The organism is Mesorhizobium sp. RCC_202, assembly GCF_041355295.1.
Taxonomy (GTDB): domain Bacteria; phylum Pseudomonadota; class Alphaproteobacteria; order Rhizobiales; family Rhizobiaceae; genus Mesorhizobium.
Genome location: NZ_JBFUPO010000008.1, coordinates 225764 through 283434 on the forward strand (window position 1 = coordinate 225764; position 57671 = coordinate 283434).

The 57671-nt window shown below is 63.6% G+C and carries 49 protein-coding genes and 1 riboswitch (2 of these 50 running past the window's edge); of the genes, 31 read left to right on the forward strand and 18 right to left on the reverse strand.

The genetic code is table 11. The features are described from left to right. Together AB6802_RS19885 and AB6802_RS19890 are read left to right on the forward strand one after the other, a co-directional pair. On the forward strand, window positions 1-681 hold the end of the coding sequence (locus tag AB6802_RS19885) for a dipeptide ABC transporter ATP-binding protein (RefSeq protein ID WP_371011873.1). It extends 1368 nt beyond the left edge of the window; only the last 681 of its 2049 coding nucleotides appear in the window; its start codon lies off the left edge, out of view; it ends in the stop codon at window positions 679-681. Between the two features lie 87 nt (window positions 682-768). Beyond that, window positions 769-1077, forward strand: a complete 309-nt coding sequence (locus tag AB6802_RS19890; RefSeq protein WP_371011874.1) for a hypothetical protein — start codon at window positions 769-771, stop codon at window positions 1075-1077. Between the two features lie 33 nt (window positions 1078-1110). Here AB6802_RS19890 and AB6802_RS19895 read toward each other — a convergent pair whose 3' ends face one another. Both AB6802_RS19895 and AB6802_RS19900 read right to left on the reverse strand, forming a co-directional pair. Then, window positions 1111-1836 carry a neutral zinc metallopeptidase gene (locus tag AB6802_RS19895; protein ID WP_371011875.1) on the reverse strand — a complete coding sequence of 242 codons (726 nt, stop codon included), beginning with the start codon at window positions 1834-1836 and terminating at the stop codon, window positions 1111-1113. A gap of 95 nt (window positions 1837-1931) precedes the next feature. Further along, window positions 1932-2831, reverse strand: coding sequence for a LysR family transcriptional regulator (locus AB6802_RS19900; RefSeq protein WP_371011876.1), 900 nt, complete (start codon window positions 2829-2831; stop codon window positions 1932-1934). Between the two features lie 126 nt (window positions 2832-2957). Here AB6802_RS19900 and AB6802_RS19905 point away from each other — a divergent pair, with 126 nt between their 5' ends. The 4 genes from AB6802_RS19905 (at window position 2958) to AB6802_RS19920 (ending at window position 6983) form a co-directional block, all read left to right on the forward strand. Beyond that, on the forward strand, window positions 2958-4616 hold the full coding sequence (locus tag AB6802_RS19905; protein WP_371011877.1) for an ABC transporter substrate-binding protein: 1659 nt from the start codon (window positions 2958-2960) through the stop codon (window positions 4614-4616). After that, window positions 4613-5509, forward strand: coding sequence for a DUF427 domain-containing protein (locus AB6802_RS19910; RefSeq protein WP_371011878.1), 897 nt, complete (start codon window positions 4613-4615; stop codon window positions 5507-5509). The genes AB6802_RS19905 and AB6802_RS19910 overlap by 4 nt, the downstream gene beginning before the upstream one ends. 72 nt (window positions 5510-5581) lie before the next feature. Continuing rightward, on the forward strand, window positions 5582-6163 hold the full coding sequence (locus tag AB6802_RS19915) for a hypothetical protein (protein ID WP_371011879.1): 582 nt from the start codon (window positions 5582-5584) through the stop codon (window positions 6161-6163). 55 nt (window positions 6164-6218) lie between these two features. Further along, the gene (locus AB6802_RS19920; protein ID WP_371011880.1) at window positions 6219-6983 is read left to right on the forward strand and encodes an SDR family oxidoreductase; all 765 of its coding nucleotides are present in this window, start codon (window positions 6219-6221) and stop codon (window positions 6981-6983) included. A 65-nt stretch (window positions 6984-7048) separates the two neighbouring features. Here the strand turns inward: AB6802_RS19920 and AB6802_RS19925 are convergent, their stop codons facing one another. Next, complete coding sequence (locus AB6802_RS19925; protein ID WP_371011881.1) at window positions 7049-8407, reverse strand: NAD(P)-binding domain-containing protein; 1359 nt, start codon at window positions 8405-8407, stop codon at window positions 7049-7051. Window positions 8408-8721: 314 nt separating this feature from the next. On the opposite strand from AB6802_RS19925, the gene AB6802_RS19930 reads away from it, so the two are divergent. Further along, the gene (locus tag AB6802_RS19930; RefSeq protein ID WP_371011882.1) at window positions 8722-9438 is read left to right on the forward strand and encodes a helix-turn-helix domain-containing protein; all 717 of its coding nucleotides are present in this window, start codon (window positions 8722-8724) and stop codon (window positions 9436-9438) included. Window positions 9439-9578: 140 nt separating this feature from the next. On the opposite strand, the gene AB6802_RS19935 is transcribed toward AB6802_RS19930, so the two are convergent. From AB6802_RS19935 to AB6802_RS19950, 4 genes are read right to left on the reverse strand one after another with little or no spacing between them, the layout of a single operon-like run. Further along, window positions 9579-10619 carry a DUF3445 domain-containing protein gene (locus AB6802_RS19935; protein ID WP_371011883.1) on the reverse strand — a complete coding sequence of 347 codons (1041 nt, stop codon included), beginning with the start codon at window positions 10617-10619 and terminating at the stop codon, window positions 9579-9581. Between the two features lie 9 nt (window positions 10620-10628). Beyond that, complete coding sequence (locus AB6802_RS19940; protein ID WP_371011884.1) at window positions 10629-11594, reverse strand: 2Fe-2S iron-sulfur cluster-binding protein; 966 nt, start codon at window positions 11592-11594, stop codon at window positions 10629-10631. Beyond that, a complete protein-coding gene (locus AB6802_RS19945) occupies window positions 11591-12187 on the reverse strand; it encodes a dimethylamine monooxygenase subunit DmmA family protein (RefSeq protein WP_371011885.1) in 597 nt (198 codons plus the stop codon). The genes AB6802_RS19940 and AB6802_RS19945 overlap by 4 nt, the downstream gene beginning before the upstream one ends. A gap of 39 nt (window positions 12188-12226) precedes the next feature. Beyond that, window positions 12227-13360: an aminomethyltransferase family protein gene (locus tag AB6802_RS19950; RefSeq protein ID WP_371011886.1), complete on the reverse strand. Its 1134-nt coding sequence runs from the start codon at window positions 13358-13360 to the stop codon at window positions 12227-12229. Between the two features lie 298 nt (window positions 13361-13658). On the opposite strand from AB6802_RS19950, the gene AB6802_RS19955 reads away from it, so the two are divergent. The 16 genes from AB6802_RS19955 (at window position 13659) to AB6802_RS20030 (ending at window position 31408) form a co-directional block, all read left to right on the forward strand. Continuing rightward, window positions 13659-13946, forward strand: coding sequence for a hypothetical protein (locus AB6802_RS19955; RefSeq protein ID WP_371011887.1), 288 nt, complete (start codon window positions 13659-13661; stop codon window positions 13944-13946). A gap of 11 nt (window positions 13947-13957) precedes the next feature. Beyond that, window positions 13958-14335: a hypothetical protein gene (locus AB6802_RS19960; protein ID WP_371011888.1), complete on the forward strand. Its 378-nt coding sequence runs from the start codon at window positions 13958-13960 to the stop codon at window positions 14333-14335. Window positions 14336-14350: 15 nt separating this feature from the next. Further along, a complete protein-coding gene (locus AB6802_RS19965) occupies window positions 14351-14512 on the forward strand; it encodes a hypothetical protein (RefSeq protein WP_371011889.1) in 162 nt (53 codons plus the stop codon). A gap of 14 nt (window positions 14513-14526) precedes the next feature. Next, complete coding sequence (locus tag AB6802_RS19970) at window positions 14527-15933, forward strand: APC family permease (RefSeq protein ID WP_371011890.1); 1407 nt, start codon at window positions 14527-14529, stop codon at window positions 15931-15933. 48 nt (window positions 15934-15981) lie between these two features. After that, on the forward strand, window positions 15982-16671 hold the full coding sequence (locus AB6802_RS19975) for a hypothetical protein (RefSeq protein ID WP_371011891.1): 690 nt from the start codon (window positions 15982-15984) through the stop codon (window positions 16669-16671). Next, window positions 16668-17000 (forward strand): hypothetical protein, encoded by a 333-nt coding sequence (locus tag AB6802_RS19980; RefSeq protein WP_371011892.1) that lies wholly within the window; start codon window positions 16668-16670, stop codon window positions 16998-17000. Before AB6802_RS19975 ends, AB6802_RS19980 begins: the two co-directional genes overlap by 4 nt. 94 nt (window positions 17001-17094) lie before the next feature. Beyond that, entirely contained in the window at window positions 17095-17991 is an 897-nt protein-coding gene (locus AB6802_RS19985) for a glutamine amidotransferase family protein (RefSeq protein ID WP_371011893.1), read from the forward strand. A 4-nt stretch (window positions 17992-17995) separates the two neighbouring features. Next, window positions 17996-18727 carry a protein GlxC gene (locus tag AB6802_RS19990; RefSeq protein WP_371011894.1) on the forward strand — a complete coding sequence of 244 codons (732 nt, stop codon included), beginning with the start codon at window positions 17996-17998 and terminating at the stop codon, window positions 18725-18727. Between the two features lie 6 nt (window positions 18728-18733). Beyond that, window positions 18734-20062, forward strand: a complete 1329-nt coding sequence (locus AB6802_RS19995; RefSeq protein WP_371011895.1) for an FMN-binding glutamate synthase family protein — start codon at window positions 18734-18736, stop codon at window positions 20060-20062. 35 nt (window positions 20063-20097) lie between these two features. Continuing rightward, complete coding sequence (gene glnT, locus AB6802_RS20000; protein WP_371011896.1) at window positions 20098-21405, forward strand: type III glutamate--ammonia ligase; 1308 nt, start codon at window positions 20098-20100, stop codon at window positions 21403-21405. Window positions 21406-21497: 92 nt separating this feature from the next. Beyond that, window positions 21498-22751 (forward strand): sarcosine oxidase subunit beta family protein, encoded by a 1254-nt coding sequence (locus AB6802_RS20005; protein WP_371011897.1) that lies wholly within the window; start codon window positions 21498-21500, stop codon window positions 22749-22751. Window positions 22752-22767: 16 nt separating this feature from the next. Then, window positions 22768-23043, forward strand: coding sequence for a sarcosine oxidase subunit delta (locus tag AB6802_RS20010; RefSeq protein WP_371011898.1), 276 nt, complete (start codon window positions 22768-22770; stop codon window positions 23041-23043). Beyond that, window positions 23043-26024: a sarcosine oxidase subunit alpha gene (locus tag AB6802_RS20015; RefSeq protein WP_371011973.1), complete on the forward strand. Its 2982-nt coding sequence runs from the start codon at window positions 23043-23045 to the stop codon at window positions 26022-26024. Before AB6802_RS20010 ends, AB6802_RS20015 begins: the two co-directional genes overlap by 1 nt. Next, complete coding sequence (locus AB6802_RS20020) at window positions 26017-26640, forward strand: sarcosine oxidase subunit gamma (RefSeq protein WP_371011899.1); 624 nt, start codon at window positions 26017-26019, stop codon at window positions 26638-26640. The genes AB6802_RS20015 and AB6802_RS20020 overlap by 8 nt, the downstream gene beginning before the upstream one ends. Before the next feature lie 350 nt (window positions 26641-26990). Then, the gene (locus tag AB6802_RS20025; protein ID WP_371011900.1) at window positions 26991-29360 is read left to right on the forward strand and encodes a DUF1989 domain-containing protein; all 2370 of its coding nucleotides are present in this window, start codon (window positions 26991-26993) and stop codon (window positions 29358-29360) included. A gap of 338 nt (window positions 29361-29698) precedes the next feature. Continuing rightward, complete coding sequence (locus AB6802_RS20030; RefSeq protein ID WP_371011901.1) at window positions 29699-31408, forward strand: APC family permease; 1710 nt, start codon at window positions 29699-29701, stop codon at window positions 31406-31408. A 71-nt stretch (window positions 31409-31479) separates the two neighbouring features. Here AB6802_RS20030 and AB6802_RS20035 read toward each other — a convergent pair whose 3' ends face one another. From AB6802_RS20035 to AB6802_RS20055, 5 genes are all read right to left on the reverse strand, one after another. Then, window positions 31480-32835, reverse strand: coding sequence for an LLM class flavin-dependent oxidoreductase (locus AB6802_RS20035; protein ID WP_371011902.1), 1356 nt, complete (start codon window positions 32833-32835; stop codon window positions 31480-31482). Between the two features lie 200 nt (window positions 32836-33035). Next, on the reverse strand, window positions 33036-36191 hold the full coding sequence (locus AB6802_RS20040; protein WP_371011903.1) for an efflux RND transporter permease subunit: 3156 nt from the start codon (window positions 36189-36191) through the stop codon (window positions 33036-33038). 248 nt (window positions 36192-36439) lie between these two features. After that, window positions 36440-37627, reverse strand: a complete 1188-nt coding sequence (locus AB6802_RS20045; protein WP_371011904.1) for an efflux RND transporter periplasmic adaptor subunit — start codon at window positions 37625-37627, stop codon at window positions 36440-36442. Window positions 37628-37641: 14 nt separating this feature from the next. Next, entirely contained in the window at window positions 37642-38247 is a 606-nt protein-coding gene (locus AB6802_RS20050; protein ID WP_371011905.1) for a TetR family transcriptional regulator, read from the reverse strand. Window positions 38248-38696: 449 nt separating this feature from the next. Next, window positions 38697-40337: an acyl-CoA synthetase gene (locus tag AB6802_RS20055; RefSeq protein WP_371011906.1), complete on the reverse strand. Its 1641-nt coding sequence runs from the start codon at window positions 40335-40337 to the stop codon at window positions 38697-38699. A gap of 203 nt (window positions 40338-40540) precedes the next feature. Between AB6802_RS20055 and AB6802_RS20060 the strand changes: the two genes are divergently transcribed. The 3 genes from AB6802_RS20060 (at window position 40541) to AB6802_RS20070 (ending at window position 44928) form a co-directional block, all read left to right on the forward strand. Then, the gene (locus tag AB6802_RS20060) at window positions 40541-41506 is read left to right on the forward strand and encodes a sugar-binding transcriptional regulator (RefSeq protein ID WP_371011907.1); all 966 of its coding nucleotides are present in this window, start codon (window positions 40541-40543) and stop codon (window positions 41504-41506) included. A gap of 79 nt (window positions 41507-41585) precedes the next feature. Further along, the gene (locus AB6802_RS20065) at window positions 41586-43640 is read left to right on the forward strand and encodes a bifunctional aldolase/short-chain dehydrogenase (protein ID WP_371011908.1); all 2055 of its coding nucleotides are present in this window, start codon (window positions 41586-41588) and stop codon (window positions 43638-43640) included. A gap of 223 nt (window positions 43641-43863) precedes the next feature. Continuing rightward, window positions 43864-44928 carry a D-alanine--D-alanine ligase family protein gene (locus tag AB6802_RS20070; RefSeq protein ID WP_371011909.1) on the forward strand — a complete coding sequence of 355 codons (1065 nt, stop codon included), beginning with the start codon at window positions 43864-43866 and terminating at the stop codon, window positions 44926-44928. On the opposite strand, the gene AB6802_RS20075 is transcribed toward AB6802_RS20070, so the two are convergent. After that, window positions 44929-46434, reverse strand: coding sequence for a winged helix-turn-helix domain-containing tetratricopeptide repeat protein (locus AB6802_RS20075; protein ID WP_371011910.1), 1506 nt, complete (start codon window positions 46432-46434; stop codon window positions 44929-44931). 133 nt (window positions 46435-46567) lie between these two features. On the opposite strand from AB6802_RS20075, the gene AB6802_RS20080 reads away from it, so the two are divergent. After that, window positions 46568-46807 (forward strand): DUF1127 domain-containing protein, encoded by a 240-nt coding sequence (locus AB6802_RS20080; protein ID WP_371011911.1) that lies wholly within the window; start codon window positions 46568-46570, stop codon window positions 46805-46807. A gap of 75 nt (window positions 46808-46882) precedes the next feature. On the opposite strand, the gene AB6802_RS20085 is transcribed toward AB6802_RS20080, so the two are convergent. The 3 genes from AB6802_RS20085 to AB6802_RS20095 all read right to left on the reverse strand — a co-directional run bounded on the left by AB6802_RS20085 (window position 46883) and on the right by AB6802_RS20095 (window position 50724). After that, the gene (locus tag AB6802_RS20085; protein ID WP_371011912.1) at window positions 46883-47935 is read right to left on the reverse strand and encodes a substrate-binding domain-containing protein; all 1053 of its coding nucleotides are present in this window, start codon (window positions 47933-47935) and stop codon (window positions 46883-46885) included. Between the two features lie 38 nt (window positions 47936-47973). Continuing rightward, window positions 47974-48969, reverse strand: coding sequence for an ABC transporter permease (locus tag AB6802_RS20090; protein ID WP_371011913.1), 996 nt, complete (start codon window positions 48967-48969; stop codon window positions 47974-47976). A 243-nt stretch (window positions 48970-49212) separates the two neighbouring features. Beyond that, the gene (locus AB6802_RS20095) at window positions 49213-50724 is read right to left on the reverse strand and encodes a sugar ABC transporter ATP-binding protein (RefSeq protein WP_371011914.1); all 1512 of its coding nucleotides are present in this window, start codon (window positions 50722-50724) and stop codon (window positions 49213-49215) included. Between the two features lie 137 nt (window positions 50725-50861). Here AB6802_RS20095 and mtnK point away from each other — a divergent pair, with 137 nt between their 5' ends. The 4 genes from mtnK to fba all read left to right on the forward strand — a co-directional run bounded on the left by mtnK (window position 50862) and on the right by fba (window position 55367). Then, the gene (gene mtnK, locus AB6802_RS20100; RefSeq protein WP_371011915.1) at window positions 50862-52130 is read left to right on the forward strand and encodes an S-methyl-5-thioribose kinase; all 1269 of its coding nucleotides are present in this window, start codon (window positions 50862-50864) and stop codon (window positions 52128-52130) included. Beyond that, window positions 52127-53221 (forward strand): S-methyl-5-thioribose-1-phosphate isomerase, encoded by a 1095-nt coding sequence (gene mtnA / locus AB6802_RS20105; RefSeq protein ID WP_371011916.1) that lies wholly within the window; start codon window positions 52127-52129, stop codon window positions 53219-53221. Before mtnK ends, mtnA begins: the two co-directional genes overlap by 4 nt. Before the next feature lie 234 nt (window positions 53222-53455). Beyond that, window positions 53456-53600, forward strand: a riboswitch (FMN riboswitch). 76 nt (window positions 53601-53676) lie between these two features. Further along, complete coding sequence (locus tag AB6802_RS20110) at window positions 53677-54141, forward strand: 6,7-dimethyl-8-ribityllumazine synthase (protein WP_371011917.1); 465 nt, start codon at window positions 53677-53679, stop codon at window positions 54139-54141. 161 nt (window positions 54142-54302) lie between these two features. Next, window positions 54303-55367 carry a class II fructose-bisphosphate aldolase gene (fba, locus tag AB6802_RS20115; RefSeq protein ID WP_371011918.1) on the forward strand — a complete coding sequence of 355 codons (1065 nt, stop codon included), beginning with the start codon at window positions 54303-54305 and terminating at the stop codon, window positions 55365-55367. 47 nt (window positions 55368-55414) lie between these two features. Here fba and AB6802_RS20120 read toward each other — a convergent pair whose 3' ends face one another. Both AB6802_RS20120 and AB6802_RS20125 read right to left on the reverse strand, forming a co-directional pair. Then, window positions 55415-56647: a VWA domain-containing protein gene (locus tag AB6802_RS20120; RefSeq protein WP_371011919.1), complete on the reverse strand. Its 1233-nt coding sequence runs from the start codon at window positions 56645-56647 to the stop codon at window positions 55415-55417. Further along, a protein-coding gene (locus tag AB6802_RS20125) for a DUF5682 family protein (protein WP_371011920.1) crosses the window boundary here: on the reverse strand, window positions 56637-57671 show its 3' end. 1227 nt of this gene lie beyond the right edge of the window; the window shows 1035 of its 2262 coding nt (coding positions 1228-2262); its start codon lies off the right edge, out of view; its stop codon occupies window positions 56637-56639. The genes AB6802_RS20120 and AB6802_RS20125 overlap by 11 nt, the downstream gene beginning before the upstream one ends.

The window sequence follows — 57671 nt, forward strand, 5'->3', positions numbered from 1 at the left end:
AAGCGGCTGGGCGGGCTCAGCGGCAAGACGCTGGACACGCGGCTGGAAGAGCTCGTCCGCTCGGTGCGGCTCACCGACCGGCATCTGGCAGTCAAGCCGCGCCAGCTGTCGGGCGGCCTGAAGCAGCGCGTGGCGATCGCACGCGCCTTCGCCGGCGACCCACGCATCGTGGTGTGCGACGAGCCGACCTCGGCGCTCGATGTCTCAGTGCAAGCAGCGATCCTCAACCTTCTCGCCGACCTGCAGACGAAGCAGGATGTCAGCTACATCTTCATCTCGCACGACCTTGGCGTGGTGCGCTATCTCTCCGACAAGATCGCCGTGCTCTATCTCGGCCGCATCATGGAGTTCGGCCCGTCGGAAGCGGTCTTCTCGGGCCCGCACCACCCCTATACCGAAGCGCTGCTGTCGGCCGTGCCCAAGCTCGACCGTACCGAGAGTTCGCGCATCCGCCTCGACGGCGAGATCCCGAGTGCGGCCAACCCGCCGAAAGGCTGCGTCTTCCACACGCGCTGCCCGCGCAAGATCGGCGCCATCTGCGAGACGCAGGAACCGGAGCTGACGGAGGCCGAGGCCGGCCACACGATCCGCTGCCACATTCCTTATGCGGAGCTGGCCAGGCTGCAAGCATCAAACCTGGGGCAACAACCTTCCGCTCGACTTGCGGACGGGGTTTCATAGCAACCATCCGACGCCGAGAGGGCCTGCGACTCCCGGGGCGGATTACGATAGGCCGTTTCTGTCTGTTTCCACGCGCCGGTGACCACAATGACCTCGATGGCAGCCGAACAATTTCGAGACAGGGTTGCCGCGATCATCGCTGATTGCCGGACCGCGGCGGCAGCCAGCCCTTACGACTGGAAAGTATGCGTCGGCGCGGTCGGCGCGGCGCAAGCCGAATTTGAAAAGGTCAGCATTACCGGCACGGCGCAGGATTACGGCGCCGCCTTGATTTCCCGTTTGGAGCGGCTCCGCGACGGATATTTTGATCCGGATGGAGAATACACGTCCGGGCGATCGGACATCGGCACCGTCGTTGAAAAGATCAGGAAAGCATTGAGGCTTATCGGCCAGTAATGTCGCCGCTCGCGCGAGCGGACGACGGATCGGTTAGAGCGGATTGTTGGAGATGTTGCAGTCCGCGATCGCCTTTCCGGCGAGGCCCCGGTCATACCAGCGGACCCTCTGTTCGGATGTGCCGTAGCTTTTTGCCTTCGGATCTTTGGAGGCGTTTGCGGCCTGATCGTCTCCGAGAGACCGCAGCAGGTCCCTGGCCTCCGTCAGATCGGCGTCGTCAAGCAAATGCTGTTCCTGGACATACCGGGTCCATAGCCCGGCAAAACAATCGGCCTGAAGTTCGACCCGTTGCGATCGAAGGGTAGCGGTATCCTTGCTGTCGGCCGTCGCCAGCGGACGCGGAGCTTCAGAGATGTTCTGCACATGGTGTCCAACTTCTCGGGCGAGAATGAGCGCCTTGCCGAAATCGCCGATCAAACCGATCTTGCGAAGCTCGGGGAACGCCGGATCGAGATAAATCCTGTGGTCGCGCTCGCAATATGAGGTTCCTGAGGCAGGACCGCACGCGGTAGCGATGACGCCCGTAAACAACACCAGTTTGGGCTCCTCATACTTCAATCCATCGGCCTTGAAGACGGCACCCCAGAAATCCTCCGTCTCCGCCAACACAACGGAGAGAAGTTGCTTGACGTCGTCGCTTTGAGTGATTTGTCCGGACACGACTGCGTTCGAAGCCACCTTCCCTTCAGAGAGCGTTGTCGCGCATAACGACGTCGCTATGACAACCAGGCACGCGGTGGCGAAGGACAGCCGGACCAAATCGCAACTCCTTGAGGCGGGAGGCTGATCTCTCTACACAGGTGAACTTGGCGTTATTGAGATGGACGAAATTATCGCCCTGGAACAGTTTTGATTTATCCGTCCGCCATGCTGAAGCCGCGGTCGCCCTCGGCGAAGCCCTGGACGTCGGACCAGTCCCTGGCCAAGGCGCGCAGCCCGGCGAGCGCGACCTCCAGAACATCGGACGATGCCGGGTTGCTGGGATAGGCAAGATAGAGCGGCCGCTGGAACACCGGAGCGCCCTCGACGCGCCGCAGTTCGCCACGCTCGATATGCGTGCTCACCGCACTCAGTGGCAGATAGGCCGCCGCCTTCTGCGACAGGACATGCTGCAGGCCGATGAAGACCAGACCGGCGGAGATGGCGGGCTTGACGGTTCCGGCAAAGGCACGGTCATGCTCGACCCTGAACTCCAGACCCCAATCCATCAGGATGTAGTTTTCGGTCCACGGTTGTTCCTGCTGCGTGTGCTGGACGAGCACCACCTGATCGACGGCCAAAGTCTCATAGACGATGCCGGGATGCGGTTTCGGCAGATAGAGGATGCAGATGTCGAGCAGGCCTTCGGCCATCTGGTCGATGGCGAGATCCGGGAAACTGCCTTCCAGCCGCAGCGCCACATTGGGCCGCCGCTGCCGCATCCAGCCAATCCAGGGCGAGGTGATACTGTCCCACAGATAGGCAGGAGCGGTCAGCCTGAGCAGCGCCTCGTAGCCATCGGGAACAGCGATGTCCTGTCGCGATTGTTCCCAGGTGCGCGTGATCGTCGAGGCATGCGGCAGGAATTGCCGGCCGGCCGGCGTCAACGACACGCCGTCGCTGTCGCGCACGAACAGCTTGCGGCCCAGTTGCTCTTCTAGGCCGCGGATTCGCGCGCTGACCGTCGACTGCGCGAGGTTCAGCCGACTGGCCGCGACCGTGAAGCTGCCTTGTGTCGCGACCTCCAGGAAACTGCGCAGATTCTCGGTGTCCATGGTTTCTGCCCTCAAGCGCATCGCCATCGAAAATTTCGATGGCCTCGATCAAAAAATATCGCTTTCCGGTCGCGGTCAACAGTGACCTAAATGCCCAATACCCACGACAGCCAAGGAATGCCGCCCATGCCGAAGCATTTCACGACGATCGACGCTGCCCGCAAGACCCTCACCGCAATCGAAAATTCCGCTATCGATGAGCTGCTCGCCGGCAGGATCGGCCGGCGCGAATTCCTGCGCCATGGCAGCGTGCTTGGCCTGTCGCTGCCGTTCCTCGGCGGCATCGCATCCGCGGTCGGCCTCGGCGCGCCGCAAGCCCGCGCCGAAGGCAAGCCCGGCGGCACGGTGCGAGCCGGTGTGGCGGTGCCCGGCGGGGCCATCGATCCTGTCACCTTCTATGACAGCGGCAGCTATCAGCTGGTCTTCCAGGTCGCCGAATTCCTGTGCATCACGCAGCCCGATCTGACGCTGAAGCCGGTGCTGGCCGAAAGCTGGTCGCCAAATGCGGATGGCAGCGTGTGGACCTTCAAATTGCGCAAGGGCGTGAAATTCCACAATGGCGAGGACTTCAAGGCCGACGACGTGGTGGCGACCTTCGATCGTCTCGCCGATCCGAACGGCGCGTCCAACGCGCTGTCGGTGTTCAAGGGGTTGTTATCGAAGGGCGGCACGCGCAAGGTCGACGACCATACCGTCGAATTCCATCTCGACGCGCCGAATGGCAGCTTCCCCTATTCGGTGTCGATCGACAATTACAACGCCGTCATCCTGCCGGCGAGCTACAAGGGTGACTACGAAAAGACTTTCGAGGGCACCGGCCCGTTTCGCCTCGAAAGCTATACGCCGAAGGTCGGCGCAAGCTTCGTCCGCAATCCCGACTATTGGGGCGAGAAGGCCCTGCCCGACCGGATCGAGTTCAAGTTCTACGGCGACGTGCAGCCGCGCATCCTGGCGCTGCAGGCCGGCGAAGTGGACCTGCTCGACGCGGTGCCGCTCGACGTCAGCCAGGTGGTTCTGAACAGCCCCGATGTCACAGTGTTGCGCGTGGCTTCGACCGCGCATCGCCAGCTCCATATGCGATGCGATATCGGCCCCTTCACCGACAAGCGCGTGCGCCAGGCGCTGGCATTGTGCATCGATCGCTCCAAACTGGTTGACGGGCTCTGCCGCGGCATGGCGGCGACCGGCAATGACAGCCCGTTCGCGCCGGCCTTCCCGGTCACCGACAAGTCGGTGGCGCAGCGCACGCAAGACATCGCCAAAGCCAAGCAGTTGATGGAAGCGGCGGGACTTGCCAGCGGCTTCGACATCACGCTGACGACGCTGCGCTATTCCGACATTCCAGGCTATGCGCAGCTGTTCCAGAACTTCGCCAAGGAGATCGGCGCGCGCATTGCGCTCAACATCGAGGACCAGGACAAATACTACGGCAAGGCGGTTTTCGGCCAGTCCGACTGGCTGGACAGCCCGCTCGGCATCACCGACTACGCGCATCGCAGCGTGCCGAACGTGTTCCTGAAAAGCCCGCTGGTCAGCGACGGTCCATGGAACGCGGCGCATTTCAAGAACACGGCCTATGACGGAATGGTCGCCTCCTATCTCAAGGCGCTCGACCTCGACGCGCAGCGCAAGGCGGCGTCCGACATCCAGAAACTGCTGCTCGACGAGACGCCGATCATCTTCAGCTATTTCCCCGACCTTCTGGTGCCGGTGCGCAAGAATGTCAGCGGCCTGGCGCCGATCGCCGCCGGCCTGCTTCTCGATCGCGTATCGGTGGCGTCATGACCACGGTTGCGCGAAAGAGCCCGGCCGCAAACGACGAGAAAAGGACGACGACCATTCGCAAGCCACATCTGCGCGGCCGCGGGCCGCATTTCCCGCTGCTCGACAGCATCGTTCAGTATGAGTCCGAGCCGGGCTACATCGCCTTCACCATGCCGATGCTGAAGCGCATCAGGGTGCAGGTCGGGTCGATGATCGTTGCCGATACCACCAAGGCCCTGGTGTTCTACGAGAGCGACCATCTGCCGGTCTACTACTTCCCGATGAGCGACGTGCGCGAGGAATTCCTGCTGCCAAGCCGGACGACGACGCAAGACCCGTTCAAGGGTGTCGCCACGCATTATTCGCTCAACACCGGCATCACGCTGGTCGAGGACGGCGCCTGGCGCTACCTCGATCCGGTCAAGGGTTGCCCACCGATCGGCGACTACATATCGTTTTACTGGCCGAAGATGACGCATTGGTACGAAGAGGACGAGGAGATTTTCGTGCATGCCCGCGATCCGTTCCGCCGCGTCGACTGCCTGCCCTCCTCGCGCCGGGTCCAGGTGATCCTCGACGGCGAGCAGGTCGCCGATTCACGGCGCGGCGTCTTCCTGTTCGAGACCGGACATCCGGTGCGCCACTATCTGCCGATCTCCGACACCCGGCTCGATATGTTTGCGCCTAGCCGCTACATCTCGCGCTGCCCCTACAAGGGCATCTCCAACTACTACCACGTCACGACGCCCAAGAAGCGGCACGAGAACATGGTCTGGTACTATCCCGAGCCGGTGCACGAAGCCGAGCGCATCAAGGGGCTGGTGTGCTTCCACCACGAACTGGTCGACAAGATCCTGGTCGACGACGTCGAGATCCCGAAGGAAGCGACCGCCGCATCGGACGGCTATTTCTGAGCTGCCCGAGTTTCGCGTTTTGCGTCCGCCGGCGCAGGTGCTATTTTCGCACGGCGCGGCGGACGACTGGCGATGAAGAAAGCATTCCATCACCTGGCCTGCACCTGGCTTGTCGTCCTGGCGGCGACGCCGATGCCGGTGCTTGCCGAAAATGCTCCCGGTCTCGAACTGAAGCTCGACATCGACCAGGACGGCAAAACCGACAGGGCTGTCGTGATACAGGAAGCCGGCGGCCCCGCCGATCTCTACATCTATCTGAACGAGGAGAAGCCCGATCCCGCGCGCCGGCCGGATTTCATCAGGAAAGGGCTGACAGAAGACCAGATCATCGGCCTCGAAAGCAAGGGCAAGGGATCGCTGGCGGTCACGTCATGCTTCGGCTGCGGCGCCAGCAAATCGACGGAAGAGACGCTGACGATCGTCTATCGCCGGGGAAAATTCCTGGTCGGCGGCTATAGCCGCAACTGGGACTGGAACCAGCAGACCTCAGGCGGCGTCGAGACGACGCTCGGCGATTGCGACATCAACTATCTCACCGGCAAGGGCACCGCCTCCAAGGACCTGGAGGATGGCAAGCCCGTCAAGGGCAAGTTCAAGCCGGTGCCCCTGAAGGACTGGTCCTCGGATATGCGCCCCAAGGCCTGTGATTTCTGAAGAGGTTGATCGAAAGACGTGATAGCGAATACCCTCGCTGCATAGGGAAGGCGTCATGGATCTTTTCAAGTTGGACGGCGATGTCGCGCTGGTCACCGGCGCCGGCAGCGGCATCGGTCAGGCGATCGCGATCGGGCTGGCGGAAGCAGGCGCCGACGTCGCCTGTTTCGGCCATGGCTCCAGGGGCGGGCTTGAGGAGACCGCTCACAGGATCACGGCGCTTGGCCGCAAAGCGCTGGCGCTAGCCGGCACGGTGACCTCCGAGAGCGACCTCGCGACCGCGATCGAGCACATCGAAGCCCAACTCGGGGCGCTGACGGTCGCCGTCAACAATGCCGGCATCGCAGGCTCGGAAGCGGCTGAGACCATGTCGGCGGACAAATGGCGCAAAGTGCACGAGGTCAACGTCACCGGCGTATTTCTGTCCTGTCAGGCCGAAGCGCGCGTCATGCTGCCTCGCCGCGCGGGCTCGATCATCAACATTGCTTCCATGTCAGGCACCATCGTCAATCGGGGGCTGACGCAAGCGCATTACAACTCATCCAAAGCCGCGGTCATCCACATGTCCAAAAGTCTCGCCATGGAGTGGGCGGACCGCGGATTGCGCGTCAATGTCGTCAGCCCGGGCTATACATTGACGCCGATGAACAAGCGCCCCGAGGTGGCCGAGGAGATAAAAATCTTCAAGCGCGACACGCCGATGGGGCGCATGGCGGCACCGGAGGAGATGGTCGGACCGACCGTGTTCCTGGCCAGCCGCGCATCGAGCTTCGTCACCGGCCTCGACCTGATCGTCGACGGCGGCTACGTCTGCTGGTAGGGCCCACTGGGTGTCCCGCGAGACACCCCACAATTTGCTCATTTCATCCGGGAACGTTGACCGGCCTACTCGGCCGCCACGCCCTTCACCTCGAGATAGCTTTCCATGGAATCGTCCAGCGCCTGCAGCCACGGCGTATGGTGCAGCGGCGCCATGGTGCCGGTCATCAGCGAGCGATAGGCGTGGTCGCGGAAGCTCATGATGTCTTCCGCCTTGTGGTGCTCCCACTCCATGAAAGTCTGGTTGACCGCCTCGACATCGAAACCAGGGTAATCGGTCTGGTCCATCAGTTCCTTGGTGTAGTCGCCCTGGAACCAGATCATCTGCTCGGCATCCTCCAGCGTCTCCTCGCGCGCCCGCCACTTGGCGCCGTGCTCGGCCATCGCCTCGGCCGACGGCAGCTTGATGCGGCCAAGGATGACGTCGCGGGCAAACCAGGCCTGCGCGTCGAACATGTTGAACGTGTAGAACTGGTCCTGCATGCCGATGTAGAAAAGCTTCGGGTTCTTCTCCCAGACGACGCCCTCGTAGAGGTCGAGCGGCCACATGCGGTTGGCGGTCTTGAGCTTCAGATCGTCGGTCAGGAAGGGGAACGAATGCAGATAGCCGGTGCACAGGATGATGGCGTCGACATCCTTGGTGGTGCCGTCCTTGAAATGCGCCGTCTTGCCGACGACCTTCTGCAGCAGCGGCACCTCCTTCCAGTTCTCCGGCCATTTGAAGCCCATCGGCTTGGAGCGGTAGCTGGAGGTGATCGATTTGGCGCCATATTTGTAGCATTGCGAACCGATGTCCTCGGCCGAATAGGAGCGGCCGATGATCAATATGTCCTTGCCCTTGAACTCCATCGCGTCGCGGAAATCATGGCTGTGCAGGATGCGGCCATTGAAGGTCGAGAAGCCCTCGAAATACGGAACGTTGGGCACCGAGAAATGGCCGGACGCGACGACGACATTGTCGAACTCTTCCGAATAGGTGACGTCGTTGGTGCGGTCATGCGCGGTGACGGTGAATTTCTTGCTCTCGTCGGAATAGGTCACCATGCGCACGGGGCTGTTGAAGCGCACCCATTTGCGCAGGCCGGATTTCTCGACGCGGCCCTTGATGTAGTCCCACAGCACGGCGCGCGGCGGATAAGACGCGATCGGCCTGCCGAAATGCTCCTCGAATGTATAGTCGGCGAATTCGAGGCACTCCTTGGGGCCGTTCGACCACAGATAGCGGTACATCGAGCCGTGCACCGGATCGCCATGCTCGTCGAGGCCGGTGCGCCAGGTGTAGTTCCACAGGCCGCCCCAGTCGGACTGTTTTTCGAAGCAGACGATTTCGGGAATCTCGGCGCCCTTGTCGGCGGCCGACTTGAAGGCCCTGAGCTGCGCCAGACCGGACGGTCCGGCACCGATGACGGCAACACGGGTTTTCATGATGGGCCTCCTCTTTCGATTTCGACTTTTTCTTGACGCAATTCCCGGCGGAAAACCGTTCGACACTTTTCCTGGAATTGCTCTTACGAAACAAATTTCACTGTCAGTGACACTAATTGGGTCTTCGGTGCTGTCAACAAACATCTGTGGCAGCGGCTTTGCGTGAAACGGTTTTTGTGCGCAAAGGCGGTGGCGTTCGCGTGCCGGTCGGCGATCGCCTGCGACATCTCATGCTTGCCGGCAAGGTTGCGCTCCTGTATCGCCACTGAATATGTTCACCTTGAGTGAAATAAATCGGCGGATTCGGGGGCGACATGGCGAAGAAGACTGCTGACACCGGCGGTATCGCGGCGAAGGCGAATTCATCGCCCAAACCGGTCTCGGCCGACGGACGCACGATCCGCACGCCGCTGATGCAAGACCCGCATGCCATCCGCGACACGCGCGAAAAGGTGCTGGAAGTGGCGATCGGCCATGAGGTGCGAGCGTTCCGCAAGAAGCTCGGCATCACGGTTGCCGATCTTGCCGCGGCGACCGACATTTCGCTCGGCATGCTGTCGAAGATCGAGAACGGCATCACCTCGCCGTCGCTGACGACGCTGCAGGCGCTATCGCGGGCGCTTGGGGTTCCGGTGACCGCCTTTTTCCGCCGCTTCGAGGAAGAGCACAGCGCCGTCTTCGTCAAGGCCGGCGAAGGCGTCGATGTCGAGCGGCGCGGCACCCGCGCCGGCCACCAGTACAATCTGCTCGGACATATCGGCGCCAACACCAGCGGCGTCGTCGTCGAGCCCTATCTCATCACGCTGACCGAGAATTCGGACGTCTTCCCGACCTTCCAGCATGCCGGCATGGAGTTCCTCTACATGCTCGAAGGCGAGGTCGTTTACCGCCACGGCAACAATCTCTATCCGATGAAGCCGGGCGACAGCCTGTTCTTCGACGCCGACGCGCCGCACGGACCGGAAGAGCTGACCAAGCTGCCGATGCGGTATCTGTCGATCATCTGCTATCCGCAGAACAGCGCTGGGTGAGGTGTACTGACATTCAGGTGAGGCCGGCCTGCAAATGGCGGCTCCCTGCGCTTCCGGTGCTCACGTACCTTAAGTACGCTCCGCTCCGGTTCTCGGAAACCACCATTTTCGACTCGGCCTGACCTGAATCTCAATACACCTCAGTCCGGCCCAAACCCCGGTGACGTCGCGCTGCCATCATCCAGCTTCGACAGCCACTCCACCAGCGTCGGCCGATACCGCGTCAGCCCCTTGTAGGTGGCCAGTTCCTCGGGCAGGTCGCGGATGACGCGGTGCAGGCGGCGTGCCCATTTCGGCTGGGTGACCAGTTCGTCCATCTTGATCAGATAGCAGCGGATCGGGAAGACGATGCCGTTGGAGCGCGGCAGGCGCCAGAAGCTCTGCAATTCGACGCGCAGATGCACCTTGTCGCCGACGTTTTCGGGCGTGACCGTGCCGCGGTCCGGACCCCATTTGTGATAATTCTCGGGGCTGGTGTCGAGGCGCGGATTGATCGTCATCGTCCAGTTGAGGCGCCGCGCCGGCTTGCCCTGCTGGATGTTGGTGAGGAACTTCAGCGCACGCGTGAAAATGCCCTTCTCATGCGCAAGCGGCACCGGCGCGTGCCATTCGAAGAAGTTCATGCCGATGTCGAAATCGAGCGACCAGTCGGCCTGGGTGGTGACCATGCCGGCATCCATCCACAGATTGCCGTCGCGCTGGTCGAGGATGCAGAAATCGCCCTGGCTCTGGCGGGTGATGTACTCCATGGGCCCGTAAGGCAGCGTCGAGGTGTCGCCGAAGGTGAAGGTGTCGTCGATGCCGAGCGGCCGGTTGATCCAGCGCCAACGGTCGCCGTTGCGCTCAAGCGTGAAATGCTCGGGATAGCCCAGCGCCTGCTGCTCCATCAGAAGCTCGAGCAGGTCCCAGCCGGCCAAGGTCATGTGTGGCAGCGATTGGCAGCGCAGCGGATCCTCGGCCAGCACCAAAGCGCGGTCCTGCATCTCGGCGACATAGTGCTCGTCGACGTCGATCAGGTTTTCCAGCACCGAGCCCTTCGGCCCGACGACATGCGGCTCGATGTTGACCGCATACATGTAGGCGTCTTCGTGGAACGGGAACGGAAAGCGCCTGATATGCTCCGGGCTGTTCCTGAAGGTAAAATCGTCGCGAAACGTTTCCTTGCGAAAGGTGATGCCCATTGACGCCTCCTATCTTTCCAGGACCAGCGACTTGCCCTCGAAGCGCGAGACGCAAGGCATGATCTTGCAGCCGGAGCGGTGGTCTTCCTCGCTCAGCCAGTGATCGTTGTGAATGAACTTGCCATCGTAGGAAATCACGTTGGTCTCGCACTGGCCGCAGACGCCGCCGCGGCATAGACAAGGCGGATCGACGCCGGCCGCCTCGATCGCTTCGAGCAGGCTCTGCTGCTCGCCGACGCGGATCGTCTTGCCGCTGACGGCCAAAGTCACGTCGAAAGGCAGGCCGGGCTGCGGTGCCGCGAAATGCTCGTAATGCACGGTCTCCGGCGGCCAGCCGAGCGCTGCCGCGCGATCGCGCACCCAGTTGATCATGCCGGCCGGCCCGCAGACATAGAGATGCGTGCCGAGCGGCTGCGAGGACAACAGCCGGTCGAGATCGATGCGCTCCTCGCGGTCGTCGTGATAGAGCCTGACGCGGTTTCCGTGGCGTTGCTGAAGGACATCGGCATAGGTGCCGAGCGAAGCGGTGCGGCAGGTGTAGTGCAATTCGAAATTGCCGCCGGCGCCGGCAAGCTGCGCGGTCTGCGCCATGAAGGGCGTGATGCCGATGCCACCGGCCAGCATCAGATGTTTTTTCGCGCGCAGATCGAGCGAGAACAGATTGACCGGATAGCTGATCACCATCTCCAGCCCCGGCTTGACGGAGCGGTGCATGAACAGCGATCCGCCGCGGCCGACATCGTCGCGCCTGACCGAGATCGTGTACTCGCGGGTGTCGAGTGGCGAGCCCATCAGCGAATAGGGATTGAGCCTTGTACGCTCGCCGTCGCGCATCTCGACCACGACATGGGCGCCGCCGGAGAATGTCGGCAACAGCTCGCCGTCGCGGCGACGGAAATGGAAGCGAGTGACCAGGTCGTTGACCGGGACGACGTCGCTGACGACGACATCGAGTTTTGTGGTGCCGGTGCTCATGGGAAGGCCTCCTCCATGGGAGGAATCTCGGAGCGATCCTCGGCGTTGATGCAGACGCCCTGGAAAGCAGCGAGGCGCCTGGAATAATGGTCGCGCACCAGGAGCAGCAGGCCGCAGTGGGAACAGGTGGCGGGCTGCGTCGTCACGTTCTCGGTGATGCCCTTGCAATGCACGCACTGCATGCGGCGCGCCAGCGAGCCGCGATGCTCGGTCTGCATGGAGGTGTGGTCGATGCCGGCTTCGAGCGCCACCTGCATGGCCTGGCCGATCAGGCCCTCGGTGCCGGCGAGATAGAGGCGCAGGCCCATTTGGGCGTTGGTCAGCGTCTGCTTCAAGCGCGGCAGGAGGCTGGCGAAGGATGGCGGCAGATGCAGTTGCGCCGGTTTCAGCGCCTCGAGGGCGGCGATATGCTTGCCCTCGGGACCGGCAATGAAGACGATCTCGGCGCCGTCGAAAAAGCCGGGCGGCGCCTTGCCGGCCATGTCGGTGATCGCCAGCGCGCCTTCCGCATCGGCGATGAAAAGATGATGCTTGCCGGGCTGCGGAGAGAGCGTTCCGTAAATGGGCCGGCTGATGATCGTCTTGGCTGCCATTCTACCTTCGTACCTCGAAACCCCTCCCGTTATGATGCCTCAGCCTTTTGCCGTGCGCTTGGTCTTTTTCGGATCGTCGAACGGCAAGGGTTGCGCCGTCGCCTTGATCGAACCGCTCTTGTTGCGGATTTCGAGCTTGGTGTCCTTCACCGCGCAGTCGACATCGAGGCGGGCGATGCCCATCGATTTCTTGACCAGCGGCGAATACATGGCGCAGGTCACCACCCCGACCTGTTTGCCGTCGCGATAGACCGGCGCGCCTTCATCGGCCGGTTCCTTGCCGTCGAGCAGAACGCCAAAAATCTTGAAGCGCTCCTTGCCCTTGAGCCGGTAATGTTCCTCGGCGCCGCGAAAACCGGTCTTGCCGGGGCTAACGGTGAAGTCGAGCCCGAGCTCCCACAACGTGTCGCCGGGGCCTTCGTTGGCGAACGGATATTTTTGCGAATTGTCGTATGGGTAGAAGAGCAGATAGCTCTCGACGCGCAGCATATCGAGCGTGGTGAAGCGGCACGGGATGATGCCGGCGCTCTTGCCCTCGTCGAGGATCCTGTCCCAGATCGTGCCGGCGTCCTGGCCACGGCAGAAGATCTCGTAACCGCGCTCGCCAGTATAGCCGGTGCGCGAGATCATCACCGGGAAACCGAACAGCTGGGTCTGCATGTGGTGGAAATAGTTGAGGTCGCGGATGCCGGGCACATGCTCGGCGAGATAGTCGACCGCCGTCGGCCCCTGCAGTGAGAGATCATGCAGATTGTCGTCGAAGCGCAGCGACACATCGCGGCCCATCGCGGCGCGCTGCAATTCCTCATGGCCGGTGCCCGAGCCGTGCACGACCATCCAGGCGTTCGGGCCGGTGCGGTAGAGGATGCAGTCGTCGGTGAATTTTCCCGCCTCGTTCAGCATGCAGGCATAGGCCGACTTGCCGGGGTAGATCTTCTCGACGTCGCGCGTGGTGGCGAGGTCGATGAGGTGCGAGGCATGCGGCCCGGTGATGTGGACCTTCTTCAGGCCTGACACGTCCATCAGCCCGGCCTTGGTGCGGATGGCGATATATTCCTCATCGGCATCCTTGTCGTAGGTCCAGGCGGTGCCCATGCCGCTCCAGTCCTCGAGCTTCGAGCCGAGCGCGCGATGGCGATCCGCCAGGGTCGAGAATCTCCAGGATGCCGTCATCCGATCGTCCTCCGTGCAAATTTAAGTCGTTTTAAGTCGTTGCTGTTCCCTGCTCCTGCTCGGCGGCGGAGCTTGGTTCGAATATTGACCGCAAACCTCCGGCAGCCGCAATCCCCTTGAAGCAAATAATTTTCATTGTCAGGCAAGATTCTTAACCTGGAACGAACAGTTAACCAAACGTAAATGCGGCTTGACAATCGCGAGATTCGGTCGGAATTTATGAAAAAAATTTCACTCTGTAGAAAGAGTGGATGTCCGGTCGATTTCGGGGCCGGGCATCGAGAAAGGGGAAAAACCGATGTCCGACCTGCAGCAGCGCGTCGAAGCGCTGTACCGTTCCGACGTGCGCGGCTCCGTGCTCCTGATCGTCTGCCTTTGGGCGACGATCCTCTTCGTCCTGTTCATGACGTGGCCGTATATCCCGCTCACCGGGATCAAGGTGGTGGTCGCGGCCGCCGCACTCGCCGTGCTGATCTTCAACACAGCGGCAATCCTGGCGATGCTCAATCACTACAAGGAAGACAAGGACTTCATCTACGGGCTCGACATCAAGAACGCCGACGCATCCCGCAACCGCCAGTCCTGAGGATAGAACGCATGTCCCGCTATATACCGCCGGAGCAGAGCAAGGCCGGGCAGATTTTCGACATCGCCGTCGTGGTGGTCGCCATCTTCGTGGCGCTCTGGCTGCCGTTGAAGCTTGGTTTTGCCGGAGCGGCGAAATCCATCGACGCGCTCGACGCCAAGACCTGGGAGGCGCTCGGCCAGAACCCGACCATGGCCGCGATCTGGGAGAAGCTAGGCTATACGCCCGAGACCGCGCACGACGTCATCCAGAACCGTTTCCACTACATCATCGACTGGCCGACGCTCATCATCATGGCCATCGTGCTCATCGCCTATTTCGTCTTCCTGTTCCGGGCCTCCGATCGCGAATATCGCGAGGTCATCAACGAGAAATTCGACGACAAGTAATCGGGGACAATATCCATGTGGATGGCACTCAATTACGCATGCTGGGGCATCTCGGTCTTGCTGGCGCTGTGGATGCTCTATGACTGGTTCAAGGTCGATACGACCTACTCCGAAGAGACGCTGACCTCGTCGCGCGAAGGCGAGCTTGAAGCTGTTTCCGAAAAGCACCGGATCTGAGTGGGGACTGAGCAATGACGGCTGCGGTTGATACGGGACAAACCACGACTATCCACGGCGACAGGGTATCGCTGCTTCGGGTGCTCGGCCCCGCCCATGTGTGGGCGCTCGGCGTCGGCATCGTGCTGGTCGGCGAGTTCACCGGCTGGAATTTCTCGGCCGACAAGGGCGGCGCGCTTGCGGCGCTGATCGTCTGCTGGATCGTCGGGCTGCTCTACACTTCGGTCGCCATGATCGATTCCGAAGTGACCTCGACGGTCGCCGCCGCCGGCGGCCAGTATGCGCAGGCCAAGCACATCGTCGGGCCGCTGATGGCCTTCAACGTCGCGCTGTTCCTGGTCTTTGCCTACACGATGCTCGAAGTTTCCGATGCCATCCTGCTTGGCGACACCATTGTCGCCAAGGCCGGCGTCGAAGGGTTGACGCATAATTCCTTCATCGCCGCCACCATCGTCGTGCTGGCCTGGCTCAATTATCGCGGCGTCCTGATGACGCTCAACGTCAACTTCGTCATCACCGCGATCGCCTATATCTCCATCGTCGTGTTGTTCTTCTCGGTCAGCCCGTGGACACAGGGTGCTGTGCTGAAGCTCAATGAGCTGGTGACGCCCGGCAACGCGCTGCCCTATGGCTGGATCGGCGTCATCGCCGCCTTCCAGTTCGGCATCTGGTATTATCTTGGCATCGAGGGCACGACGCAGGCGGCCGAGGAAGTGCGCTCGCCGGCGCGCTCGCTGCCCTACGGCACCATGGCCGGCATGATCACGCTGCTGATCGCCGCCGCCATGACCTGGTATGTCTGCGCCTCGCTGATGCCCTGGGAATATCTCGGCATCACCTACTATCCGCTGTGGGACGCCGGCAAGCTGACCGGCAGCCCGCTGCTCGAAAACCTGCTCTTCATCGCGACGCTGCTCGCGGCTTTGGCCTCGGCCAATGGCTGCATCAACGATGCGGCGCGTGCCTGGTTCTCGCTTGGACGCGACCGTTATCTGCCGAGCTGGTTCTCGGCGGTGCATCCGAAATACCGCACGCCCTACCGCTCGATCCTGTTCCTGCTGCCGATCGCGCTCGCCTTCGCCTTCATCGCCGACCTCAATCAGGCAATCACCTTCTCGATCCTGTCGGGCGTGCTGCAATACACCTTCATGAGCATCAACATCATGATGTTCCGCAAGAAGTGGCCGCTGGGGTCCATCCGCCGCGGTTACACGCACCCCTTCCATCCGCTGCCGGCGATCGTGCTGTTTTGCCTGTGCGTGGTAACCTTCTTCGCCATATTCCTCGGCTTCGGCTCGCAGCTGAGCGCGATGGTGATCTTTTATTTCCTGATCTCGGTGTGGTTCCATTTCTACCGCTACAAGTTCGTGCGCCGCGGCGACCAATTCACCATGCCGTGGCCGAAGCCACAGGGCTATTGAACGGAAAACCGGCTCGCCCCGAAGCAGGGCGAACCGCAGTGTGACGGGATGTCGGAGTTGACGTCAGCTTTGTTTACCGGGGCGATCGTGCTTGCGGTCGTCTTCCATATCGCGTGGCTCGCGCGCGCCAGCCGCAACCGTGCCAAGACGGCGCGCGAGACCGACACGGCAAGCGTCCGCGCTGTCATCAGCGATGTCGTTGACGTGTCGGACGGCGCGGCGGGCGTTATCACCTGGGCCGGCTCCTGGAACGGTCAGCGGGCGCAGGTGCGCACCATCGTCGACACGCTGGCGACCAGGAAGCTGCCGACATGCTGGCTGAGCGTCACGATCACCGAGCCGGTCGCGGTGCCTGCCACCTTCGACATGATGATGCGCCCGGGATCGGCCACCACCTTCTCCAATTTCGATCATCTGGCGCACACGCTGCCCAAGACGACCGCCCTTCCCGCCGAGGCTGTGCTGAGGAGCGATCGCCGGGGCATCGCCTTCCCGCAGGACCTGATTGCCGCGCATGCCGGCATCTTTGCCGAAAACCGCGCCAAGGAATTGCTGATCACGCCGAAAGGCGTGCGCATCGTCTGGCTGCTGGCCGAGGCCGAGCGCGCACGCTATGGCGTCTTCCGGCAGGCCGCCTTCGGTGACGCCAGGATCGACCCCGCCTTGATCGAGCGGTTGCTGGAGGTGGCATCGACGCTTCGCGAGGCGATCAACCAGCGTGACAGGCAAGCGGCATGACCGACACCCCTGTTCCGCCTGCAAATCCTTATCTGGTTCTGGCGGCTGCGGTCGTGCTGCCCGGCAGCGGCCATGTGATGCTTGGCGTCCCGGTACGCGGCCTGCAGTTCCTGTTCTTCATGGTCATCCTCGGCTGGATAACGACGAAAGTCGCGCCGTCCGATGCCAGTTTCATCGGCCGCCATGCCGGCGGCTTCCTGATCTATGCACTGTCGATCCTGGATGCCTACAGGATCGCCCGTATCCGCCACACGATCCGGGTTCACAAGGCCGGCGCAGACGGCGATAGTGCGGGTCGAGGCGCCGAGCCGAATATGTCATTGGACTAATGTATAACTACAGGAAAATTTCTTTCATACCAATTGAATTCGGCAAACGCATTCGGTACATCATCTCAAGAGCCATAAACCGTCGGAGGCTGGCATGTGCGGAATCGTTGGACTGTTCCTAAAGGACAAATCGCTGGAGCCGAAGCTTGGCGCGTTGCTGTCGGAGATGCTGGTGTCGCTCAGCGACCGGGGCCCGGACAGCGCCGGCATCGCCATCTATGGCGCGACGACCGGCAATGAAGCCAAGATCACCATCCAGTCGCCGAAGCCCGAGCGGGATTTTCGCGGCCTCGACGCCGAGCTCGCCAAGGCGATCGGCGCGCCGGTCAGTCTCGCCGCCAAATCCACCCATGCCGTCATCAGGACGACGTCCGACAAGGTCGACGCCGCGCGCGGGGCGCTGCAGACATTGCGGCCGGACGTGCGCATCATGGGCGCCGGCGAAGCAGTGGAGATCTACAAGGAAGTCGGCCTGCCGGAGGCAGTCGTCGATCGCTTCGACGTGCGCGCCATGACCGGCACGCATGGCATCGGCCATACCCGCATGGCGACGGAATCGGCTGTGACCACGATGGGCGCGCATCCGTTCTCGACCGGCGCCGACCAGTGCCTGGTGCACAATGGCTCGCTCTCCAACCACAACAATGTGCGGCGCGAGCTGATCCGCGACGGCATGAAATTCGAAACCGAGAACGACACCGAGGTGGCGGCCGCCTATCTCTCCAACCGCATGGCGCATGGCAAGAATCTCGGCGAGGCGCTGGAAGGCACGCTGTCTGATCTCGACGGCTTCTTCACCTTCGTCGTCGGCACCAAGAACGGTTTTGGCGTCGTGCGCGACCCGATCGCCTGCAAGCCCGCCGTCATGGCCGAGACCGACCAGTATGTCGCCTTCGGCTCGGAATATCGCGCGCTGACCAAGCTGCCCGGCATCGACAATGCGCGGGTCTGGGAACCGGAGCCCGCGACCGTCTATTTCTGGGAGCATTGAGCTGATGCCAGCAACCACCATGCCGAAAGCCCAGAGCGACCAGAGTCACGCCAGGGTGTTCGACCTTGCCGAACATTCGCTGCGCGAATTGAACCAGGCGCTGCACAAGCTCACGCCCGGTTCGAACGAAACCGCCTGGGAAGTGCTCCACCCCAGGGGCAGCCATTCGGTCGCCGTCGGCGTCGATCAGCCGGTCTCGATCGATGTGCGTGGCAGCGTCGGCTATTACTGCGCCGGCATGAATGACGGCGCCACGATCACCGTGCATGGCTCGGCCGGACCCGGCGTCGGCGAGAACATGATGTCGGGCCAGATCATCATCAAGGGGGACGCCAGCCAGTATGCCGGCGCCACCGGCAAGGGCGGGTTGCTGGTCATCGAGGGCAACGCGTCGTCGCGCTGCGGCATCTCGATGAAAGGCATCGACATCGTCGTGCACGGCAATATCGGCCACATGTCGGCCTTCATGGCGCAGTCGGGCAATCTGGTGGTGCTGGGCGATGCCGGCGATGCGCTGGGCGATTCCATCTATGAGGCGCGGCTTTTCGTGCGCGGCAAGGTCGAGAGCCTCGGAGCCGACTGCATCGCCAAGGAGATGCGGCCCGAGCATATCGCGTTGCTGCAGGGCCTGCTCGACAAGGCCGGCGTCACCGGCGTCAAGGCCTCGGAGTTCAAGCGCTACGGTTCGGCGCGCACGCTCTACAATTTCAACATCGACAACGCCGACGCTTATTGAGGCATCATGACCTACAAGAACCCGCCGACGACGCCGCGCAAATCCGCGACCTTCGACGACTACACGCTTTCCGAAATCCGCCGCGCGGCGCAGACCGGCATCTATGATATCCGCGGCGCCGGCGCCAAGCGCAAGCTGCCGCATTTCGATGACCTTTTGTTCCTCGGCGCGTCGATCTCGCGCTATCCGCTGGAAGGTTATCGCGAGCGCTGCGACACCTCGGTGGTGCTCGGCTCGCGACATGCCAAGAAGCCGATCGAGCTGAAAATCCCGATCACCATCGCCGGCATGAGCTTTGGTTCGCTCTCCGGCCCGGCGAAGGAAGCTTTGGGGCGCGGCGCGACGCTGTCGGGCACCTCGACCACCACCGGCGACGGCGGCATGACGGAGGAAGAGCGCGGGCATTCCAAGCAACTGGTCTATCAGTACCTGCCGTCGCGCTACGGCATGAACCCGCGTGACCTGCGCCGCGCCGACGCCATCGAAGTGGTGGTCGGCCAGGGTGCCAAGCCGGGTGGCGGCGGCATGCTGCTTGGACAAAAAATTTCCGACCGTGTCGCCGAGATGCGCACGCTGCCGAAAGGCATCGACCAGCGCTCGGCCTCGCGCCATCCCGACTGGACCGGGCCCGACGATCTCGAGATCAAGATCCTGGAGCTGCGCGAGATCACCGACTGGGAAAAACCGATCTACGTCAAGGTCGGCGGCGCCCGCCCCTATTACGACACGGCCCTTGCGGTGAAGGCCGGCGCCGATGTCGTCGTCGTCGACGGCATGCAGGGCGGTACAGCGGCAACGCAGGAAGTGTTCATCGAAAATGTCGGCCAGCCGACGCTTGCCTGCATCAGGCCGGCGGTGCAGGCGCTGCAGGATCTCGGCATGCACCGCAAGGTACAGTTGATCGTCTCCGGCGGCATCCGCAACGGCGCCGATGTCGCCAAGGCACTGGCGCTCGGCGTCGATGCAGTCTCGATCGGCACGGCGGCGCTGGTGGCGCTCGGCGACAACGATCCGCGCTGGGAGGCGGAGTACAACGCGCTCGGCACCACCGCGGGCGCCTATGACGACTGGCATGAGGGCCGCGACCCCGCTGGTATCACCACGCAGGATCCTGAGCTGATGAAACGGGTCGACCCGATCGCGGCCGGACGACGGCTGGCGAACTACCTCAAGGTGATGACGCTCGAAGCGCAGACGATTGCGCGCGCCTGCGGCAAGAACAGCCTGCACAATCTCGAGCCCGAGGATCTCGTCGCGCTCACCATCGAAGCCGCCGCCATGGCCGGCGTGCCGCTTGCCGGCACCAACTGGATACCGGGGAAAAACGGCTTCTAAACCAGCATCCAAAATACCATAAGCGAGGAATTATAATGGGGAACGATCTCGCCGCATTCGCCAAGGAGAACGGCGTCAAATATTTCATGATCTCCTACACCGACCTGTTCTCTGGCCAGCGTGCCAAGCTGGTGCCGGCACAGGCGATCGCCGACATGCAGAAGGAAGGTGCGGGCTTTGCCGGTTTCGCGACCTGGCTCGATCTGACACCGGCGCATCCCGACATGCTGGCGGTGCCGGATCCGGACTCGGTGATCCAGCTGCCGTGGAAGCCCGATGTGGCCTGGGTGGCCGCCAATTGCATCATGGACGACAAGGAAGTCGACCAGGCGCCGCGCAACACGCTGAAGCGGGTGATCGCGGAGGCGGCGGCCGAGGGCATGCACGTGAAGACCGGCGTCGAAGCCGAGTTCTTCCTGATTTCGCCGGACGGCAGCGTCATCTCCGACAAATACGATACGGCCTCGAAACCCTGCTACGACCAGCAGGCGGTGATGCGCCGCTACGACGTGATCGCCGAGATCTGCGATCATATGCTGGCGCTGGGCTGGGGGCCGTACCAGAACGACCATGAGGACGCCAACGGCCAGTTCGAGATGAACTGGCGGTTCGACGACGCACTGCCGACCGCCGACAAGCACTCCTTCTTCAAGTTCATGGTCAAGTCGGTGGCCGAAAAACACGGTCTGCGCGCCACCTTCATGCCGAAACCCTTTCAGGGCCTGACCGGCAATGGCTGCCACGCCCATATCTCGGTGTGGGACAAATCAGGCAAGACCAATGTGTTCGCCGACAATGCGATGGAGCTGGGCTTGTCCGCGAAGGGGCGGAACTTCCTCGGCGGCATCATGAAGCACGCCTCGGCACTTGCCGCGATCACCAATCCGACGGTCAATTCCTACAAGCGCATCAACGCGCCGCGCACCATTTCGGGCGCGACCTGGGCGCCGAACACGGTGACCTGGACCGGCAACAACCGCACCCACATGGTGCGCGTGCCCGGCCCCGGCCGTTTCGAATTGCGCCTGCCGGATGGCGCCGCCAACCCTTATCTTTTGCAGGCAGTGATCATCGCCGCCGGTCTCGACGGCATCCGCTCCAAGGCCGATCCCGGCAAGCGCTACGACATCGACATGTACCAGCACGGCCACACCGTGAAGGGCGCGCCAAAACTGCCGCTCAACCTGCTCGACGCGCTGCGCGAGTTCGACAAAGACAAATCGCTCAAGGCGGCGCTGGGTGAGGAATTCTCGTCGGCTTACCTAAAGCTCAAGCATCAGGAATGGAATTCCTATGCTTCGCACTTCACGCAGTGGGAGCGCGACCACACGCTGGACATATAGCGCATCGGACCGAAAAGTGTGACACGGTTTTTCGGACAAATCCGATGCGCCAATAAAAGTCCTGACAGTGCGAGCGATCCCGGAATGAGCTTATGAAATATTCGATATTCTCGCTCGCTCGCGCCGCTCTTTCCGGCCACAAGAACTGGAAACCGACCTGGCGCGACGCCGCGCCGAAGGACCGCTACGATGTTATCATCATCGGCGGTGGCGGCCATGGGCTGGCGACCGCCTGGTTCCTGGCCAGCGAGTTCGGCATCAAGAACGTCGCGGTGCTGGAAAAAGGCTGGATCGGCTCCGGCAATGCCGGCCGCAACACCACCATCATCCGCTCCAATTACGGCCTTCCCGGCAACACCGGCTTCTACGAGCTGTCGATGAAGCTCTGGGAGCGGATGGAGCAGGACCTCAACTACAATGCCATGGTCAGCCAGCGCGGGGTGATCAACCTCTATCACTCCGACGCGCAACGCGACGCCTATGCGCGGCGCGGCAACACGATGCGCATCAACGGCATCGACGCCGAGCTGCTCGACCAGGCGGCGCTCAGGAAGATGATGCCGTTCCTGAATTTCGACCATGCGCGCTTCCCCGTGCAGGGCGGGCTGTTGCAGCGGCGCGGCGGCACGGCGCGCCATGACGCGGTGGTCTGGGGCTACGCCCATGCCGCCAGCGAACTCGGCGTCGACATCATCCAGAATTGCGAGGTCACCGGCTTCACGCGTGACGCCAACGGCAGGGTGACCGGTGTCGAGACCTCACGCGGCAGGATCGGCGCCGGCAAGGTCGGCATGGCGGTGGCTGGATCCTCCTCGCGCGTCGCGGCGATGGCGGGCCTGCGCCTGCCGATCGAAAGCCATGTGCTTCAGGCCTTCGTTTCGGAAGCGATCAAGCCGCTTTTGCCCAACGTCATGACCTTCGGCGCCGGGCATTTCTATGTCAGCCAGTCCGACAAGGGGGGGCTGGTCTTCGGCGGCGACATCGACGGCTACAATTCCTATGCCCAGCGCGGCAATCTGCCGGTGATGGAAGATGTCTGCGAAGGCGGCATGGCGCTGATCCCGATGATCGGCCGCGTGCGGCTGTTGCGCCAATGGGGCGGCATCATGGACATGTCGATGGATGGCACGCCGATCATCGACAAGAGCCCGATCGACGGCCTCTACCTGAACGCCGGCTGGTGCTATGGCGGCTTCAAGGCGACGCCGGGCTCGGGCTTCGTCTTTGCCCATCTCCTGGCGCGAGACGAGCCGCACAAGGAGGCGGCACTGTTTCGCCTCGACCGCTTCCAGCGCGGCGCCATGATCGACGAGAAGGGCCAGGGCGCCCAACCGAACCTGCATTGAAGGCTGACTGAACACGATGCGTATAGCCTGTCCCTTCTGCGGCGAACGCGAACTCGGCGAGTTCACCTATCTCGGCGACGCCAAGCCGCAGCGCCCGGCGGCGGATGCCGGCGCGGACGCCGTCTACGACTATGTCTATCTGCGCGACAATATCGCCGGGGTGATGGACGAGAACTGGTATCACGGCGGCGGTTGCCGGGCCTGGCTGAAGGTTACCCGCAACACGCTGACGCATGAGATTTCGGCGGTCGAGCCAGCGGCGGGCGCCGGCGCCGCCAAGGTTGGTGCATGATGGCCGGCGATCAGACAAACCGTCTCGCATCCGGCGGCCTCGTCGACCGCTCGGCCGCGCTCAATTTCCGCTTCGACGGCAAAAGCTTTGCCGGCTTCCAGGGCGATACGCTGGCGTCGGCGCTGGTCGCCAATGGCGTCAAGCTGGTCGGCCGCTCGTTCAAGTACCATCGGCCGCGCGGCATCCTCACCGCCGGCTCGGAAGAGCCAAACGCGCTGGTCGAGCTGCGCACCGGCGCGCGGCGCGAGGCCAACACCAAGGCCACCACCGCCGAGCTCTATGACGGCCTCGAAGCCGCCAGCCAGAACCGCTGGCCGTCGCTCGCCTTCGACGTCATGTCGGTCAACCAGCTGTTCGCGCCGATCTTCGTCGCCGGCTTCTACTACAAGACCTTCATGTGGCCGGCGAAGTTCTGGGAAGCGATCTACGAGCCGGCGATCCGCCGCGCTGCAGGCCTTGGCCGCGCGGCCGTCGTTCCCGACCCCGACCACTACGACAAGGCCTGGGCGCATTGCGACGTGGTGATCGCCGGCTCCGGCCCTGCAGGCCTCGCCGCCGCACTCGCGGCAGGCCGCAGCGGCGCGCGCGTGATTTTGTGCGAAGAGGATTTTGTCCCCGGCGGCCGACTGCTTGCCGATGGCGGCACGATCGATGGTCTGCCAGCAGCGGAGTGGCTGTCGCGCACGCTGGCCGAGCTCAACTCGATGCCTGACGTCCGCATGATGACGCGCACGACATTGTTCGGCGTCTATGACGGCGGCACCTATGGCGCGATCGAGCGCGTCAACGATCACCTGCCTACCCCGCCTGAGCATCAGGTGCGCCAGCGCCTATGGCGCATCGTCGCCAAGCGCTGCGTGGTCGCCGCCGGCGCGATCGAGCGTCCGATCGTCTTTGCAGGCAACGACACGCCGGGCGTGATGATGGCGTCCGCCATGCGCAGCTACATCAACCGCTACGCGGCCACGCCGGCAAAACGCATCGCGCTGTTCACCAACAATGAGGATGGCTGGCGCACAGTCGAAACGGCAATCGCCGCCGGACTGCAGGTCGCGGCGGTGATCGATGCGAGGCCGGACGTCTCGCCAGCCCATCGATCGCTCGCCTCCAAGAACGGCTTCACCGTGCTGCACGGCTCCGTCAGTGGCGTCGATGGCGGCAAGAATGGCGTGCGCAAGATTTCGGTGTCGCTGACCGGCGGCGCGCGCGCCGAAGTCGAGGCCGACGGGCTTGCGGTCTCCGGCGGCTGGAACCCGGCGGTGGGGCTGACCTCCTACCATCGCGGCCGGCCGAAATGGCGCGACGACATCGCGGCCTTCGTGCCGGACGGCGCGCCGCCCGGCATGGTCGCCGTGGGTGCCGCCAACGGCGCCTTCGGGCTCGGCGCCTGCCTGCGCGAAGGCTTCGAGGCCGGTGTTGCGGCAGCACGCGATGCCGGGCGCAGCGGCGGCACGAGTGCCATGCCGGTCGCCGACGACGAGGCGTTTTCATTGACGCCGCTCTGGCATGTCGCCGGCAAGGGCAAGGCCTTCGTCGACCAGCAGCATGATGTCACGGCTTCCGATGTCGAACTGGCGCAGCGCGAGGGTTTCCAATCGGTCGAGCATCTGAAGCGCTACACCACGCTCGGCATGGCGACCGACCAAGGCAAGACCTCGAACGTCACCGGCCTCGCTATCATGGCGGCCGTCTCCGGCAAGTCCATTCCCGAGACGGGTACGACGATCTACCGCCCACCTTATGTGCCGGTCGCCATCGGCGCTTTCGCCGGCCATCATCGCGACGAGACTTTCCATGCGACACGGTTGACGCCGTCGCATCATTGGGCCGCCGAACAAGGCGCTGTTTTCGTCGACACCGGCTTATGGAAACGCGCGCAGTGGTACCCCCGCGCGGGCGAGAAAGACTGGCTGGAATCGGTGACCCGCGAGGTCAAGGCGGTGCGCGACGGCGTCGGCTTCTGCGATGTCTCGACGCTCGGCAAGATCGATGTGCACGGCCCGAATGCCGGCGCCTTCCTCGACCGCGTCTACATCAACACCTTCTCCAACCTCGCCGTCGGCAAGGCGCGCTACGGGCTGATGCTGCGCGAGGACGGCATCGTCTATGACGACGGCACGACCTCGCGCCTGGCCGAGGACCATTATTTCCTTACCACCACCACGGCCAAGGCCGGGCTGGTGATGCAGCATCTCGAATTCTGCCGGCAGGTGCTGTTCCCCGAACTCGACGTGCAACTGACCTCGGTCTCCGACCAATGGGCTCAGTTCTCGATCGCGGGACCGAAGACCCGGGACCTGCTGCAAGAGATTGTCGATCCGGCCGAAGACCTGTCGAACGAGGGTTTCCCGTTCATGGGTGCGCGCGAAGTCGCTTTGCGCGGCGGCATCAAGGCACGGCTGTTCCGCATCTCCTTCTCGGGCGAGATGGCGTTCGAGATTTCGGTGCCGGCGCGCTATGGCGAGGCGATGGCGCGCAATCTGATGCTGGCGGGTGCGCCGTTCGGCGTGACGCCTTACGGCACCGAAGCGCTCGGTGTGATGCGCGTCGAAAAGGGCCATGTCGCCGGACCGGAACTCTCCGGCACGACGACAGCCGCCGATCTCGGCCTCGGCAAGATGATGTCGACCAAGAAGGATTTCATCGGCCGCGTCATGGCCGGCCGCGAGGCGCTGGTGGTGCCGAACCGGCAGGTCGTCGTCGGCATCAAGCCAGTCGACAAGGCACGGCGCCTGCGCTCCGGCGCGCATATCATTCCGAAGGGCGAGACACCCGGCCCGGGCAACGACCAGGGCTATGTCACCTCGGTCTGCTTCTCGCCGACGCTCGACCAGTGGATCGGGCTCGGCCTCGTCGAGCGCGGCCGCGAGCGCATCGGCGAGATCGTGCATGCGCATGATCCGTTGCGTGGCGAGGACTACGATGTCGAGCTCTGCAACCCCGTCTTCTACGATCCGGATGGAGGGCGCCAACGTGGCTGATTTTTCCTGGGACGTCCGCAGTCCACTCGACCGCGCGCTGGTCGCCGGCCCACACGGCGCACGGGGCGATGCCGGCGTGTCGCTGACCGAGATCCGCAATTTCGACCTCGTCCAGGTGATGGCGCGGCGCGGCAAGGCGGGCGACATGGTGCAGGCCGCGCAGGCACGTTTCGCTGTCGTCGCGCCTGGAACGCCGAAGGCAGTCGGCACGATCGATGCGACACTGATCTGGTCCGGACCGGATCAGTTCTTTGTCCTGTCGAAGGGCGGCAAGCATTCGATGGAAGCGCTGGCGCCCGTCTTTGCCGGCTCGGCTTCGCTTTCCGACCAATCGCATGCGCGGGTCCTGGTCAGCGTCTCCGGAGACAAGGCACGGGCGATGCTCGCCAAGGTCTCGTCGATCGATCTGCACCCCGATGTGTTCGGTGTCGGTGCGGCGGCGGCCACGTCGATGGATCACACGAGCGTCACGCTGTGGCGCGGTAAGGATCAGGCGGATGGCCAGGCAATGTTCAATCTCCTGGTGTTCGCGACTTTCGCTGAAAGCCTGTGGCATACGGTGCTGGATTCGGCTGCGGAATATGGCGTGACGATCGGCCATTCCGAGGAGTTTTAGCTCGACAATTTTCAAGCTCGGCGCTGCCCCTCATTGCCTTGCCGGGCATTTCTCCCCGTAAACGGGGAGAAAGAAGCTGAACGCGGCGCCGCGCCAACTCTCCAACGTTGGCGATTAGCGAAATCGAGGGCGGCAGTGTCCTTCGCCCCGTTTACGGGGAGAAGGTGCCCGAAGGGCGGATGAGGGGCAGCGCCGGCGTTGGGAGACCAGGCTGATCGGCAGGGCCCACCCGAACGACAGTACCAATGACGACACCAGCTTCTTGCCAAACGCCATCACCCTGCTATTCTTTCAGCGAAAATAAGTTTACACACAGGCAAATTTATTTCTCGCCCGGAGGAGGGTTTGAGATGAGCCAGTCGCCCTACCCTGCCGTCCAATCCGGACCGCCCAAGCCCAGCCTGATCCTGCGGGCCGGTCAGATTGCGTTGCCGCCGGGCATCGAGCGCTACACCATACAAGGCAATGGCGCGGTGCTGATCGACGTCGAGGCCGGCGATAGCGTCAGCGTCAGCAATGTCGAGGGCGGCCAGCCTTGCGAATTGCTGGCCTGGGACAAGTCCGGCGTCACCGATCCAAGCATTTTTGGCGAGCGGGAAAACAGCAATGCCGCCGGCATCAAGGCGCTGCTTGCCGAGGGCGACGACAGCTTGTCAGCGCTGCGCCTCGCCCTGCAACGCCGACAGGTGCAGCTCGACCAGCCCAAGGCCGTTCGCGTCTTCGGCGGCGCCACGCCGGCCGGCACCGAGCAGAGCTTTGCCGTCGCGCGCGACGGCGCGCTGCTGATTGCGGCGCCGGGCGGGCCGATGCTGGTCGATGGCCACAACACCGCAACACCGCTGACGGTGATGGTGCGCCGCGCCACCATCCGGCTGAAGACCAGAGGGCAGCTTGCCGATCCGCTTGCCGATCCGGTGCTTGATCTTCGGGTGAAATCGGCGACCGCCGAGTCCTATTTCGTCAAGGCCGGCGATTATCTGCAGATCATCGATGTCGATGGCCGGCAATGCACCGACTTCCAGTGCTTCTCGGCGCGCAAGCTGGACAAGGGCCGCGACCTGCCGCTCGATGTGACGACGACGCGAACGCTGATGGGCTCGGCCTATCCGATGCCCGGCCTGCATTCGAAATATTACGACCAGGACATGGAGCCGCTGGTCGAGGTGGTGCAGGACACATGCGGCCGGCACGATGCCTTCGCGCTCGCCTGCGCCGCCAAATACTACGACGACATCGGCTATCCCGGTCACACCAACTGCTCGGAGAATTTCAACAGGGCGCTATCCGGCAACGGTGTTGCGCCCCGCGCCGGCTGGATGGCGATCAACTTCTTCTTCAACACCGCGATCGACGCGCATGGCGTGATGGTGTCGGACGAGCCGTGGTCGCGCCCGGGCGACTATGTGCTCTTGAGAGCCCTCACCGATATCGTTTGCGTGTCCTCTGCATGCCCGGACGACACCACGCCGGCCAATGGCTGGGACCTCACCGACATCCATGTGCGCACCTATTCCGGCCAGCACAAATTCTCGCGAGCGATCGCGAGACGCATGAAGCCCGATTCGGAACCGAAAATGACCCGCGAGACAGCCTTTCATTCGAGCTTTGCCAAGCACACGCGCGACTTCGTGGAGTATCGCGGCTACTGGCTTGCGAACTCCTTCGCCAAGGAAGGTCCCATCGCCGAATATTGGGCCTGCCGGCAGGCGGCCGTGATCATGGACCTGTCGCCGCTGCGCAAGTTCGAGGTCACCGGCCCCGATGCCGAAGCGCTGCTGCAATACACGCTGACCCGTGACGTCAAGAAGCTCGGCGTCGGCCAGGTCGTCTATACGGCGATGTGCTACGAGCATGGCGGCATGATCGACGACGGCACGCTGCTTCGGCTCGGCAAGGACAATTTCCGCTGGGTCGGCGGTGACGACTTTTCCGGCGAATGGCTGCGCGAGACGGCGAAAAAGCTTGGCCTCAACGTGCTGGTGCGCTCCTCCACCGACCAGATGCACAACATCGCCGTGCAAGGGCCGAAGAGCCGCGACATATTGAAGGACGTGGTCTGGACCTCGCCGGTGCAGCCCTCGATCGGCGAGCTCGAATGGTTCCGCTTCGCGGTGGCGCGCATCGGCGGCGGCAACGGCGTGCCGGTCGTGGTCTCACGCACAGGCTATACCGGCGAGCTCGGCTACGAGATCTGGTGCCATCCGCGCGACGCCGAAAAAGTGTTCGACGCCGTCTGGGAAGCCGGCCAGCCGCATGGGCTGAAGCCGATGGGCCTGCAGGCGCTCGACATGGTGCGCATCGAGGCCGGGCTGATCTTCGCCGGTTACGAATTCTCCGACCAGACCGATCCGTTCGAAGCCGGAATCGGCTTCACCGTGCCGCTGAAAACCAAGGCGGACGACTTCATCGGCCGCGAGGCGCTGCTCAGGCGCAAGGAGCATCCGCAACACAAGCTCGTCGGGCTCGATATCGATGCCAATATCGCGGTCGGCCATGGCGATTGCGTCCATGTCGGCCGCGCCCAGATCGGCGTCGTCACCTCCGGCATGCGCTCGCCGGTGCTCGGCAAGACGATCGCGCTGGCCAGGCTCGACGTCACTCATGCCGAGATCGGCACCGAGGTCGAGATCGGCAAGCTCGACGGCCACGCCAAGCGGCTGCCGGCGCGGGTCGTCGCCTTCGCCCACTACGATCCGCAGAAGACCAAGCCGCGCTCCTGATAGCGGCAACCCTTGCCTCCTCCCCTTGTGGGAGAAGGTGGATCGGCGCGCAGCGCCGAGACGGATGAGGGGTGCTCCAGGGAACGCCAACGCCTCACTCCCTGGAACACCCCTCGTCCGTCGCCTTCGGCGACACCTTGTCCCACAAGGGGAGAAGGGAAGAAGTGTACGACATTCACAAAACGCTTGACGTGAAAGCGCGCCGGATCAATCTTCACTCCTAAGAAAGAAATACGACTGAGTGGAAACACGACAGTCGTGCGGTCACATGCCGGGGAAAAGCTTCGCAAAGCCGAGGCATCGCCGGCGGGGAACAACAAAAAGGGGAATTCACTGACATGAGCACGATAAGCACGGCCCTGGAGCAGCCTGCCGAAAGCAAGCTGCTCAGGAATATCGACTGGCGTGGCGCCTTCTGGGTGGCAAGCGGCGTTCCTGCGCTGGTCCTGTTTTCGATCGGCGGCATTGCCGGCACCACCGGAACGCTGGCCTTCCTGATCTGGACGGTGTCCATGGTCATGGGCTTCCTGCAATCCTTCACCTATGCCGAGATCGCCGGCCTGTTCCCGAACAAGTCGGGCGGCGCCTCGATCTATGGCGCGACGGCCTGGCTGCGTTACTCGAAATTCATCGCGCCGCTATCGGTGTGGTGCAACTGGTTCGCCTGGTCGCCGGTGCTGTCGCTAGGCTGCTCGATCGCCGCGGCCTATATCCTCAACGCGCTGGCGCCGATCCCGCTGTTCACCGCGGCTTCGCCCGACGTCGTCGCCTATATCGCGGCCCACGCCGGAATCGCGCCGGCCGACGCCATCACTGCGGTGACGGCCGCAGCGACGCCGGCGATCCGCAACTGGACGCTGTTCAGCCATACGCTGGGCCCGGTCTCGTTCACGCTCAACGCCACCTTCTTCATCGGCGCGGTGCTGATGCTGATCATCTTCGCCATCCAGCATCGCGGCATCCTCGGCACGGCCAATGTGCAGAAATATATCGGCCTGCTGGTCATCATCCCGATGCTGATCGTCGGCGTCGTGCCGATTATCACCGGGCAGATCAACTACGCCAACTTCTCGCCGCTGGTGCCGCTGGCCGCCGCCTACGCGCCGGACCCAGGCGCCTGGAATATCGCCGGCTGGACGCTGGTGCTGGGCGGCATGTTCATTGCGGCATGGTCGACCTACGGCTTCGAGACCGCCGTCTGTTACACGTCGGAATTCAAGAACCCCGGCACCGACACCTTCAAGGCCATCTTCTATTCCGGCCTGCTTTGCATGCTCCTGTTCATCCTGGTGCCCTTCACCTTCCAGGGCGTGCTCGGCCTGAACGGCATGCTGGCAACGCCGATCGTCGACGGCTCGGGCGTTGCCGACGCGCTGGCCGGCATGGTCGGCGGCGGGGCACTGATCCACAGCCTGCTGGTGATGCTGATGATCCTGGCGCTGGTGCTGTGCATCATGACGGCGATGGCCGGCTCCTCGCGCACCCTCTATCAGGGCTCGGTCGATGGCTGGCTGCCGCGCTATCTCAGCCACGTCAACGAACATGGCGCGCCGACGCGGGCGATGTGGACCGACCTTTGCTTCAACCTGATCGTGCTGGCCATCGCCTCGGCCGATGCGACGAGCTTCTTCTTCATCCTCGCCGTGTCGAACTGCGGCTACATCATCTTCAACTTCCTCAACCTCAATGCCGGCTGGATCCATCGCATCGACAACGGCCATATCAACCGGCCGTGGAAGGCACCGAGCTGGCTGCTGGGAATCGGGGCGGTCTTCGCCTATGTCAATGCGATCTTCATGGGCGCCGGGGCCAAGGTGTGGAACCCGATGGCGCTGTGGGCGGGGCTCATCACCGCGGCCCTGATCATCCCGGTGTTCTGCTTCCGGCACTACATCCAGGACAAGGGCAAGTTCCCCGACCATATGCTCGCCGATCTCGGCATGTCGGGAGCCGACCTCTCGGTCAAGAAAGCCGGCATGCTGCCCTACCTGACATTGGTCGCCGGCGTGGTGGTGATGCTGCTGGCCAACTGGTACTTCGTCATCTGACGGGCATGGCCTGAACGCCGACGGGCGCGCTCTGGCGCGCCCGTTTGTTTTGCGGTCTCTGGTACCGACCGTCAGCCGGCCTTGCGAATGGTCGCTTGCGCGCCTTCGAAGAAGCGGTTTGGCGGCCGCTTCAAGCCGAGATTCTCGCGCAGGGTCGCGCCCTCATATTCGCGGCGGAAGAGGCCGCGCCGCCGCAGTTCCGGCACCACCTTTTCGGCGAAGTCGTCCAGGCCGGCCGGAAGATAGGGGAACATGACGTTGAAGCCGTCGGAGCCTTCCGCGAGCAGCCATTCCTCCATCTCGTCGGCGATGGTCTGCGGCGTGCCGACAAACGCAAGGCCGGCATAGCCACCGAGACGTTGCGCCAACTGGCGCACCGTCAGATTTTCCTTGCGGGCCAATTCGATGACGCGCTCGCGACTGCTCTTCGAGGCATTGGTCTCGGGTATGTCCGGCAGGGCGGCATCGGGATCGAAGGCCGACGCGTCATGTCCAAGCGCAATCGACAGCGAGGCAATGCCGCTCTCGTAATAGACCAGGCTGTCGAGCCTCTCCCGCTTGGCCCGTGCTTCCTCGACGCTGTCGCCGACGATGACGAATGCGCCAGGCAGGATCTTGATGTCGTCACGGTCGCGGCCGAGTTTCTGCGCCCGGCCTTTGACATCGGCAAAGAAACGCTGTCCGGCCGCGAGATCGCTGTGGGCGGCGAAGATCACCTCGGCCGTTTCGGCGGCTAGCTGCCGCCCCGCCTCCGAGGCGCCGGCTTGTACGATCACCGGCCAGCCCTGCACCGGGCGCGCGATGTTGAGCGGGCCGCGCACGGAGAGATGCTCGCCCTTGTGGGCCAGCACATGCAGTTTCTCGGGGTCGAAATAGAGCCCGCTTTCGGCATCGCGGATGAAGGCATCGTCGGCAAAACTGTCCCACAGGCCGGTGACCACATCGTAGAATTCGCGCGCGTTGTGGTAGCGCTCGTCATGCTCGACATGCTCATCGAGACCGAAATTCAACGCGGCGTCGGGATTGGATGTCGTCACGATGTTCCAGCCGGCGCGGCCGCCGCTGATATGGTCGAGCGAGGCGAAGCGCCGGGCGATGTGATAGGGCGCGTCAAACGTGGTCGATGCGGTGGCGACCAGGCCGATATGGTCGGTGACCGCGGCCAGCGCCGACAACAGCGTGAACGGCTCGAACGACGTTACCGTATGGCTGCGCCGCAGCGCCTCGATCGGCATGTTGAGCACGGCCAGGTGATCGGCCATGAAGAAGGCGTCGAATTTCGCCGCTTCAAGCGTCTGCGCGAAACGCTTCAGATGCGCGAAATTGAAATTGGCGTCGGGATAGGCGCCCGGATAGCGCCAGGCGCCGGTGTGAAGACTGACGGGACGCATGAAGGCGCCAAGTCGCAATTGCCGATTTTCTGCCATGGGAAATGATCCAGCGATGACGAGCGTAGCCGCTCCGATATCGGTGCAGGATCGGCCTGCATCAAGTTCGTGAAAAGGAATTCTGTTTTGCCGGAGCAGCCGCGAGGAGCATTTTTCACCCGGCCCTCTGATGCGGATCATCCGCCACCGGCTTTCACCAATGGCGGATGATTTCAGGTTGCCACCTGTTGTTTCAGTTCCTATTCGGCGGCCAGCGCCAGCTGCGGCCGTTCAGTACCTTCGACGTTTCCTGGCTCCGGCGTCTGTTCGTCGATCTTCACCTTCTTCTTCTCGCGGCCGAAGAACAGCGCGTAGCCGGCCGGCAGCACCAGGATGGTGAGCACGGTGGCGACGAGAATACCGCCCATCATGGCGTAGGCCAATGGCCCCCAGAAGACGGCGCGCGAGATCGGGATCAGCGCCAGCACGGCGGTCAGCGCCGTCAGCATGATCGGCCGGAAACGGCGCACGGCGGCGCCAACGATCGCCTCCGAGCGGTCCATGCCCGCCGCGATGTCCTGGTCGATCTGATCGACCAGGATGATCGAGTTGCGCATGATGATGCCGAGCAGCGCGATGACGCCGAGGATGGCGACGAAGCCGAACGGCGCGCCGCTGATCAGCAGCGCCGCCGCCGCCCCGATGATGCCCAGCGGGCCGGTGGCAAGCACCAGCATGGCCTTGCCGAAATGCTGCAGCTGGATCATCAGCAGCACGACGATGATGGCGAGCATGATCGGCGCCTTGGCCGCGATCGAGGCCTGGCTTTCGGCCGAGTCCTCGGCGCCGCCCTGAATCTCGATATTGTATCCCGCAGGCAGGCCGGCGCGCAGGTCCTTCATGTCGTTGTACATCTTGGTGACGACGTCGTTCGACTGCACGCCGTCCGGCAGCGTGGCGCGCACCGAGATGGTCGGCAGGCGGTCGCGCCGCCACTCGATGCCCTGCTCCATGAAAGGCACGACCTTGGCCACCTGCGACAGCGGCACCGAGCCGCCGAAGTCGGTCGGGATGTAGACGGAGTCGACCGAGGACAGCAGCTTGCGGGTCGCCGCCGGTTCGCGGGCGACGATCGAGACCGTCTCCTCGCCGTCGCGGAAATCGTCGAGCGGCGCGCCGGACATGGTGGCCTGCAGCATCTGGCGGATGCGCTGCGAGGTGACGCCCAATGCACGGGCACGGTCCTGGTCGATCACCAGCTTCATCGCCGGCACCGGCTCCAGCCAGTCGTCATGGATGGCGCCGAGCAGCGGGTTGGCCTGGAACTTCGCCTTCACCTCATCGGCGATGCGGCGAACCTCCTGGCGGTCCGGGCCCATGACGCGCATCTGCACCGGCCAGCCGGTCGGCGGGCCGAGGAACAGGCGATCGACCTTGCCGCGGATCGAGGGGAAATCGTCGGCCAGAATCCGGCGCATCTTGACGATCAACCGCTCGCGCGCCGGCTCGTCCTTGGCCATGACCAGGAGCTGGGCGAAGTTCGGGTTGCGGAGCTGCTGGTCGAGCGGCAGGAAGAAGCGCGGCGCGCCCTCGCCGATATAGGTGGCGATAAAGCGCTTGTCGGGATCGTCCATCATCCGACCTTCGAACGCTTTGGCCTGCTTTTCGACTTCCTTGATCGAGGTGCCTTCCGGCAGCCAGAGATCGACCAGGATTTCAGGGCGCGAGGATTGCGGGAAGAAATTTTGCGGGATGAACTGGAAGGCCCACAGGCTGGTGGCGAAGGTGACCAGCGTCATCACCAGCACGATGATGCGGTGGCGCACGGCCCAGGTGACCGTGGCGCGCAGCCGGCGGTAGAAGCCGGTGTCGAAGACATCGTGATGGCTGCCGGCATGCTTGCGCTGCTTCAGGATCATGTAGCCGAGCCACGGCGTGAAATAGACCGCGACGAACCAGGATACGATGAGCGCGATGCCGACGACATAAAACAGGGTGCGCACATATTCGCCGGCGGTCGACGCGGCGAAGCCGACCGGGATGAAGCCGGCGGTGGTGATCAGCGTGCCGGTGAGCATCGGGAAAGCGGTCGAGGTGTAGGCGAAGCTCGCCGCCTCAATCTTGACCAGCCCTTCCTCGAGCTTCCGCTCCATCATCTCGACGACGATCATGGCGTCGTCGACCAGGAGACCCAGCGCGATGATCAGCGCGCCGAGTGAAATGCGCTGCAGGTCGATGCCGATCTCATACATGATGGCGAAGGTGGCGGCCAAGACCAGCGGGATCGCGATGGCGATGACCAGGCCGGAGCGCCAGCCGATCGACAGCAGCGAGACGGCAAGCACGATGAGCAGCGCTTCGCCGAGCGCCTCCATGAATTCGCTCACCGCGTCCTTGACGACCTGGGGCTGGTCGGAGATCTGGTCGACCGACACGCCATAAGGCAGCGCCGACTCGAAACGCTGGTAGGTCGCCTCCACATCCTTGCCGACATCCTTGACGTTGAAACCCTTGGCCATGACGACGCCGAGCTGAACGCTCTCATGGCCATTGAAGAGGTATTTGTTGTCGTAAGGATCCTGAAGGCCGGAAGAGACGGTGGCGATGTCGCCGAGACGCGTCACCTGGCTGCCGGAACGCAGGCGCAACTCGCGGATATCGGCGGCCTTGGTGACGTCGCCCTCGACCGAGATGCGAACCGAACGCAGGCCGGTGTCGACCGAACCCGCCGGATCGACATTGTTTTGGCCCTTGATGGCGTTCTGCAGGTCGACCATCGTCAGGCCGCGTTCGGCGAGCGCCTTGGACGAGACGTCGATATAGATCTTCTCGGGCTGGTCGCCGATGATGACGGCCTTCTCGACGCCCGGCGTCGTCAACAGCATGTCGCGCGCCTGGATCGCGAATTTCTTCAGTTCCGGATAGGTGAAGCCGTCGCCGCTGATCGAATGCAGCGTGATGAAGGTGTCGCCGAACTCGTCGTTGAAATAGGGACCGAGCAGGCCCTGCGGCAGGTCGCCTGAAATGTCGCCGACCTTCTTGCGCACCTGGTAGAAGGCATCCTTCACCTCCGCGGCATCGGTGTCGCCCTTAACCTGGAGCGTGATGATGGCGCTGCCGGCGCGGGTATAGGAGCGCACGAAATCGAGATGCGGCGTTTCCTGCAGCTTGCGCTCGATCTTGTTGACGACCTGGTCTTCCATGTCCTTGATCGAGGCGCCGGGCCAAATCGCCTGCACCACCATGACGCGGAAGGTGAAATCGGGATCTTCCTTCTGGCCCATGCGCATCAGGCCGAGCGCGCCGGCCAGGATGATCAGCCCGAACAGGAAGCGGGCGATGCTCGGATGCCCGATCGCCCAGCGCGAAAGGTTGAAGGGGCGCTTCTCGGCGCTACTGTCGTTTGTCGTGGTCATGGCGCAAGTCCAGTCCAATTGGCCGGCAAGGCAGGCTTGCCATGCTGTTCCATGAATTCTCGGTCGGGCTTCCGGGCGACGAGACCCCTCAAGCGGAGAGAGATCGCAAATCGCGTGGGACGCGGCACTGCTGCGGGGGAGCCAACATGCCGGCATCTCACGGTCGGGCGTCCGCCGCCCGGAACCCATGCCTTCCCCGGCTCGCGGCTTGATGCCGCGGGAGCGGGAACGGCGTCTGCTGCGCCTGGTTAGTGCAGGCTACTGGTCGTGGCGACATCGTCCTCCGCCGAGGCGGACTGCTCAACGTCGCTGGAAAGCTTGACCTTCAGATTCTCGGTCATGAACTGCGTACCGGCGGCGACCACGACGTCGCCCTGTTTCAGGCCGTCGGCCACTGCGACGCCGTCGGCGGTGAAGTTTGCCACCTTGATCGCACGCGGATGGACCGTGTCTGAGGCGCGGTCGACGGTCCAGACGATCTGCTTGCCATCCTTCTGCGCCATTGCGGTCAGCGGGACCGACACCAGCTGCGCCTTGCTGTCGACCGTCGCCGCGACATTGGCGGTCATGCCAAGCAGCACGCGCGGATCGCTGGGCAGCGAAACCCGAACCGCGAAGGTACGCGACTGCGCGTCGGCGCTGCCCGCCACCTCGCGGACCTTGCCGGCAAGCGTGAGCGCGTCATCCGACCAGAAGCTGGCCTTGACTTCCTTGCCGGGACGGAAGCCGGCGATATCCATTTCCGGCACGGCGATCAGCACTTCCTTCTCGCCATCGACGGCAACCGTCATCACCGGCGTGCCGGCGGCGACGACCTGGCCGACATCGGCGGCGACGGTGGTGACGATGCCGTCCTTGGTGGCCTTGAGATCCGCGTATTGGACCTGGTTCTGCGCCTGGGCGAGCGTCGAGCGGGCGGCATCGCGCGTCGCCACCGCCTGATCGTAAGTCAGCGTCGCCTGATCGAGCTGCGACTTCGGCGCGAAATTCTTGGCGTAGAGCTGCTCGGCGCGCTTCTTGGCGATGTCGACGATTTCGACCTGGCGCTCAGCGGCATCGAGGCTGGCCTGTGCGCTTTTCACCGACAGCGCGTAGTCGGTGGGGTCGATGCGGGCGAGCACATCGCCGGCATTCACATGCTGGCCGATATCGACGAGACGCTCGGTGACCTTGCCGGCGACGCGGAAGCCGAGGTTCATTTCGACCCGGGCGCGCACCGACCCGGAATAGTCGAGCTGACGGGTGGTCTGCGCCTCGCCGATCTCGACCACTTTCACCGGACGGATAATTTCCGCGACCGGTGCGGCCTTCTCCTGGCTGCAGGCGGCAAGCGCGAGCGCGGCGACGATAAGGCCCGCGACTGGCAGCTTGCGGATGATGGAACTGGACAAAGACACCTTAGCACTCCCGAACTGGAGATGATCGTCAACCGGCATCCGGCCGACAGCTTCTATTTCAAGGCCCTGATGGCGTAGTCGATAAGGTCGTCGGTCGTTGCCCTGTTGGTCTTGGCAAGGCACTGCGCCACCATCTGCGGATGGCAGAGAATGACAGTGGCGGCGCCGAAGCAGCGCGAGGCCGTCACAGGATCCTGTCTGCGGAATTCGCCCGCTTCGATGCCCTCGCGGATGATCTCGGCGAAGATGTCATGGATGCTGTCGACATGCTTGTCGATGACGGCCCAGTCGCGCTCAAGCGCGACGATAACCATTTCGTGGACCTTCTGGTCGTCGAGCAGGACTTCCAGCGTCATCTTGTATTGGGCATGCACGTAACGGCGCAGCCGCTCCTCGGCACTGATCGGAAGCCGCGAGATCTCGTAGGCCATGTTGTAGCTCGCGCCGAGCATGCGGCCGCAGACGGCCTGGTGGATTTCGACCTTGGATGCGAAAAAGCGATAGATGTTGGCGGGCGACATGCCGAGTTCGCGGGCGATGTCGGCAACGTTGGTCTTGCCGTAGCCGTAGTGCCGGAACAGCCGCTCGGCGCAGTCGAGAATGCGCGTCACATTCTCTTGCCTGGTGGGATCGGCCGTTATGCTGGCGGCTTCGGACATGGTGCTTTCGTTTGATGAGTGACGAATTTCAATTTTCGTCAGTCGTAAAATGAAAGCGGTGGGGAGTCAACACGAAATCGACGTACGCGTATGGTTGGTGACAGATGGTGACAGTTGGCGAGGGCTCATAGCGACGACGTCGATGGTTGGGTACAGCCGCCTGTGCGGTCGTCATCCAAGGGCGAAGCAAGGAGCGAAGCGACGCGCGCAGACCCGAGGATCCATTCCGTGACGTCGATCGAAAAACGAAAACGGATCAAGACGTTACGGTGATTGACGCCTGCGGTGCGCGGCCGGATATTCTCAACCGCTGGAGCACGGCCGCCAGGTCACGGAATGGATCCTAGGGTTTCCGCGACGTCGCTTCGCGACTGCTCCAACCTAGGATGACGAAATCCGAAGGTCCGCGGCAAATTGTCGAGGTCAAATGCGAAGGAACACAACGTCCGCTACGCCCCCTTCGCCATTTCCCGCAGCCGGAACTTCTGGATCTTCCCCGTCGACGTCTTCGGTATCTCGGCAAATACCACCGTCTTCGGCACCTTGAAGCGTGCCAGCAATCCACGGCAATGCTCGATGATCTCGCCCTCGGTCGCGGTTCTGCCGGGTTTCAACTCGACATAGGCAACCGGCACCTCGCCCCATTTGTCGTCGGCCTTGGCAACGACACCGCAGGACGCCACGGCAGGATGTTTGTAGAGCGCGTCCTCGACCTCGATGGAGGAGATGTTCTCGCCGCCAGAGATGATGATGTCCTTGGAGCGGTCCTTGAGCTGGATGTAGCCGTCAGGGTGCATGACGCCGAGATCGCCGGAATGGAACCAGCCGCCGGCGAAGGCTTCGTCGGTTGCCTTGCGGTTCTTCAGATAGCCTTTCATGACGATGTTGCCGCGAAACATGACCTCGCCGATGGTCTCGCCATCGGCGGGCGTTTCGGCCATCGTCTGAGGGTCCATCACCGTCAGGCCCTCAAGCGCGGCGTAACGCACGCCCTGGCGCGCTTTCTTGGCCGTCCTTGGCCCCTTCTCCAGCGCGTCCCACGCCTTGTGCCATTCGTTGACAACGGCCGGGCCATAGGTTTCGGTCAGGCCGTAGAGATGGGTGACGGCGAAGCCGGCATCGGCCATGCCGGACAGCACGGCTTCCGGCGGGGGTGCCGCGGCCGTGTTGAAGCTGACAGTCTGCGGAAATTCGCGCTTGTCCTCGTCCTTGGCGTTGATCAGCACCGACATGACGATCGGCGCGCCGCACAGATGGGTGACGCCATGATCGGCGATGGCGTCATACATCGGCTTTGGCCGCACCCAGCGCAGGCAGACATGCGTGCCGGCCTGCACGGCAAGCGTCCACGGGAAGCACCAGCCATTGCAGTGGAACATCGGCAGCGACCACAGATAAACCGCATGCTTGGCCATGCCGGCATGGATGGTGTTGGTGTAGGCCATCAGCGCCGCGCCACGATGATGATAGACGACGCCCTTCGGATTACCCGTCGTGCCGGAGGTATAGTTCAGCGAGATGGCGTCCCACTCGTCGTCGGGCATCGACCAGGCGAAAGCCACGTCGCCGCCGGCGAGAAAATCCTCATAGTCGAGCGAACCGATCCGCTCGCCCTTCGGATAGGGCGCATCGGCCGCGTAGTCCGGGTCATCATAGTCGATGACCAACGGCCTGACCTTGGCCAGAGCCAGCGCCTCCCTGACCACGCCCGAGAATTCGCGGTCGACGATCAGCACCTTGGTCTCGGCATGGTCGACCTGGAAGGCGATGACCGCGGCGTCGAGGCGGGTGTTGAGCGAATGCAGCACCGCCTTGGTCATCGGCACGCCGAAATGCGCTTCCAGCATCGGCGGCGTGTTCGACAGCATCACCGTCACCGTATCGCCCTTGCCGATGCCGCGCCTGGAAAGCGCCGAGGCGAGCTTCAGCGAGCGGCGCCAGAAGTCGCGATAGGTGACGCGCTGGTTACCATGGATGATGGCGACATGATCGGGATAGGTTTTTGCCGCGCGCTGCAGATAGGTCAGCGGCGTCAGCGGCTGATGGTTGGCGGCGTTCTTGTCGAGATCCTGTTCGTAGGGATTGGCCATCCCGTTCTCCCCAAGTTCTTTTCGAGCTTTCTAACCTTAGGCACGCTGCCACGCTATCCCCCTGGAACGGCCGAAAATGCTATGATGCGCCGTTCCGGTAGAATGGCGATCCGGGCGGGGCCATATTGGCAGGTGACGGCGACCGGCCGCGCCGAATTTGACTTTTGTCGAGAGCCGTGACTAATGTCAGCCGAGGAGGCGGCATGGCGATCAGACCGGCAGAACAGCTCATCCACAAGGCCGCCTGGCTGTACTATGCCCATGGCCTGCGCCAGGACGAAGTGGCTAGCCAGCTCAACATTTCCCGCGCTTCGGTCGCCATGTATCTGCGCAAGGCGCGCGAGACCGGCATCGTCAACATCTCGACCTCGACGCAGCTCTTCACCGACGACGTCATGGCTCGCCGGCTGGAGGATGCCTTCAAGCTCGACGCCGTCTGGATCGCGCCGGAGAACGCCTATCTCGCCGATCCTTCGACCGACATCGCGGTGCTGGCGGCGAGCGTGTTCCTGGAGCTGGTGAAGAAGGGCGACCGTATCGGCGTCGCCTGGGGCCGCACCGTCTACACCATCGCCGACATCATGTCCTATGCCGACCTGCAGGACGTCACCGTGGTGCAGCTCTGCGGCAATCTCGGCGCGCCCTACTCCTACCGACCCGACCAGTGCACGATGGAGATCGCGCGGCGGCTGAACGCCAAGGGCCTGAATTTCTATGCCCCACTGGTGCTGTCGACGGAAGCCCTGGCGCAAGGGTTGCGCGCCGAGCCGGTGATCCGCGATCAGCTGGCCGGCGTCGCCGACTGCGACCTGGCGCTCTATTCAGTCGGCGCAGTCGATGCCGACAGCCATCTGGTGAAATGCGGCGCGCTATCGGCGTCCGAGATGGAAGCACTGCGAAGCCAGGGTGCTGCCGGCGTGATCGCCGGGCAGATCATCGATGCCAAAGGCGAGGTGCTCGATTGCAGCTACAACCGGCGCGTCATCTCGGCCGAGCTCGCCTCACTGCGCGCCATCGATAAGCGGCTGATGGTGGTACAGGAAGACACCAAGTTCGAGCCGTTGCTGGCGGCGATCGCCGGCGGGCTCTGCACGCATCTGGTGGTCGGTGCGCATATGGCCGAGCGCCTGCTCGAGCACGCGGGCGAAGCCGGCAAAAAAGCATCCTAGAACACCCCTCGCCGCTTCTGTCATCAAAGCGTCGGGCTTTCTGTTCATGAGCAAAAAGACGGAAACGGACTGAAACGACATGCAGAACCTTTGGAATGACGCCGACGCTGAAAAGATGGTTGCCGACTATGCCAGGAAAGGCGTTGGCCGCGACCTTGCGCTGCGCGTCTATACAACCCGCCTGCTCGGCGGCGAGCCGCGCCTGGTGCTGCATGGCGGCGGCAACACGTCCGTCAAGACCAAGGCCACAGATCTCCTCGGCGACGAATGGGATGTGCTGTGCGTCAAAGGCAGCGGCTGGGACATGGCCGTCATCGAGCCGCAAGGCCTGCCGGCGGTGAAGATGGGCGCGCTCTTGAAAGCCCGCACGCTGGGCACACTTGCCGACGAGGACATGGTGGCGCTGCAGCGCTCCAACCTGATCGACCCCGCCTCCCCCAACCCGTCGGTCGAAACGCTGCTGCACGCCTTCCTGCCGCACCGTTTCATCGACCACACGCATTCGACGGCGATCCTCGCCATCGTCGACCAGGAAGACTCGAAGCCGCTGATCGAGACCGTGTTCGGCACCAAGATGGGCTACGTGCCATACATCAAGCCGGGCTTCGATCTCGCCAAGGTCGCCGCGGAAGTCTTCGACGCCGATCCGAGCGTCGAAGGCCTGATCCTCGACAAGCATGGCATCTTCACCTTTGGCGACGATGCCAGGCGGGCCTATGACCGCATGATCCATTATGTGAATGTGGCCGAGGACTACGTCGCGAAGAACGGCAAGCCGCAGGCAGCCAAGGCAGCGCTGCCGGCAAAGCTCGCCAGGCCGAGCGACATCGCGCCGACGCTGCGTGGCGCAGTGGCCGTGGCGCGCGGCGAAGGCCGCTTCGACCGCATGATCAGCGACTTCCGCACTTCGGACGCGATCGTCGATTTCATCAATTCGGCCAAGATCGCCGACTATGCCGGGCGCGGTGTATCGACGCCCGACCTGTCGATCCGCATCAAGACCGGGCCGATGGCGGTGCCGGCGCCGGATGCCGACACGCTCGGCGACTACAAGGCCGTCATCAAGAGCCATGTCGAGGCTTTCGCCAACGACTACCGCGCCTATTTCGAGACCAACGATGCGCTGGACGACGTCAAGCGCACCATGCTCGACCCGATGCCGCGCCTGACGCTGGTGCCGGGTCTCGGCATGTTCGGCCATGGCCGCACGTTGAAGGACGCGAAAATCGCTTCGGATGTCGGCGAGATGTGGATCGAGGCGGTGCGCGGCGCCGAGGCCGTCGGCCATTTCCATCCGCTGTCCAAGGCCGATCTCTTCCCGCTCGAATACTGGTCGTTGGAGCAGGCCAAGCTCGCCTCCAATAAGCCGAAGCCGCTGACCGGCCAGGTGGTGCTGATCACCGGCGGCGCCGGCGCCATCGGCGCTGCGACCGGCAAGCTGTTCGCCGCCAATGGCGCGCATGCCGTGCTCGTCGACCTCGATCCGGCCAAGGCGGCGGAGGCGGCAAAGGCCGCCGGCAACAATTCGATCGGCGTCGGCGCCGACATCACCAACCCGGCCGAGATGCGCGCCGCCTTCGACAAGGCGGTGGCGGTCTATGGCGGCGTCGACATCCTGGTCTCGAATGCGGGTGCGGCCTGGGAAGGCAGCATCGGCGAGCTGGACGACGCCACGCTGCGCAAGAGCTTCGAGCTCAACTTCTTCGCCCATCAATCGGCGGCGCAGAACGCGGTGCGGATCATGCTGCAACAAGGCACCGGCGGCGTGCTTCTGTTCAACACCTCGAAGCAGGCCATCAATCCCGGCCCGAAATTCGGTGCCTATGGCATTCCGAAAGCCGCGACATTGTTCCTGTCCAGGCAATATGCGCTCGACTACGGCGCCTACGGCATTCGCTCCAACGCGGTCAATGCCGACCGCATCCGCTCGGGCCTTTTGACCGATGCGATGATCGCCAGCCGTTCGGGCGCGCGCGGCGTGTCGGAGAAGGAATATATGTCCGGCAATCTGCTTGGACAGGAAGTGACGGCCGACGACGTGGCGCAGGCCTTCCTGCACCAGGCACTCGCCGAGCGCACCACTGCGGATGTCACAACAGTGGACGGCGGCAACATCGCGGCGGCGTTGCGCTGAGGATGTAGAAGCAGAGGCTGGAGCGGTTCGTCGTTTCATAAACGGACGAACCGCTCCTCGTGTTGACGCGATTCCAGATGGAAAGCCTTCGCGCTTCTGCTGAAAAACTGCGTCAACCGGTCAAAGTCCCACTTCAATCCTTCGCTTACTACTGGGGCGGTTGAAGGGGATGTCTGGCGTTTCGCATGCGAGCTCCAACCCTGATCATTGGTGGAGTTTCTCAATGCCCGCAAAGAGACTGCGTATCGGCGTGCTGTTCGGCGGGCGCTCCGCCGAGCATGAGGTGTCGCTGCTTTCGGCGACCAACGTCATGGCCGCGCTGGAGCCGGCGAAATACGACGCCGTTCCAATCTTCGTTACCCGCGAAGGCCAATGGCTGCTCAGCCGCTTCGAGGATGGTTCGCTGGCGACACCATCGGCTGGCACGCAGCTCTGCCTGGTGCCTGGCGGGCATGGACGGATGCTGGCGATCCCCGCCAGCGGCGCAGCCCACGACCTGCCTCGCCTCGATATCCTGTTTCCGGTGCTGCATGGCCTGCATGGCGAAGACGGCGCGGTGCAGGGGCTGGCCGAGGTGGCGCGCATACCGCACGCCGGCTGCGGCATACTGGGCTCCGCCGCGGCGCTCGACAAGGACATCGCCAAGCGGCTGCTGAAGGCGGCCGGCGTGCCTGTCGCGCGCTCGGTGACGATCGATGAAGGTTCGGCTCCTTCGCTCACCGATCTGGAAGACCAGCTCGGCCTGCCGGTGTTTATCAAGCCGGCGCGGCAGGGCTCGTCGGTGGGTGTCGCAAAGGTCAATGGCAGCCAGGAATTCGATCGAGCGCTGGCGGAAGCCTTCCAGCACGACCGCAAGCTGTTGGCGGAGGAATTCGTTCGTGGCCGCGAGATCGAATACAGCGTGTTGGAGAGCCCGACGGGCGAACTCTTCGTCTCGCGTCCGGGCGAGATCGTGCCGGCGGAAAGCCACGGCTTCTACAATTACAACGCCAAATACATCGGCGAAAATGGCGCCGCGCTGATCGTGCCGGCGGAGCTGCCGCCGGAGGTCGAGGAAGCCATGCGCGCCACGGCGGCAAAAGCGTTCCGGGCGCTCGGCTGCGACGGCATGGCCCGCGTCGACTTTTTCCTGATGCCGGACATGACTTTCCTGATCAACGAGCTCAACACCATTCCCGGCTTCACCAACATCAGCATGTACGCCAAGGCGATGGCGGCAAGCGGCGTCAGTTATCCGGAGGTCATCGACCGTCTGGTCGCGCATGGACTGGCCCGCGCCAACCGGTGATCACTCCGGCAGACCAGCCTTGCGGAAGCCGTCGACGAAATGCTCCAACGTCGCCTCGTCGCGGAACGGCTCGGTCTCGACCCAGCGCTGCGTGGAGAAATGCGGATTGCCGACCAGGAACAATGCGACCTCGGTGCGCGCCTCGTCGAGGCGGCCGAGCTGGGCAAGACTTGCCGCCAGGAAGCGGCGTGAGCTTGTGCGATAGGTCTCGTCGCGCCGCAGCGTCTCGACGGCGGCCTCGTAGGCGCGTGCCGCATATTGGGCCTGGCCGAGCGTCAGATAGTACCAGCTCGGCGGAAACGGGTTCAGCCGGAACGCCTTGCGGATGTGTTCGAGACCCTCCTCGACCTTTCCGGACAGGACGACGATGTCGGACAATGTCGCCCAGATATCGGCCTCGTTGGGATCGAGTTCGATCGCCTTGGCGAATTCAACCTCAGACTGTTCGAAATCGCGCTCATAGGCGAGCAGGTTGGCCAGCACCCAGACGCAGCCGGCATCGTTGGGGTCGATCGCAACGGCCTTGCGCGCCAGTTCCAGGGCGGTGCTGCGGGCAGGTTCGATCGGCTCGCCCCAATGCACCCAGCCCATCCAGTGGTTCATGGCGAGCCAGCGATAGGCCTCGGCATAGTCGGGATCGAGCGAGATCGCGCGCGTCAGCATCAGATGGGCTTCGCGCGCCATCTGCGGCGATTCATCGAACAGACTGCGTGCTCGCACGACGAGATCATAGGCCTCGAGGTTCTTCGGCCGATTGCGCGCCGGCGGCGCGCGCAGCCGGCCAAGCAATGCCTCGACGATCTTGGCCGTCGCCTCGTCCTGGACGGCGAAGATGTCTTCCAGGCTGCGGTCGAAACGTTCGGCCCACAGATGCTCACCGCTCAGCGCATCGATCAGCTGCGCGTTGATGCGCACGCGTCCTGCGGCGCGCCGGGCGCTGCCTTCCAGCAGATAGCGCACGCCAAGGTCCTGCGCGATCTCACGCACATCCATGGGCTTGCCCTTGTAGGCAAAGACCGAATTGCGCGCGATGACGAACAGGCCCGGTATCCGGGAGAGGTCGGTGATCAGGTCTTCGGTCAGGCCGTCGGCGAAAGACTCCTGGTCGGGATCGTTGCTCAGATTGATGAAGGGCAGCACGGCAATCGACGGCTTGTCGGGCAGCGGCAAGGGCTTCCGCTTGGCGTCGAGCTGTTCGATGGCGCCGGTGAAGCGGTAGCCGACGCGCGGCACCGTGGCGATCCACTCGCCGCCGTCGGTCGCCGGCCCGAGCAGCTTGCGCAATTGCGCAATCTGTACGGTGAGGTTGCCTTCCTCGACGGCGGTGCCCGGCCACGCCGCGTCCATCAGCTCGGCCTTGGCCAGGATCTCGCCCGGGCGCGCGACGAGAGCCTCCAGCAGCTTCAGGCCGCGATGTCCGGCGGCAATGGGCACATCGCCGCGTAGCAGCGTTCCCGCGCCCGGATCAAGCACGAACGGTCCGAAGGCAAAGCGCGATCCCTGCATGCGGCGATCTATAGCCGATTTGGAAGTTTTGAGAACTATTTGGGAAGGCTTAATTACGCCACCGCCGGCATGCGGCAGAATGCAGCCTCATTCAAGTCACGGGCCTTCGAGCCCAAATTGCATGGAGGTTGCCATGAACGATACCCTTTTGCCTTGCCAGGGGCTCGCGGTACGGCCGGCCATTCGCACAAGGCCTCGGCGCTACAGTCTGGCGGCCTTGCTCAGCCTTCTCGCGGCGCGCCGCAAGCAGGCCCGCTTCCGCTTCGATCTGAAGCGCATGGCGACCGACAATCCGCATTTGATCGACGATATCGGGTTGACCAGATGGCAGGTCGAGGAAGAGATCGCCAAGCTGCCTTTCTGGCAGCGATAGGGCGAACGATTGGCGGTCATCCAAACAGAAAGAGCGGCCCGAAAGCCGCTCTTTCCTTGTTCAATTTGCCCGAACTTACTTGGCGTTCGGGTTCGGCATCCAGGCCGGCATGGCGACATCGGCGTGGGCGAACTGCGGCAGCTTGGCCGACAGGTCTTCCATGTTCTTGATGTCCTTGTCGATCAGCTCCTTCTGGGTGATCAGCGTCGGCGGCACGATGACGTTGTGGCCGGGGTCTTCACCGGCAAGCAGCTGCGCCAGCGCGCGCACCGAGACCTGGCCGACGACGGCCGGGTTGGTGGCGGCGGTCGCGGCCCAGGCGCTGTCGGGCTCGCGCATGGCGGCGATGTCCGAGGTCGAGATGTCGGCAGAGTAGATCTTGATGCCCTTGTTCAGCCCGGCTTCGTCGACGGCGATTTTCACGCCCTTGGCGAACTCGTCATAGGGCGCGAACATCACCTTGATGTCGGGATGCGCCTGCAGCACCGAGCGCGCCTGGTTGGCGACGGAGTTGGCGATCGGGTTGTCGAGCGTGCCGAACTGCGCGACCTCCTTGATGCCGGCGTATTTCTTCTTCACGTCGACCCAGGTCTCGTTGCGGCGGTCGAGCGGCGCGATGCCGGCGACATAGACATAGCCGGCGTTCCAGCTTTCGCCATTGTCCTTGACCGCCTGTTCGAGCGCCAGGCGGGCAAGGTCTTTGTCCGACTGCTCGATCTGCGGGATCTTCGGGTTTTCGACGTTGACGTCGAAGGCGACAACCTTGATGCCGGCGTCGACCGCGCGCTGAGCGGCGTCCTTCATCGATTCCGTCAGGCCGTGCTGGATGATGATGCCTTGCACGCCGAGCGCGATGGCCTGGTCGACCATGTCGGCCTGGAGCGCGGCGTCCTGGCGGCTGTCCAACACGCGCAGGTCGATGCCAAGCGCCTTCGACTGCGCCTCGACGCCCGACAGATAGGCCTGGAAGAAGTCGCCCGTCGACAGATAGCGCACGAGCGCGATCTTGACGCCCGGCTTGTCAAACGGCGCCGGCTTGTCCGCCGCAAGGGCACTGCCCTGCATCAGCAGCGCCGCGCCCGCGAGGCCAAGTGCCGCCTTCCCCAAAAGTCTTCTTGTGATGCTCAATTTTTCCTCCATTTTCTTTCTCAAAACCCCGGTCGAACCTACCTCTTGCCCCTGCCGGAAAGGGCGAAGGTGAAGACAAGGGCGACGACGAGAACCGCGCCCTTGACGAAATCCTGCGTGTAGTAAGGGGCGTTCATCATCGTCAGGCCCTGCAGCAACACGCCGACGAACACCGCGCCGACGGCCGTGCCGAAGGCGTTGGGCTTGGCGGCGCCGAGCACCGCATAGCCGATGAGCGCCGCCGCGACCGCGTCGAGCAGGAGATTATTACCCGAGGCGATGTCGCCGCGTCCAAGTCGGGCGGCGAGCAAAATGCCGCCGATCGAGGCAAAAACTCCCGAAATGACGTAGGCCCAGATTTTGTATGCCTTGACAGGCGCGCCGGCGAGTTCGGCGGCGCGCTCGTTGGAGCCGACGGCATACATCATGCGGCCGAAGCGAGTGTATTCGAGGAAGAACCAGATCAGCACCGCGAGCACGACCAGCACCACGACCGAGACCGGGATCAGGTTCGGAATGAAGAAGTCGAAGCGGTGGCGGCCAAGCGCCAGGAAGGCGTCCGAGAATTTACCGTTGGCGACCGAGCCGTCGGGCATCGTCATGCCGGTGGCGATCGAGCGGCCTTCGGTCGGGATGCGCTGCAGGCCGAGCAGCAGGAACATCATGCCGAGGGTGGCGAGCAAATCGGGCACGCGCATATAGACGATCAGCCAGCCATTGATCAGGCCGACGATGACGCCGATGACGAGGCAGGCGATGACGGCAACGACGGTGTTCTGCTCCAGCACCACCATGGCATAGGACGCCGCCATCATGGCGCTCGTGGCGACCGAGCCGATCGACAGATCGAAGCCGCCGACGACAAGCGTCGCAGTGACGCCAAGCGCCAGCACGCCGGTGATCGCCACCGACTGGAAGATGAAAACCGCGCTCTGCGGCGAGACGAAACCGTCGGCGGAGAGAGCGAAATAGGCGATCAGCCCGACCAGCAGGACGATGAAGCCGTAGCGAATGGCGTAGTCGCGCGCGGTCATTCAGCGCTCCACCGCGCGGCTGTCCAGGCAAAGCTCATTCCATTCCACTCCATGCAATTCTTTGTTTGATGCATGTCGTTTTCCCAAAACCGCTGCGCACTTTTAAGCGACATGCAATTCTTTGTCTGATGCATGTCGTTTTCCCAAAACCGCTGCGCACTTTTAGGCGACATGCAATTCTTTGTTTGATGCATGTCGTTTGCCCAAAACCGCTGCGCACTTTTAGGCGACATGCAATGGACCTCACGCCGCGCTGTTCAGCGGCCCGCCGGCCACTTCGGCCAGCAGCCGGTCGAGGTCGATATCGGCATTCCTGTGCTCGCCGACGATCGTGTGTTCGGACATCACCAGGATGCGGTCGGCGGTCTCCAACGCCTCGTCGATCTCGGTGACGAAGATCAGCGTCGCACGGCCATCGGCGCTTGCCCTCAGCTTAGTGGCGATGTCGCGGCGGGCCGAGATGTCGACGCCCTGGAATGGCTCGTCGAGGATGAACAGGCGCGAGGCCTGCGCCATCCAGCGCGCCACCATCACCTTCTGCTGATTGCCGCCGGAGAGCGCCGACAGCTCGTCCTTCTCCGAGCGGCAGACGATGCCGAGCTCGTCGATCTGGCGGCGCGCGACGGCGCGCTCGGCACGCTTTTTCATGACACTGAAGCTCGACATGCGTTTCAGGAACGGCAGGCTGATGTTGCGCTCGATGTTGAAGTCGCCGACGATGCCGCTCTCAGCGCGATCCTTGGCGACGAGGAAGACGCCCGCGGCGATCGCCTCGCGCGCCGACCCCGGCGCATAAGGCTTGCCGTCCATATGCATGGCGCCGGCGAGCGACCTGCGCACGCCGAACAACGTCTCGGCCAAGGCCGTCTTGCCGACGCCGACAAGGCCGGTGATGGCCACCACCTCGCCAGTGCCGAGCGTCATCGAGATCGGCTTGGCGCCCGGCGCGATGCGCAGGCCTTCGGCGGTGAAGACCGGGCGCACCGAGTGTCTCGCCACCACCTGGTCGAGATGGATCTTGCGGCCGAGCATGGCGTTGACCGCGCCTTCATAGTCGAGCGGCTTTTGATCGAAGACGCCGGAGACGATGCCGTCGCGCATCGAGACGATGCGGTCGGCCAGCCGCCTTATGTCGGACATGCGGTGCGAGATGTAGAGGATGGCGACGCCCTGCCCGCGCAGCCGATCGATCAGCGCAAACAGCCGATCGGCCTCGGCGCTCGACAGCGAGGAAGTCGGCTCGTCGAGGATCAGCACCTTGGGCTGATGCGCCATGGCGCGGGCGATGGCGACCATCTGGCGGTCGGCAAGCGCAAGGTCGGCAACGCGCGCCTTGAGATCGAGCGTCAATCCCATGCGGTCGGCGACGGCTTTCGCCTCGGCGCGGATAGTGCGCGGCTTGAACAGCAGCGACGCGCCCTTGCCGCTCAGCCTGTCCAAGGTCAGGTTGGTGGCGACGTCGAGGTCGGCGACCACGCCGTCATTGATGTTCTGATGCACGGTGACGACGCCGGCGCGGATCGCTTCGGCGGGCGTCTGCGGGTCGAACGTCTTGCCGGCGAGTTGCATGGCGCCCGCGCCACGGTCGTAGACCCCGCTGACAATCTTGACCAGGGTGGACTTGCCGGCACCATTGGCGCCCATCAGCACGATTACCTCGCCCGCAAAGAGATCGAGCGAGATGCCGCCAAGCACCTCGTTCTGGCCAAAGGATTTCCTCAAGCCCTCCACACGGAACACGGCATCTGCGCCCATTCGTTCCTCCCTGACCGTGACGCTATGGGCTCGCTCGGCAATTGTCAACACGATTGACATTTGCCAGATCGCTTCCTAGCTTGGCCCCGCCGCCGTGGCTCCGCTATCGTCGGGAACCACGTGCAGGAGGGGAGAGAATGACCGAAAAGTTCGAAGCATTGTCGGTGGAGACGTTGCCGAAGCGCCTCGGCGAGACCACGGCACTCACCGAGCGTATCGGCGGGGATGCCAGCCAGTGGAAAGTACGCGAGGTCGGTGACGGCAATTTGAACCTCGTCTTCATCGTCGAGGGAGACAAAGGCGCGGCGGTGGTCAAGCAGGCATTGCCCTATGTTCGGCTGGTCGGCGACAGCTGGCCGCTGCCGCTGAAGCGCTCCTTCTTCGAATACCACGCGCTGACCAGGCAGGAGCGCCGGGCGCCGGGCTCGGTGCCGACCATCTATTATTTCGATGAAAGCCAGGCGTTGATCATCATGGAATATCTGGCGCCGCCACACATCATTCTGCGGCGCGCCCTGATCGACGGGCGCCAGTTGCCCAACATCTCCAGGGATATCGGCCTGTTCATGGCCCGCACACTGTTCCTCGGTTCGGACCTCTCCATGCCGACCAAGGACCGCAAGGCCGATCTGGCTCTGTTCGCCGACAATGTCGAGCTCTGCGGCATCACCGAGGATCTGGTGTTTTCCGACCCCTATTTCGACGCCAAGCTGAACCGGCATACCTCGCCGCAGCTCGACGGCCTTGTCGCCGAATTGCGTGCCGACCGCGACCTCAAGGTCGAGGCGCAGCGGCTGAAGCACTTGTTCGCCGCCAATGCCGAGACGTTGCTGCATGGCGATCTGCATTCCGGTTCGATCATGGTCACCGACACCGAGACCAGGATGATCGATCCGGAATTCGCCTTCTATGGCCCGATGGCCTTCGATGTCGGCATGCTGCTTGCCAATTTCTGGATGTCTTTCTTCTCGCAGCGCGGCCACGAGGAAAACGGCAGCCGGGATTCGATGCGCGCCTATCTGCTAGAAGTGACCGACGAGACCTGGGCGGTGTTCCGCGCCGAGTTCTCGCGTTTGTGGCGCACCGAGCGCACCGGCATGCTTTACCAGAAAAGCTTGTTCGAGGATCAGGGCGACCTGCTCGGCGTCGAGCAGGCGCTCGACCATGTGCTGCATTCCATCTGGACCGACCTGCTCGGCTTTGCCGGCATCGAGGTGCACCGGCGCATCCTCGGCCTCGCCCACAATGCCGACTTCGAGACGATTGCCGACGAGGACCTGCGCGCCACATGCGAGGCCAAGGCGCTGCGCTTCGGCCGTCACATCGCCGTCAACCGACGCCGGATACACAGCATCGACGAGGTCAACATCCTCGCCGCGCTGATCGAACAGGAGAAGAGCCTTTGAACGTCGGCGACCGCCACTTCCGCACCATTTGGCTGAGTGATGACAAGCGTTCGGTCGAGATCATCGACCAGCGCTGGCTGCCGCATGAATTCCGCATCGAAAGGATCGCAACGGTCAGCGGCATCGCCACCGCGATCCGCGACATGTGGGTGCGCGGCGCGCCGCTGATCGGCGTCACCGCCGCCTACGGCGTCGCCATCCAGATGACCGTCGATGCTTCAGATGAGGCGCTCGATACCGTGTGGGAAACGCTCAACAAGACGCGGCCAACGGCGATCAATCTGCGCTGGGCGCTGGACGAGATGCGGCGCTTCCTGAAGCCGCTGGCACCAGCGCAACGCGCCGAGGCCGCCTACGGGCGGGCCGCTGAAATCGCCGACCAGGATGTCGGGTTGAACCGCGCCATCGGCGAGAACGGACTTGCCATTATCAAAGAGATCGCCGCGCGCAAGCAGCCGGGCGAGCCGGTCAATATCCTGACCCATTGCAATGCCGGCTGGCTGGCAACCGTCGATTACGGCACTGCCACCTCGCCGATTTATCTGGCCGTCGAAGCCGGCATTCCGGTCCATGTCTATGTCGACGAGACCAGGCCACGCAACCAGGGCGCCCAGCTGACCGCCTGGGAGATGGCCGGCCATGGCGTGCCGCACACGCTGATCGTCGACAATGCCGGCGGCCATCTGATGCAGCATGGCGACATCGACATGGTGATCGTCGGCACCGACCGCACCACCGCCAATGGCGATGTCTGCAACAAGATCGGCACCTATCTGAAAGCGCTGGCCGCCGCCGACAATGATGTGCCGTTCTATGTCGCGCTGCCTTCGCCCACCATCGACTGGACAGTGGCGGACGGGCTGGCCGAAATCCCGATCGAGGAGCGCTCCGGCGACGAGGTGTCCTTGGTCTGGGGCAAGACCGCGGACGGCAAGATCACGCAGGTGCGCGTGTCACCCGAGGGGACCCCTGCGGCAAATCCGGCGTTCGACGTGACGCCGGCAAGGCTGGTGACGGGATTGATCACCGAGCGCGGCGTGGCCAAGGCGTCGCGCGAAGGACTGAAGGCGATGTTTCCGGAGCGTGGTTAGCCAATCTCCCCCCTTGTGGGGGAGCTGTCCGGCAGGACAGAGGGGGGCGCTGTCCCGCCGACGTAGCGGCACTTGGATTGGCCCTCCACTATTCGTCATTTTCAGGCTCCACGAACGAGATGGGCCGCGAGTCTTGGCGCCCCCCTCTGCCCTGCCGGGCATCTCCCCCACGAGGGGGGAGATTGGCTAGTCGCCGATTGACAGCCCCTTCCCGTCCTTCCATAAAACCCGCGTTAGTGTTCTCAGGGCGGGGTGAAAGTCCCCACCGGCGGTAAGAGCCTCGGCTCAAGCCCGCGAGCGCCTTTCGGCAACGAGAGGGTCAGCAGATCCGGTGTGATTCCAGAGCCGACGGTTACAGTCCGGATGGAAGAGAACGATCGCAACGAACGGTCCGCCCGCCGGCCGGTTTTTGCGTCGTGCGTCCTGATTCTGGTTCGAAACGGAAGGATGGACCCATGAATCAGCATACCCCAAGAAACCATGAAACCCGCCGCATCGCCGTCATTCGCGCGCGATGGCACGCCGATATCGTCGACCGGTGCGTGCAAGCCTTCGAGGCGGACCTTGCCGCGCTCGGCTTTGACGTCGAGATCTTCGACGTGCCGGGCGCCTACGAGATCCCGCTGCACGCCAAGACGCTTGCCGAGACCGGCCGCTACGCCGCGATCCTCGGCACCGCCTTCGTTGTCAATGGCGGCATCTATCGCCACGACTTCGTGGCAGGCGCCGTGCTGGACGGCATGATGAACGTGCAGCTTGCGACCGGCGTGCCGGTGCTGTCGGCGGTGCTGACGCCGCACAATTTTCACGACAGCACCGAGCACCACCGCTTTTTCCACGAGCATTTTACGGTCAAGGGCAAGGAAGCGGCGAACGCCTGCATCCAGATCCTGGCAGCGCGGGCGCTGATCGCGGCCTAAGCCCGACGGGGCCGGATTTCAGTCCTGCAACAAGAATTGCGGCCACACAGGCTTCAAAAGGTTGCGGCCGCGCGGAAATCCGGCCAGAAGCAACGAGGCCGCCCGACCCCCGGGCGGCCTTTTCAAACACAGGCTCGAACCAAGATACGGGAGACTATTCGTTGGCTCGCATCACACTGAGACAATTGCTCGACCATGCCGCGGAACAGGGCTATGGCGTGCCTGCCTTCAACATGAACAACATGGAACAAGGCCTCGCCATCATGGAGGCGGCCGAGGAGACCAAGTCGCCGGTCATCCTGCAGGCCAGCCGCGGCGCGCGCGCCTATGCCAATGACGTGGTGCTGGCCAAGCTGATCGACGCGCTGGTCGAGATCCACCCCGACATCCCGGTCTGCATGCATCTCGACCATGGCAACAACGAAGCGACCTGCGTCACCGCGATCCAATACGGCTTCACCTCGGTGATGATGGACGGCTCGCTGAAGGAAGACGGCAAGTCGCCGGCCGACTATGCTTATAACTCCGGCATCACGCGCCGCGTCGTCGACATGGCGCATTGGGGCGGCGTCTCGGTGGAAGGCGAAATCGGCGTGCTCGGTTCGCTCGAAAGCGGCGGTGGCGAACAGGAAGACGGCCACGGCGTCGAAGGCGCGATCAGCCATGACCAGCTGCTGACCGACCCGGAACAGGCTGTGCAGTTCGTCAAGGACACGCATGTCGACGCGCTGGCGGTGGCCATGGGCACCAGCCACGGCGCCTATAAATTCTCGCGCAAGCCGGACGGCGCGGTGCTGGCGATGAACGTGATCGAGGAAATCCACCGCCGCCTGCCCAACATGCATCTGGTCATGCACGGCTCATCCTCGGTGCCGGAGGAGTTGCAGGAGATCATCAACAAATATGGCGGCCAGATGAAGCCGACCTGGGGCGTGCCGGTGGAAGAGATTCAGCGCGGCATCAAGCATGGCGTGCGCAAGATCAACATCGACACCGACAACCGCATGGCGCTGACCGGCGCGATCCGCAAGGTGCTGACCGAGAACCCGTCGGAGTTCGATCCGCGCAAATATCTGACGCCGGCGATGGCGGCGATGCGTAAGCTCTGCAAGCAGCGCTTCGAGGAGTTCGGCACCGCCGGCAACGCCCAGAAGATCAAGCCGCTGCCGGTCTCGGAAATGGCCAAGCGCTACAAGTCGGGCAGCCTCGACCCGAAATTCGGCTGAAGACTATTCCCGCGACCGGCTCGGCCGGTCGTGGGATTCCGACTGCCCTATTCGGCTGCCGGCGCTTCGGTCTGGGGGCGAATGAGCTTGATGTCCGCGCCAGCCGCCCAGGCACCGATGTCCTCGCGGCGCAACGCCGCCGCGATCATGTCGGGAAAATGGTCCGGGGTGCAGGCAAAGACCGGAATGCCCAATGCGGCGACCGAACTGGACATCGAAGGATCGTAGCCGGGACGGCCCTGGTCGGTGAGAGCCAGGAGCACAATGACGTTGACGCCTGAGCGGACGAGCGCCGCCAGCCTTTGCAGCAGCTGCTTGCCGTTGCCTCCCTCGTAGAGGTCGGTGATCAGCACGAAATGCGCCTTGGTCGGTCGCTCGATGCGCTCGGCGCAATAGGCGACCGCCTGATTGATGTCGGTGCCGCCACCGAGCTGGACGCCGAACAGCACCTCGACCGGATCGCTGAGCTCTTCCGTCAGGTCGACGATCGCGGTGTCGAAACAGACAAGTTTTGTGCGCACCACAGGCAGCGACGCCATCACCGCGGCGAAGATCGAGGCATAGATCACCGAGCTTGCCATCGAGCCCGACTGGTCGACGCACAGCGTCACCTCGTCGAGGTCGACAAGCCGGCGCTGGCGGCGCATGAAGCCGACCAGCTTCTCCGGCACGATGGTCTTGTGCTCCGGCTGGTAATGGCGAAGGTTGGCGGTGATGGTGCGCGGCCAGTCGATGTCGCGCTGCCTTGGCCGGTTGGTGCGCCGCGAACGGTCGAGCGCGCCACGGATCGCCTCGGCGGTCTTCTGCTCCAGGCGCTGCATCAGCTTGGCAACAATGTCGGAAATGATCGAGCGGGCGATGTCCTTGGTCTTGTCCGGCATCGCCGAGCGCAGCGAGATCAGATCGGCGACGAGATTGACGTCGGCTTCGATCGCCTTGAGGAACTCCGGCTCCATCAGCATCTGCTTGAGGTTCAGCCGCTCGAAGGCGTCCTTCTGCACGATCTGGACGACCTGCTCGGGGAAGAAGGAGCGGATGTCGCCCATCCATTGCGCGACGCGCGGCGCCGAGCGGCCAAGACCGCCGCGCCGCTTGCGCGGATCGCCGGCGGTGTCGCCGCTGCCGTCGCCATAGAGCGCGTCGAGCGCCGCCGACAGTTTCCGGTCTTCGGCCGACAGTGCCGGCGACGTCTCGTCATCGGCGCCGATCGCCAGCCGCCAGCGGCGCTCGCGCGCGTCCTCGGTCGGATCGAGGTCCGGCCCGGTCGCTTCATCGGCCATGGCTTGGCTCCCCTGTGATCAAGCCGCGAAGCAGGCCGAAATGCCGGCGCCAGGCCTCGCCACCGTCGGGCGCCGGCGCCAGCCCGGCAGGCAGGCTTGCCCGCTTGCCCAAAACGGCCTCGATCAGGCGGCGGCGCTCCATGCTGTCGAGATTGGAGAAGACGCGGCGCAGCAGCGGCAGATGCGCGACGAAAGCGTCTTCGTCGAGCGACGCCAGCCAGGCATCGACGGCGCCGCGCAGGCCTTCGTCATAGATCAGCCGCTGCCCGGCGCCGCTGAAGAAGCCTTCGAAGAAGGCGGAAGCATCGGCGACAGGCGTTCCCGGCGACAAGCGCCTTGCCAGAAGGTCGGCCGTGGCTTCCGCGGAAAGCCGCCCTGCCTCATAGAGCAGATGCGCACTGCTGCCGGCGATGAGCGCCGTCGAGCGCGAGGAATCAAGCACGGCCGCCAGGCCGTTGCGCCAGGCATCCAGAACATCGTCGCCCGGCTCGACCAGCTTGATCGCTTCGTCGGCCTTGCGCAGAGCGCTCATCAGCGCAGCGGCGGCCTGCGTATCGAGGTCGCGTGCCGCGTAAGGCAGCGCGATCGAGCCTTCGACGATCAGCCGTTCCAACAAGCCGGCCAGGCGCTCCGTTTCGGTCTTGCGCGCTTCGCCGTACCGGATGATATCGGCCAAAGGCGGCACCGAGGACAGAAGTTCCAGGCACTCGCTGCTGTGGGCGGCCTTTTCTTCAAGTGCCGCGAGGCCGGCGGCGGACGCCTCGCTCAAGGCGGCCGTGATCGCGCTCTGCACCAGCGTGGCCAGGGCGTCGAGGGTCGCGGCAGCGCCGATCATCTGGATCAGGCGGCCATTGGCGGCCTTCTCGATGGTCGGGCCATAGACCAGGTTCTCGACCAGGCGAACCGCATATTCCGGCTGCCAGGCCAGCATCCAGCGCTCACGGAACGTGCCGCGGCTGCGCCCGACATCCGTCAGCCGGCCCCAATTGACGCCAAGCACGTTGAGCCGATGCAGAAGCGTCGA

What these genes read in the sequence shown, in the direction of transcription:
- AB6802_RS20005 (WP_371011897.1), top strand. Translation starts at nt 21,498, where the DNA reads ATGAAATATTCGATATTCTCGCTCGCTCGCGCCGCTCTTTCCGGCCAC.
- AB6802_RS20025 (WP_371011900.1), top strand. Translation starts at nt 26,991, where the DNA reads ATGAGCCAGTCGCCCTACCCTGCCGTCCAATCCGGACCGCCCAAGCCC.
- AB6802_RS19910 (WP_371011878.1), top strand. Translation starts at nt 4,613, where the DNA reads ATGACCACGGTTGCGCGAAAGAGCCCGGCCGCAAACGACGAGAAAAGG.
- AB6802_RS19965 (WP_371011889.1), top strand. Translation starts at nt 14,351, where the DNA reads ATGTGGATGGCACTCAATTACGCATGCTGGGGCATCTCGGTCTTGCTG.
- AB6802_RS19940 (WP_371011884.1), bottom strand. Translation starts at nt 11,594, where the DNA reads ATGAGCACCGGCACCACAAAACTCGATGTCGTCGTCAGCGACGTCGTC.
- AB6802_RS20055 (WP_371011906.1), bottom strand. Translation starts at nt 40,337, where the DNA reads ATGGCCAATCCCTACGAACAGGATCTCGACAAGAACGCCGCCAACCAT.
- AB6802_RS19985 (WP_371011893.1), top strand. Translation starts at nt 17,095, where the DNA reads ATGTGCGGAATCGTTGGACTGTTCCTAAAGGACAAATCGCTGGAGCCG.
- AB6802_RS19930 (WP_371011882.1), top strand. Translation starts at nt 8,722, where the DNA reads ATGGCGAAGAAGACTGCTGACACCGGCGGTATCGCGGCGAAGGCGAAT.
- AB6802_RS20040 (WP_371011903.1), bottom strand. Translation starts at nt 36,191, where the DNA reads ATGACCACGACAAACGACAGTAGCGCCGAGAAGCGCCCCTTCAACCTT.
- AB6802_RS19970 (WP_371011890.1), top strand. Translation starts at nt 14,527, where the DNA reads ATGACGGCTGCGGTTGATACGGGACAAACCACGACTATCCACGGCGAC.
- AB6802_RS19935 (WP_371011883.1), bottom strand. Translation starts at nt 10,619, where the DNA reads ATGGGCATCACCTTTCGCAAGGAAACGTTTCGCGACGATTTTACCTTC.
- AB6802_RS19980 (WP_371011892.1), top strand. Translation starts at nt 16,668, where the DNA reads ATGACCGACACCCCTGTTCCGCCTGCAAATCCTTATCTGGTTCTGGCG.
- AB6802_RS19995 (WP_371011895.1), top strand. Translation starts at nt 18,734, where the DNA reads ATGACCTACAAGAACCCGCCGACGACGCCGCGCAAATCCGCGACCTTC.
- AB6802_RS19950 (WP_371011886.1), bottom strand. Translation starts at nt 13,360, where the DNA reads ATGACGGCATCCTGGAGATTCTCGACCCTGGCGGATCGCCATCGCGCG.
- AB6802_RS20095 (WP_371011914.1), bottom strand. Translation starts at nt 50,724, where the DNA reads ATGGGCGCAGATGCCGTGTTCCGTGTGGAGGGCTTGAGGAAATCCTTT.
- AB6802_RS20015 (WP_371011973.1), top strand. Translation starts at nt 23,043, where the DNA reads ATGGCCGGCGATCAGACAAACCGTCTCGCATCCGGCGGCCTCGTCGAC.
- AB6802_RS19990 (WP_371011894.1), top strand. Translation starts at nt 17,996, where the DNA reads ATGCCAGCAACCACCATGCCGAAAGCCCAGAGCGACCAGAGTCACGCC.
- AB6802_RS19975 (WP_371011891.1), top strand. Translation starts at nt 15,982, where the DNA reads ATGTCGGAGTTGACGTCAGCTTTGTTTACCGGGGCGATCGTGCTTGCG.
- AB6802_RS19905 (WP_371011877.1), top strand. Translation starts at nt 2,958, where the DNA reads ATGCCGAAGCATTTCACGACGATCGACGCTGCCCGCAAGACCCTCACC.
- AB6802_RS19960 (WP_371011888.1), top strand. Translation starts at nt 13,958, where the DNA reads ATGTCCCGCTATATACCGCCGGAGCAGAGCAAGGCCGGGCAGATTTTC.
- AB6802_RS20080 (WP_371011911.1), top strand. Translation starts at nt 46,568, where the DNA reads ATGAACGATACCCTTTTGCCTTGCCAGGGGCTCGCGGTACGGCCGGCC.
- AB6802_RS20035 (WP_371011902.1), bottom strand. Translation starts at nt 32,835, where the DNA reads ATGGCAGAAAATCGGCAATTGCGACTTGGCGCCTTCATGCGTCCCGTC.
- AB6802_RS20090 (WP_371011913.1), bottom strand. Translation starts at nt 48,969, where the DNA reads ATGACCGCGCGCGACTACGCCATTCGCTACGGCTTCATCGTCCTGCTG.
- AB6802_RS20010 (WP_371011898.1), top strand. Translation starts at nt 22,768, where the DNA reads ATGCGTATAGCCTGTCCCTTCTGCGGCGAACGCGAACTCGGCGAGTTC.
- AB6802_RS20120 (WP_371011919.1), bottom strand. Translation starts at nt 56,647, where the DNA reads ATGGCCGATGAAGCGACCGGGCCGGACCTCGATCCGACCGAGGACGCG.
- AB6802_RS19890 (WP_371011874.1), top strand. Translation starts at nt 769, where the DNA reads ATGACCTCGATGGCAGCCGAACAATTTCGAGACAGGGTTGCCGCGATC.
- AB6802_RS20050 (WP_371011905.1), bottom strand. Translation starts at nt 38,247, where the DNA reads ATGTCCGAAGCCGCCAGCATAACGGCCGATCCCACCAGGCAAGAGAAT.
- mtnK (WP_371011915.1), top strand. Translation starts at nt 50,862, where the DNA reads ATGACCGAAAAGTTCGAAGCATTGTCGGTGGAGACGTTGCCGAAGCGC.
- glnT (WP_371011896.1), top strand. Translation starts at nt 20,098, where the DNA reads ATGGGGAACGATCTCGCCGCATTCGCCAAGGAGAACGGCGTCAAATAT.
- AB6802_RS20030 (WP_371011901.1), top strand. Translation starts at nt 29,699, where the DNA reads ATGAGCACGATAAGCACGGCCCTGGAGCAGCCTGCCGAAAGCAAGCTG.
- AB6802_RS20110 (WP_371011917.1), top strand. Translation starts at nt 53,677, where the DNA reads ATGAATCAGCATACCCCAAGAAACCATGAAACCCGCCGCATCGCCGTC.
- AB6802_RS20060 (WP_371011907.1), top strand. Translation starts at nt 40,541, where the DNA reads ATGGCGATCAGACCGGCAGAACAGCTCATCCACAAGGCCGCCTGGCTG.
- AB6802_RS20065 (WP_371011908.1), top strand. Translation starts at nt 41,586, where the DNA reads ATGCAGAACCTTTGGAATGACGCCGACGCTGAAAAGATGGTTGCCGAC.
- AB6802_RS19925 (WP_371011881.1), bottom strand. Translation starts at nt 8,407, where the DNA reads ATGAAAACCCGTGTTGCCGTCATCGGTGCCGGACCGTCCGGTCTGGCG.
- AB6802_RS19920 (WP_371011880.1), top strand. Translation starts at nt 6,219, where the DNA reads ATGGATCTTTTCAAGTTGGACGGCGATGTCGCGCTGGTCACCGGCGCC.
- AB6802_RS19955 (WP_371011887.1), top strand. Translation starts at nt 13,659, where the DNA reads ATGTCCGACCTGCAGCAGCGCGTCGAAGCGCTGTACCGTTCCGACGTG.
- AB6802_RS19945 (WP_371011885.1), bottom strand. Translation starts at nt 12,187, where the DNA reads ATGGCAGCCAAGACGATCATCAGCCGGCCCATTTACGGAACGCTCTCT.
- AB6802_RS19900 (WP_371011876.1), bottom strand. Translation starts at nt 2,831, where the DNA reads ATGGACACCGAGAATCTGCGCAGTTTCCTGGAGGTCGCGACACAAGGC.
- AB6802_RS20070 (WP_371011909.1), top strand. Translation starts at nt 43,864, where the DNA reads ATGCCCGCAAAGAGACTGCGTATCGGCGTGCTGTTCGGCGGGCGCTCC.
- AB6802_RS19915 (WP_371011879.1), top strand. Translation starts at nt 5,582, where the DNA reads ATGAAGAAAGCATTCCATCACCTGGCCTGCACCTGGCTTGTCGTCCTG.
- AB6802_RS20045 (WP_371011904.1), bottom strand. Translation starts at nt 37,627, where the DNA reads ATGCCGGTTGACGATCATCTCCAGTTCGGGAGTGCTAAGGTGTCTTTG.
- AB6802_RS20075 (WP_371011910.1), bottom strand. Translation starts at nt 46,434, where the DNA reads ATGCAGGGATCGCGCTTTGCCTTCGGACCGTTCGTGCTTGATCCGGGC.